General features: G+C 70.7%; 46 protein-coding genes, 2 tRNA genes and 1 other RNA gene. 21 read left to right on the forward strand and 28 right to left on the reverse strand.

Features of this window, described 5'->3' with window-relative positions; all coding sequences use genetic code 11:
- Positions 1-67 precede the first annotated feature (67 nt).
- Both Van01_RS25955 and Van01_RS25960 read right to left on the reverse strand, forming a co-directional pair.
- Positions 68-1129 carry an aspartate-semialdehyde dehydrogenase gene (locus tag Van01_RS25955; protein WP_204012866.1) on the reverse strand — a complete coding sequence of 354 codons (1062 nt, stop codon included), beginning with the start codon at positions 1127-1129 and terminating at the stop codon, positions 68-70.
- A 5-nt stretch (positions 1130-1134) separates the two neighbouring features.
- The gene (locus tag Van01_RS25960; protein ID WP_099848923.1) at positions 1135-2400 is read right to left on the reverse strand and encodes an aspartate kinase; all 1266 of its coding nucleotides are present in this window, start codon (positions 2398-2400) and stop codon (positions 1135-1137) included.
- 222 nt (positions 2401-2622) lie between these two features.
- Here Van01_RS25960 and Van01_RS25965 point away from each other — a divergent pair, with 222 nt between their 5' ends.
- The 3 genes from Van01_RS25965 (at position 2623) to leuA (ending at position 6067) form a co-directional block, all read left to right on the forward strand.
- Positions 2623-3441 carry a hypothetical protein gene (locus Van01_RS25965; protein ID WP_239099305.1) on the forward strand — a complete coding sequence of 273 codons (819 nt, stop codon included), beginning with the start codon at positions 2623-2625 and terminating at the stop codon, positions 3439-3441.
- Between the two features lie 83 nt (positions 3442-3524).
- Positions 3525-4073 (forward strand): nitroreductase family protein, encoded by a 549-nt coding sequence (locus Van01_RS25970; RefSeq protein WP_204012867.1) that lies wholly within the window; start codon positions 3525-3527, stop codon positions 4071-4073.
- A 236-nt stretch (positions 4074-4309) separates the two neighbouring features.
- Positions 4310-6067 (forward strand): 2-isopropylmalate synthase, encoded by a 1758-nt coding sequence (leuA, locus tag Van01_RS25975; RefSeq protein ID WP_204012868.1) that lies wholly within the window; start codon positions 4310-4312, stop codon positions 6065-6067.
- A gap of 39 nt (positions 6068-6106) precedes the next feature.
- On the opposite strand, the gene Van01_RS25980 is transcribed toward leuA, so the two are convergent.
- Positions 6107-7579, reverse strand: coding sequence for an MFS transporter (locus tag Van01_RS25980; protein WP_204012869.1), 1473 nt, complete (start codon positions 7577-7579; stop codon positions 6107-6109).
- A gap of 108 nt (positions 7580-7687) precedes the next feature.
- Between Van01_RS25980 and Van01_RS25985 the strand changes: the two genes are divergently transcribed.
- Positions 7688-8347: an HNH endonuclease family protein gene (locus Van01_RS25985; protein WP_204012870.1), complete on the forward strand. Its 660-nt coding sequence runs from the start codon at positions 7688-7690 to the stop codon at positions 8345-8347.
- Positions 8329-8775 (forward strand): hypothetical protein, encoded by a 447-nt coding sequence (locus tag Van01_RS25990; protein ID WP_204012871.1) that lies wholly within the window; start codon positions 8329-8331, stop codon positions 8773-8775. Before Van01_RS25985 ends, Van01_RS25990 begins: the two co-directional genes overlap by 19 nt.
- 50 nt (positions 8776-8825) lie before the next feature.
- On the opposite strand, the gene Van01_RS25995 is transcribed toward Van01_RS25990, so the two are convergent.
- The 11 genes from Van01_RS25995 to ffs form a co-directional block, all read right to left on the reverse strand.
- Entirely contained in the window at positions 8826-9929 is a 1104-nt protein-coding gene (locus Van01_RS25995) for an ABC transporter ATP-binding protein (RefSeq protein WP_204012872.1), read from the reverse strand.
- Positions 9926-11041: an ABC transporter ATP-binding protein gene (locus Van01_RS26000; protein ID WP_204012875.1), complete on the reverse strand. Its 1116-nt coding sequence runs from the start codon at positions 11039-11041 to the stop codon at positions 9926-9928. Before Van01_RS26000 ends, Van01_RS25995 begins: the two co-directional genes overlap by 4 nt.
- 63 nt (positions 11042-11104) lie before the next feature.
- The gene (locus Van01_RS26005; RefSeq protein WP_204012878.1) at positions 11105-12073 is read right to left on the reverse strand and encodes an ABC transporter permease; all 969 of its coding nucleotides are present in this window, start codon (positions 12071-12073) and stop codon (positions 11105-11107) included.
- On the reverse strand, positions 12070-13074 hold the full coding sequence (locus Van01_RS26010) for an ABC transporter permease (RefSeq protein WP_204012881.1): 1005 nt from the start codon (positions 13072-13074) through the stop codon (positions 12070-12072). The genes Van01_RS26005 and Van01_RS26010 overlap by 4 nt, the downstream gene beginning before the upstream one ends.
- Before the next feature lie 77 nt (positions 13075-13151).
- The gene (locus Van01_RS26015) at positions 13152-14813 is read right to left on the reverse strand and encodes an ABC transporter substrate-binding protein (protein WP_204012884.1); all 1662 of its coding nucleotides are present in this window, start codon (positions 14811-14813) and stop codon (positions 13152-13154) included.
- A gap of 263 nt (positions 14814-15076) precedes the next feature.
- Entirely contained in the window at positions 15077-15529 is a 453-nt protein-coding gene (locus Van01_RS26020; RefSeq protein WP_204012887.1) for a hypothetical protein, read from the reverse strand.
- A 54-nt stretch (positions 15530-15583) separates the two neighbouring features.
- The gene (locus Van01_RS26025) at positions 15584-19570 is read right to left on the reverse strand and encodes a golvesin C-terminal-like domain-containing protein (RefSeq protein WP_204012889.1); all 3987 of its coding nucleotides are present in this window, start codon (positions 19568-19570) and stop codon (positions 15584-15586) included.
- A gap of 108 nt (positions 19571-19678) precedes the next feature.
- Positions 19679-20272, reverse strand: a complete 594-nt coding sequence (recR, locus tag Van01_RS26030; protein ID WP_099848899.1) for a recombination mediator RecR — start codon at positions 20270-20272, stop codon at positions 19679-19681.
- An 8-nt stretch (positions 20273-20280) separates the two neighbouring features.
- Entirely contained in the window at positions 20281-20589 is a 309-nt protein-coding gene (locus Van01_RS26035) for a YbaB/EbfC family nucleoid-associated protein (RefSeq protein WP_239093270.1), read from the reverse strand.
- Between the two features lie 144 nt (positions 20590-20733).
- Entirely contained in the window at positions 20734-23784 is a 3051-nt protein-coding gene (locus Van01_RS26040) for a DNA polymerase III subunit gamma and tau (protein ID WP_204012893.1), read from the reverse strand.
- A 321-nt stretch (positions 23785-24105) separates the two neighbouring features.
- Positions 24106-24195: signal recognition particle sRNA small type (ffs, locus tag Van01_RS26045), an RNA gene on the reverse strand.
- Between the two features lie 81 nt (positions 24196-24276).
- Between ffs and Van01_RS26050 the strand changes: the two genes are divergently transcribed.
- From Van01_RS26050 to Van01_RS26060, 3 genes are all read left to right on the forward strand, one after another.
- Positions 24277-24361 (forward strand) — tRNA-Ser (locus Van01_RS26050).
- Positions 24362-24599: 238 nt separating this feature from the next.
- Positions 24600-24965: a PadR family transcriptional regulator gene (locus tag Van01_RS26055; RefSeq protein ID WP_204012895.1), complete on the forward strand. Its 366-nt coding sequence runs from the start codon at positions 24600-24602 to the stop codon at positions 24963-24965.
- A complete protein-coding gene (locus Van01_RS26060) occupies positions 24962-26104 on the forward strand; it encodes a hypothetical protein (protein ID WP_204012897.1) in 1143 nt (380 codons plus the stop codon). The genes Van01_RS26055 and Van01_RS26060 overlap by 4 nt, the downstream gene beginning before the upstream one ends.
- A gap of 103 nt (positions 26105-26207) precedes the next feature.
- Here the strand turns inward: Van01_RS26060 and Van01_RS26065 are convergent, their stop codons facing one another.
- On the reverse strand, positions 26208-26450 hold the full coding sequence (locus tag Van01_RS26065; protein ID WP_204012900.1) for a flavin reductase: 243 nt from the start codon (positions 26448-26450) through the stop codon (positions 26208-26210).
- A 566-nt stretch (positions 26451-27016) separates the two neighbouring features.
- Between Van01_RS26065 and Van01_RS26070 the strand changes: the two genes are divergently transcribed.
- The 4 genes from Van01_RS26070 to Van01_RS26085 are packed head-to-tail and all read left to right on the forward strand — an operon-like array spanning position 27017 to position 29150.
- Positions 27017-27784: a helix-turn-helix domain-containing protein gene (locus Van01_RS26070; protein ID WP_204012903.1), complete on the forward strand. Its 768-nt coding sequence runs from the start codon at positions 27017-27019 to the stop codon at positions 27782-27784.
- Positions 27775-27981, forward strand: a complete 207-nt coding sequence (locus Van01_RS26075) for a DUF397 domain-containing protein (RefSeq protein ID WP_204012906.1) — start codon at positions 27775-27777, stop codon at positions 27979-27981. The genes Van01_RS26070 and Van01_RS26075 overlap by 10 nt, the downstream gene beginning before the upstream one ends.
- Positions 27982-28022: 41 nt before the next feature.
- Entirely contained in the window at positions 28023-28580 is a 558-nt protein-coding gene (locus Van01_RS26080) for a hypothetical protein (RefSeq protein ID WP_204012909.1), read from the forward strand.
- Positions 28581-28619: 39 nt separating this feature from the next.
- Entirely contained in the window at positions 28620-29150 is a 531-nt protein-coding gene (locus Van01_RS26085; RefSeq protein ID WP_204012912.1) for a thioredoxin domain-containing protein, read from the forward strand.
- Between the two features lie 6 nt (positions 29151-29156).
- On the opposite strand, the gene Van01_RS26090 is transcribed toward Van01_RS26085, so the two are convergent.
- From Van01_RS26090 to Van01_RS26110, 5 genes are all read right to left on the reverse strand, one after another.
- On the reverse strand, positions 29157-30386 hold the full coding sequence (locus Van01_RS26090; protein ID WP_204012915.1) for a cytochrome P450: 1230 nt from the start codon (positions 30384-30386) through the stop codon (positions 29157-29159).
- A gap of 79 nt (positions 30387-30465) precedes the next feature.
- Positions 30466-32115, reverse strand: coding sequence for an FG-GAP-like repeat-containing protein (locus Van01_RS26095; RefSeq protein ID WP_204012918.1), 1650 nt, complete (start codon positions 32113-32115; stop codon positions 30466-30468).
- 57 nt (positions 32116-32172) lie between these two features.
- On the reverse strand, positions 32173-33828 hold the full coding sequence (locus tag Van01_RS26100) for an FG-GAP-like repeat-containing protein (RefSeq protein ID WP_204012921.1): 1656 nt from the start codon (positions 33826-33828) through the stop codon (positions 32173-32175).
- Positions 33829-33860: 32 nt separating this feature from the next.
- On the reverse strand, positions 33861-35504 hold the full coding sequence (locus Van01_RS26105; RefSeq protein WP_204012924.1) for an FG-GAP and VCBS repeat-containing protein: 1644 nt from the start codon (positions 35502-35504) through the stop codon (positions 33861-33863).
- A gap of 245 nt (positions 35505-35749) precedes the next feature.
- Positions 35750-35836, reverse strand: a tRNA-Ser gene (locus Van01_RS26110).
- Positions 35837-35911: 75 nt separating this feature from the next.
- On the opposite strand from Van01_RS26110, the gene deoD reads away from it, so the two are divergent.
- The 3 genes from deoD to Van01_RS26125 all read left to right on the forward strand — a co-directional run bounded on the left by deoD (position 35912) and on the right by Van01_RS26125 (position 37831).
- Positions 35912-36619 (forward strand): purine-nucleoside phosphorylase, encoded by a 708-nt coding sequence (gene deoD / locus Van01_RS26115; protein WP_204012927.1) that lies wholly within the window; start codon positions 35912-35914, stop codon positions 36617-36619.
- Between the two features lie 124 nt (positions 36620-36743).
- Entirely contained in the window at positions 36744-37382 is a 639-nt protein-coding gene (locus Van01_RS26120) for a TetR family transcriptional regulator C-terminal domain-containing protein (RefSeq protein ID WP_204012930.1), read from the forward strand.
- On the forward strand, positions 37379-37831 hold the full coding sequence (locus tag Van01_RS26125; protein ID WP_204012932.1) for an acyl-CoA thioesterase: 453 nt from the start codon (positions 37379-37381) through the stop codon (positions 37829-37831). The genes Van01_RS26120 and Van01_RS26125 overlap by 4 nt, the downstream gene beginning before the upstream one ends.
- A 10-nt stretch (positions 37832-37841) precedes the next feature.
- On the opposite strand, the gene Van01_RS26130 is transcribed toward Van01_RS26125, so the two are convergent.
- The 3 genes from Van01_RS26130 to Van01_RS26140 all read right to left on the reverse strand — a co-directional run bounded on the left by Van01_RS26130 (position 37842) and on the right by Van01_RS26140 (position 39755).
- On the reverse strand, positions 37842-38351 hold the full coding sequence (locus Van01_RS26130) for a nucleoside deaminase (protein ID WP_204012971.1): 510 nt from the start codon (positions 38349-38351) through the stop codon (positions 37842-37844).
- Between the two features lie 145 nt (positions 38352-38496).
- A complete protein-coding gene (locus tag Van01_RS26135) occupies positions 38497-39027 on the reverse strand; it encodes a tRNA adenosine deaminase-associated protein (protein WP_204012934.1) in 531 nt (176 codons plus the stop codon).
- A gap of 386 nt (positions 39028-39413) precedes the next feature.
- Entirely contained in the window at positions 39414-39755 is a 342-nt protein-coding gene (locus Van01_RS26140) for a hypothetical protein (RefSeq protein ID WP_204012936.1), read from the reverse strand.
- An 82-nt stretch (positions 39756-39837) separates the two neighbouring features.
- Between Van01_RS26140 and Van01_RS26145 the strand changes: the two genes are divergently transcribed.
- From Van01_RS26145 to Van01_RS26155, 3 genes are all read left to right on the forward strand, one after another.
- The gene (locus Van01_RS26145) at positions 39838-40596 is read left to right on the forward strand and encodes a M23 family metallopeptidase (protein ID WP_373306293.1); all 759 of its coding nucleotides are present in this window, start codon (positions 39838-39840) and stop codon (positions 40594-40596) included.
- Positions 40597-40759: 163 nt separating this feature from the next.
- Positions 40760-43672 (forward strand): glycosyl hydrolase, encoded by a 2913-nt coding sequence (locus Van01_RS26150; RefSeq protein WP_204012940.1) that lies wholly within the window; start codon positions 40760-40762, stop codon positions 43670-43672.
- A 71-nt stretch (positions 43673-43743) separates the two neighbouring features.
- Positions 43744-44808: a PHP domain-containing protein gene (locus Van01_RS26155; protein WP_204012942.1), complete on the forward strand. Its 1065-nt coding sequence runs from the start codon at positions 43744-43746 to the stop codon at positions 44806-44808.
- 22 nt (positions 44809-44830) lie between these two features.
- On the opposite strand, the gene Van01_RS26160 is transcribed toward Van01_RS26155, so the two are convergent.
- The gene (locus Van01_RS26160; RefSeq protein ID WP_204012945.1) at positions 44831-45838 is read right to left on the reverse strand and encodes a DMT family transporter; all 1008 of its coding nucleotides are present in this window, start codon (positions 45836-45838) and stop codon (positions 44831-44833) included.
- An 87-nt stretch (positions 45839-45925) separates the two neighbouring features.
- Here Van01_RS26160 and Van01_RS26165 point away from each other — a divergent pair, with 87 nt between their 5' ends.
- Positions 45926-46525, forward strand: a complete 600-nt coding sequence (locus tag Van01_RS26165; protein ID WP_204012947.1) for a Uma2 family endonuclease — start codon at positions 45926-45928, stop codon at positions 46523-46525.
- 49 nt (positions 46526-46574) lie between these two features.
- The gene (locus Van01_RS26170; RefSeq protein WP_204012949.1) at positions 46575-48245 is read left to right on the forward strand and encodes a DUF885 domain-containing protein; all 1671 of its coding nucleotides are present in this window, start codon (positions 46575-46577) and stop codon (positions 48243-48245) included.
- Between the two features lie 50 nt (positions 48246-48295).
- Here the strand turns inward: Van01_RS26170 and pgfA are convergent, their stop codons facing one another.
- From pgfA to Van01_RS26190, 4 genes are all read right to left on the reverse strand, one after another.
- Entirely contained in the window at positions 48296-49441 is a 1146-nt protein-coding gene (pgfA, locus tag Van01_RS26175; RefSeq protein ID WP_204012951.1) for a cell envelope lipid trafficking protein PgfA, read from the reverse strand.
- Positions 49442-49509: 68 nt separating this feature from the next.
- Entirely contained in the window at positions 49510-50331 is an 822-nt protein-coding gene (locus Van01_RS26180) for a class I SAM-dependent methyltransferase (protein WP_204012953.1), read from the reverse strand.
- The gene (locus Van01_RS26185) at positions 50328-54584 is read right to left on the reverse strand and encodes an alpha-(1->3)-arabinofuranosyltransferase domain-containing protein (protein WP_204012954.1); all 4257 of its coding nucleotides are present in this window, start codon (positions 54582-54584) and stop codon (positions 50328-50330) included. The genes Van01_RS26180 and Van01_RS26185 overlap by 4 nt, the downstream gene beginning before the upstream one ends.
- Positions 54581-56248 (reverse strand): substrate-binding and VWA domain-containing protein, encoded by a 1668-nt coding sequence (locus Van01_RS26190; protein ID WP_204012955.1) that lies wholly within the window; start codon positions 56246-56248, stop codon positions 54581-54583. Before Van01_RS26190 ends, Van01_RS26185 begins: the two co-directional genes overlap by 4 nt.
- 259 nt (positions 56249-56507) lie before the next feature.
- On the opposite strand from Van01_RS26190, the gene Van01_RS26195 reads away from it, so the two are divergent.
- Positions 56508-57662 carry a glycosyltransferase family 4 protein gene (locus tag Van01_RS26195; protein WP_204012957.1) on the forward strand — a complete coding sequence of 385 codons (1155 nt, stop codon included), beginning with the start codon at positions 56508-56510 and terminating at the stop codon, positions 57660-57662.
- Positions 57663-57671: the final 9 nt, after the last annotated feature.

Raw genomic sequence — 57671 nt, forward strand, 5'->3', positions numbered from 1 at the left:
CCCTCTAAGTCACTTTCGCCCCGATTCGTCACTGCCACAACTGCATGATCGCGGGGATGGTGGGGGGTCAGGGGTGGGTGAGGGTTTTGGCGAGGAGTTCGGCGATCTGGGCGGTGTTGAGGGCGGCGCCCTTACGGAGGTTGTCGCCGGTGACGAAGAAGTCGAGGGCCCGGGGGTCGTCGACGGCGCGGCGGATCCGACCGACCCAGGAGGGATCGGTGCCCACCGCGTCGATGGGCATCGGGAACTCGCCGGCCGCCGGATCGTCGACCACGATCACGCCGGGCGCGTTGCGCAGCACGCCACGGGCACCATCGGCGTCGATCTCGGTGGCGAAGACGGCGTGCACCGCGACCGAGTGGCCGGTCACCACCGGCACCCGTACGCAGGTGGCGGAGACCTTGAGGTCAGGCAACCCGAGGATCTTGCGCGACTCGTTGCGCATCTTCATCTCCTCGGACGACCAGCCACCGTCGGCGAGCGAGCCCGCCCAGGGGACCACGTTGAGCGCCAGCGGCGCGGGGAACGGGCCGAGGTCGTCGCCGACCGCCTGCCGCACGTCACCGGTACGAGAGCCGAGCAGCCGGTCGCCGGCGACCTTGGCCAACTGGTCGTGCAGCGCGTCCGCACCGCCCTGACCAGCGCCGGAGACCGCCTGGTACGACGCGAGCACCAGTTCCCGCAGGCCGTACTGACGGTGCAGCGGGGCGACCGCGACGATCATCGCGAGAGTGGTGCAGTTCGCGTTGGCGACGATGCCCCTGGGGCGGTTGCGCAACTGCTCCGGATTGATCTCGGGCACCACCAGGGGCACGTCGGGATCCATCCGGAAGGCTCCGGAGTTGTCCACCACGATGGCGCCGCGACTGACCGCGATGGGGGCCCAGTGGGCGGCGACCTCATCCGGCACGTCGAACATCGCCACGTCGACGCCGTCGAGCGCCTCCTCGGTGAGGACCTGCACCGTGAGTTCCTCGCCCCGGCAGCGGACCTTGCGTCCGGCGGATCGTTCGGAGGCCAGCAGCCGGATCTCGCCCCACACGTTGCGCCGCCCGGTGAGCAGCTCACACATCACCGTGCCGACGGCCCCCGTCGCCCCGACCACGGCCAGGGTGGGCAGCCCGGCCACGCGCGCTACCGCCCCGTCCCCGCGTACACCACGGCTTCGGTGTCGCCGCCCAGGTCGAACGCTTCGTGGATGGCCCGCACCGCCGCGTCGAGGTCGGTGTCCCGGCAGACCACCGAGACCCGGATCTCCGAGGTGGAGATCATCTCGATGTTCACCCCGGCCTGACCCAGCGCGGCGAAGAAGCCGGCGGCCACGCCGGGGTGCGACCGCATCCCCGCACCGATCAGCGAGACCTTGCCGACGTGGTCGTCGTAGAGCAGGCCCTTGAAGTTGACCGTCTCCTGGATCTTGCTCAGGGCGGCCATCGCGGTCGGACCGTCGGTCTTCGGCAGGGTGAAGGAGATGTCCGTGCGGCCGGTGCCCTCGGTGGAGACGTTCTGCACGATCATGTCAATGTTGATCTCGGCGCTCGCGACGGTGTCGAAGATGCTCGCGGCGGCACCAGGTTCGTCCGGCACCCCGACGATGGTGATCTTGGCCTCGCTGCGGTCGTGGGCGACCCCGGTGATCAGTGCCTGCTCCACTGAGAGCTCCTCCATTGATCCGGTGACCATGGTGCCGGTGTTTGTCGAGTATGACGAGCGGACATGGATCGGCAGCCCGGCCCGCCGGGCGTACTCCACGCTACGCAGATGCAGCACCTTGGCCCCGCAGGCGGCCAGCTCCAGCATCTCCTCGTAGGTGATCTGCCTGATGTGCCGGGCGTTCGGCACGATCCGCGGGTCGGCGGTGAACACGCCGTCCACGTCGGTGTAGATCTCGCAGACGTCCGCGCGCAGCGCCGCGGCCAGCGCCACGGCTGTGGTGTCCGAGCCACCCCGGCCGAGGGTGGTGACGTCCTTGGTGTCCTGCGACACGCCCTGGAAGCCGGCGACGATAACCACCGCACCCTCGTCCAGGGCGCCCTTGAGGCGACCCGGGGTGACGTCGATGATCCGCGCTCGGCCGTGCACCGACGTGGTGATCACGCCGGCCTGGGAACCGGTGAACGAGCGGGCTTCGTAGCCCAGGTTGTGGATCGCCATGGCGAGCAGCGCCATGGAGATCCGTTCGCCGGCGGTGAGGAGCATGTCCAGCTCCCGCCCGGGCGGCAACGGGCTCACCTGGTTGGCCAGGTCGAGCAGTTCATCTGTGGTGTCGCCCATCGCGGAGACCACCACGACCACGTCGTCGCCGGCCTTGCGGGCCGCGACGATGCGCTCCGCCACCCGCTTGATCCGCTCGGCGTTGGCGACGGAGGACCCGCCGTACTTCTGCACCACGAGTGCCACGACGGCGCACTCCCTCCCGGTTGCCCTGAGCGTGCCGACGCCGCCGGCACCGGGGCCGGCGGCGCGGGTCGGACGACCTCAGGGTATCGGGCGGCTCTGACCGCCGGGTCAGGTGATCCCACGATCCGGCCCCCGGGCACGGCCGCAGTGGCCTGCGACACGCCGGAAACGCCAGCCTTTCCGGGGCTGTCCCGAACCCTGCCCAACACCCAGAATGACCGGGTGCCCGCCGCCCATCATCCGACCCGCCGTCTGACCGTCCCGCTGGCGCTCGCCGTGCCCGCGCTGCTCGCCGCCTGCTCGCCCGATCCGCCCACCGATCCCGCACCGCCGCCGACCGCCGCGCCACGTCCGGCCGGTCCGGACGCCGCCCGGGACGAGTTGGCCGCTGTCGCGGCCGCCGCCCAGGACCGTCACCTGGTCGCCAGATACACGTTGCGGGTGGACGGGGCCGCCGACCGCCTGATCGTCTTCACCAGCGCGAACGACGGCAGCTGGCGGGTGGATGTGCCGGGCGGTGCGCTCGGCGGCACCGCAGACATCACCCTGGCCGCCACCGCTGACGGGTTGTTCCAGTGCGGGCTGCCGTCGGCCACCCGACCGGAACCGGCGACCTGCGTACGACTCGGCGAGCGGGACGACACGCTGCCCCGCCGGCTGGATCCCCGGGTGCAGCACCCGTTCACCGACTGGCTGGACGTGCTGACCGACCGACGCGCCCCGCTGTCGGTGTCGCCGGCCATGGCACCTGCCGAGGCGACAGGCGACTGCTACTCGGTGGAGACCACCGCTGCGTCGATCAACCCACCACTTGACGTCGGAATCTACTGCTTCGACGCGGACGGCACCTCGACAGCGGTACGGGCGGCGTTCGGCACCCTGACGCTTGCCGCCCCGCCCGAGCCGGCCCCGGACACGGTGCACCTGCCCGGACCGGTGGTCGAGGGTGAGCCGCTGGGCATGGAGGCACCGCCGGTGGACCCGTCCACCTCGGCCGACACCGATCCGACCGACCCGGACCTGTACGCGGGAACGCCCTGAGACTGATCCCGTTACGGGTGTTTTCGACCACATTCGTCCACCCTCGTTCGGGGGTCAAAACGCCCATACGGGACGCTCTACGCATGACCGACCTCACTCCGCTGCTCGCCTTCCGCTGGAGTCCCCGCTCCTTCGACCCGATCGCGGAGTTGACCCCGGCCGAGGTGACGACCCTGCTGGAGGCGGCACGCTGGGCACCGTCGGTCGACAACCGGCAGCCCTGGCGGTTCGCCGTCGGGCACCGCGAGGACGAGACCTTCAAGCGGATCCTGGTCAACCTGCCGGCCACCGAACAGCGATGGGCCGGGCGGGCCAGCGTCCTGCTGCTCGCCGCGTACCACGCCACCGGCAACCCGTTCGCGGCGTACGACCTGGGTCAGGCGGTGGCCCACCTGACCGTGCAGGCCACCGCGCTGGGGCTGCACGTGCGCCAGGTGGCCGATCTCGACCGGGTCGGCCTGGTCGCCGACCTCGATCTACCCGCCGACGTGCGACCGTACGTGGTGACGGCGGTCGGCCAACTCGGCGACCCGTTCAGCCTCCCGGCCGACCTGTTGGTCCACGAGACGTCGCTACGGCACCGCCGGCCACTTGCCGAACTGCTTCTGAGCTGCTCGAACAGCTCGACCTGAGGGCACATCTGCGAGCCTCGTCCCAAATTCCGGACGAGCCTTCCCAGACCTGACTCCCATCACGTAGTGTCACTCTGTCATGTGGCAGGCGCACCTTCTCCTTGGTCGCCGCGACGGGGCCTGACGGCCGGCACCTCGTCGCGGAGTCGAACCGCGCCGCCAGCATTCCCGGACAGTCCTCGGCCTCGCTGCCGACCTCCATCGCTGACGTCACATGACCACGGGAGAACTCCGCCATGGCTCACCCAGCCGGCACCACCGACATCGACTCCGATCCGTTCGCGCGCCAGCGTCCGAGCCGGATGCCGTACGCCCGCTACCAGCCGTACCGGCAACAGTTCCGGATCGACCTGCCCGACCGCACCTGGCCGACCCGACACGTCGAGGCGGCCCCGCGCTGGTGCGCTGTCGACCTGCGGGACGGTAACCAGGCGCTCATCGACCCGATGTCACCCGAGCGCAAGCGCCGGATGTTCCAACTGCTGGTGCAGATGGGTTACAAGGAGATCGAGGTCGGCTTCCCGTCGGCCAGCCAGACCGACTACGACTTCGTCCGACAGCTGATCGAGCAGGATCTGATCCCCGAGGACGTCACAATCCAGGTGCTGACCCAGTGCCGGGAGCACCTGATCGACCGCACCTTCGAGTCGCTGCGCGGGGCCCGCCGGGCGATCGTGCACTTCTACAACTCGACCTCCACCCTGCAACGTCGGGTGGTGTTCGGGCTGGACCGCGACGGCATCACCGACATCGCCACAAGCGGTGCCCGGCTCTGCCAGAAGTACGCCGAGATCCACACCCCGGACACCGAGATCTTCTACGAGTACTCGCCGGAGTCCTACACCGGCACGGAGCTGGAGTACGCGCTGGAGGTGTGCGCGAAGGTCATCGAGGTGGTCGACCCCACCCCGGACCGCAAGCTGATCATCAACCTGCCGGCCACCGTCGAGATGGCCATGCCCAACGTGTACGCCGACTCGATCGAGTGGATGCACCGGCACCTGCCCGGCCGCGACAGCCTGGTGCTCAGCCTGCACCCGCACAACGACAGGGGCACCGGGGTGGCCGCCGCCGAGCTGGGTCTGCTGGCCGGCGCCGACCGGATCGAGGGCTGCCTGTTCGGCAACGGCGAGCGCACCGGCAACGTCGACCTGGTCACCCTGGGGCTCAACCTGTTCTCCCAGGGCATCGACCCGATGATCGACTTCTCCGACATCGACGAGATCAAGCGGGCCGTCGAGTACTGCAACCAGTTGCCTGTGCACGAGCGCCACCCGTACGCCGGCGACCTGGTCTACACCGCCTTCTCCGGCTCCCACCAGGACGCCATCAACAAGGGGTTCACCGCGTTGGAGGCCGACGCGGCGGCGGCCGGGGTGCCCGTCGACGAGTTCACCTGGGCGGTGCCGTACCTGCCGATCGACCCGAAGGACCTGGGCCGCAGCTACGAGGCGGTGATCCGGGTCAACTCGCAGTCCGGCAAGGGCGGCGTCGCGTACATCATGAAGACCGAGCACCAGCTCGACCTGCCCCGCCGGCTCCAGATCGAGTTCTCCGGCGTGGTCCAGCAGGTGACCGACCACGACGGCGGTGAGGTCGACCCGACCACCATGTGGCAGATCTTCGCCGGTCAGTACCTGCTCGACCACCAGCGCGACCCGTCGGTGGCCCTGTCCGAGTACGCGATAGGCACCGCCGACGGAAAGGTCGAGATCACCGCACAGGTCCACACCGGCGGCGAGTCCCGTTCGATCACCGCGATCGGCAACGGTCCGATCGACGCGTACGTCAACGCGCTCGGTTCGGCCGGGGTGAGCGTACGCGTGCTCGACTACCACGAGCACGCGCTCTCCTCCGGCGGTGACGCGCAGGCCGCCGCGTATGTCGAGTGCGAGGTGCAGGGGCGCACGGTCTGGGGTGTCGGGATGGACGCCAACATCGTCACCGCCTCCGTCAAGGCGGTCACCAGCGCCGTCAACCGCGCCCGCGGCTGAGCCGACAGGCAGGGCCCCGCACCGGTGCGGGGCCCTCCGTCATCTCGGTGTGGAGACCGGCAGCGAGTGGCAGGGCTGGGCCGGCGGCGGCCGACGGGCCGGGCGGCGTACCAGCAGGGCGGCGGTGACTGCCCCGGCCAGCAGCAGACCGGCGCACCAGAGCAGCGCGCCACGGTAGGCGGCGGTGAGTTCGGCGGGTTGTTCGTACCCGGTGCCGGTGAGCCCGACAAGCAACGGCAGGGCAGCCACCGCGAGCAGCCCACCGACCCGCGAGGCGGCGTTGTTGAAGCCGCTGGCCACGCCCGCGAATCGGTCCTCGACGGCGGCCAGCACCGAGGCGGTCAGCGGCGCCACGACAAGGGTCAGCCCGGCCCCGAAGATCGCCACCCCGGGCAGCACCTGCCGCCAGTACGACGCCCCCGGCTCGACCTCGCGCAGCATCAGCAGCCCGACGGCGGCCAGCACCGGTCCGACGGTCAGCGGCAACCGGGGCCCGATCCTCGTCGACAGCGCACCGGTGAGCGGCGAGCCGACCAGCAGCAGCAGCGTCATCGGCAGCAACGCGAGGCCGGTGAGCAGGGCCGACCAGCCGATCACGTTCTGCAGGTACACGGCGATGAAGAAGGTGAATCCGCCGAGGGCTGCGTAGACCAGCACGGTGAAGAAGTTCAACACCGAGAACAACCGGCTGCCGAACAGGCCGGTGGGCAGCATCGCGGTGTCCCCACGACGCCGCTCCAGGAACACGAACGCCACTGCGGCGGCCACCCCGATCAGGGCCGCCGCCACCACCGCCGGCGAGTGCAGACCCCGACCGGGCGCGTCGACGAGCGCGTACGTGACACCGGCCAGGGCGAGTGCGCCGAGCAGCGCACCGGCCACGTCGAACTGACGGGCGCCCCGTTTCCGGGACGCGTTCTCGTCCCGGCTCTCCGGAACCCAGCGGAGCGTCGCCAGCACGACGAGCACCGCCAGTGGCACGTTCAGGAAGAAGATCCACCGCCAGGAGAGCGCGTCGATCAGCCAGCCGCCGATGAACGGACCGAGCGCGGTGGAGACGCCGGACAGCCCCGACCAGGCGCCGATCGTCTTCGCCCGGTCGTCGGGATGGAAGCTCGCCTGGAGCAACGCCAGCGAGCCCGGGGTGAGCAGGGCACCCCCGGCACCCTGGAGGAACCGCGCCGCCACCAGCCAGTCGGTACGCAGCGCCAGCCCGCAGAGGATGGAGGCCGCGGTGAACCAGACGACGCCGAGCAGGAATATCCGTCGACGTCCGAAGCGGTCACCGAGCGCCCCACCGAGCAGGACGAACGCGGCAAGTGTCAACAGGTAGCCGTTGATGGTCCACTGGAGACCCGACACCGACGCGTCGAGTTCGGCACCGAGGCGGGGCAGCGCCACGTTGACCACGGTGCTGTCCAGGAAGACCATGCCGGAGGCCAGCACGGCGGCGGCCAGGGTGCCCCGGCCGGCGCTGCTGCGCAGGCGGAGAGCGGACGAGGGTTCGGCCATGGTTACCAATCTGCCGTGCGCCATCCGTCAGACACCACGAAACGCCGAAACCCTGGCCGGGTACTGTGCGGGATCGCCGGAAGCCCGCAAGCTGGAGAGGTGTCGTCTGTGCGTACCAGATCAGGATCGCGCGCCCTGGGGGCGCTGGCGCTCGTCGCGGCGCTGACCCTCGGCGCGGCCGGCTGCGTCCCGCTTGAGGAGGAGCCGGTCACGCCGCCGAGCGGCGGCGGCAATATCAACCAGATGCTCTCCGAGCTGACCGTCGCCGAAGCGGGATCGATGCGCGGCTACAGCCGCAACCGCTTCTCGCACTGGCGCAAGACCGGCCAGAACTGCGATGTCCGGGACACCGTGCTGGAACGCGACGGCAAGGACATCGAGCACTCCGGCTGCAACGTGGTCGGTGGGCGGTGGGAGAGCGTCTACGACGGACGTACCTTCACCGACCCCTCCGACGTGGACATCGACCACATGGTCCCGCTCGCCAACGCCTGGCGCTCCGGTGCCGACGAATGGGACGACTCGAAGCGCAGCGACTTCGCCAACGACCTCGACCGACCGCAGCTGTTCGCGGTTTCCGCGTCCTCCAACCGGGCAAAGGGTGACCAGGACCCGTCCCAGTGGAAGCCATCAAACCGGTCATACTGGTGTCAATATGCCGGGGACTGGGTGGCGGTTAAGCACCACTGGCAGCTGACGGTGACAAGTGCCGAGCAGGCCGAGCTGGCCGACATGTTGGAGGGCTGCACATGGGAGAGCAAGCCGTAACCGGCGCCGACGGTGCCCCGGCGCCGGAACGCGCGCCGGACCCCGGCGGCGAGGACGCGGCGGCCGCCACCGGCAGCCCCGGCCCGGCCACCGCCGGGATGACCGCCGACGGTGCCGCGGCGGGCGCGGTGGAGGTGCCCGGTGCGGGGATGACCGCCGACGCCGGTGGTGCCACCGGCCCGCAGAGCCGGACCACGGACATCGTGCCCGGCCCGGGCGGGGTGATGACCGACGAGGTCGGCGTGGTCACCGGGGAGCTGACCCTGCGCACCGACCTCGCCGACGGGCGGGTCAGCCTGCATGTGCAGTACAAGGACGCCGACGAGTGGTACGCGGTCACCGGCGGCAGCGCGCCGTTGGCCGACGCCGCCGGCCTGGACGCGGTGCACGGCATCGCCGTCGGCCTGCTGCACCGCCCGGAAGGCTGATCGCGCTGTCGCGGACCTGGTCCGGGCCCCGCGTCAGCCGGGGCCCGGATTCAGACGAACGAGCCGGGCTCGTTGGGGGCGGAGACGACTGACGGCTCCTCGCCCTCGCCCGCCGGCCGGACGATCTCCACGCCTACCTTGTGCGGACGCAGCTCACCGCTGGCGATCTGCTCGGCCCAGTGGCAGGCGACCCGGCTGCCGCCGATCTCCCGCAGCTCCGGCCGCTCGTCGGCGCAGCGGGTCGGCTGCGCCCACGGGCACCGGGTGTGGAAGCGGCAGCCCGACGGCGGGTTGGCCGGCGAAGGTAGGTCACCGGCGAGCAGGATCCGCTCCCGGCGGTCCTCCACGTCGGGGTCCGGCACCGGCACCGCCGACATCAGCGCCCGGGTGTACGGGTGCAGCGGTTCGGTGTAGAGCCTGTCGCTCGGCGCTTCCTCGACAAGCGCGCCCAGATACATCACGCCTACGGTGTCGGAGATGTGCCGGACCACCGCGAGGTCGTGCGCGATCACCAGGTAGGTCAGGCCGAGGTCGTCCTGGAGTTCGTCGAGCAGGTTGACCACCTGGGCCTGGATCGACACGTCAAGCGCGGAGACCGGCTCGTCGGCGACGATCAGTTCCGGTCCGAGCACCAGCGCGCGGGCGATACCGATGCGCTGGCGCTGGCCGCCGGAGAACTCGTGCGGATAGCGGGACAGCGCCCAGCGCGGCAGCCCGACCTTGTCCAGCGTCTCAGCGATGATCTTCCGCCGGCCGTCCCGGTCCCCGCCGATGCCGTGCGTCTGGAGACCCTCGGTGAGGATCGACTCGACGTTCTGCCGGGGATCGAGGCTGGACATCGGGTCCTGGAAGATCATCTGCATGCGTCGCCGCATCGTGCGCAGCTTGCCGGGTGCCAGCGTGGTCAGCTCGACCCCGTCGAAGCTGACCTCACCCGAGGTCGGCGGGTTGAGTTGGAGCAGCGCCCGCCCGAGCGTGGACTTGCCGCAGCCCGACTCGCCGACCAGGCCGTACGTCCGGCCGCGCGCGATGCGCAGGTCGACACCGTCGACCGCCTTGACGTGGCCGACCGTGCGGTCGAACAGCACTCCCCGCTTGATCGGGAAGTGCACCTTCAGATCCCGTACCTCGACGAGGATGTCCTCTCCGGTCACGGCGTCTCCTCCTCGCTGGGTGCGGCGGCCAGGCCCGGCACGGCCGGCGGGTCGTCCGGCACCGCCTGCGCGGGCACCGAACCCGGCGTGGCCTGCCCCGGTACCACCTCCCGGACCTCCTCGCCCGGCGTCAGACCCGGCACCGGGGCCGGGTTGACGCAACGGTAGCTGCGGGCGTCGTGGGCCAGCACCAGCTCCGGCGGCTCGCCGACGCAGGCGTCCACCCGCCGGGTACAGCGCGGAGCGAAGGCGCAGCCGTCCGGCCAGGGCAGCAGGTCACGGACCGAGCCCGGGATCGGGTTGAGCCGTTCGCCGCGCCCCGCGTCCAGGCGCGGCACCGAACCGAGCAACCCCACGGTGTACGGGTGCCGGGGCTGACGGAACAGCGGACGCCGCCGGGCGGTCTCCACCACCCGACCGCCGTAGAGCACGTTTATGGTGTCGCACATGCCGGCCACCACGCCCAGGTCGTGCGTGATCATCACGAGCGCGGTGTCGGAGTCCCGGACCAGTTCCTTCAGCAGCTCCAGGATCTGTGCCTGGATGGTGACGTCCAGCGCTGTCGTCGGCTCGTCGGCGATGAGCAGCCGGGGCTGGCAGGCCACCGCCATGGCGATCAGGGCACGCTGACGCATCCCGCCGGAGAGCTGGTGCGGGTACTCCTTCAGCCGCCGCTTCGGGTCGGGGATGCCGACCCGGTCCAGCAGCTGCGCCGCCTCCTTCGCCGCCGCCTCCCCTCGCATCCCACGGTGCCGGGTCAACACCTCGGTCACCTGAATGCCGATCGGCACCACCGGGTTCAGCGACGACAGCGGATCCTGGAAGATCATCGCGATGTCCCGACCCCGGATGTCCCGCCGCGACCGATCGTCGAGCTGCAGCAGGTCGGTGCCGTCGAAGACGGCCTTGCCGGAGACCTGAAGGCCGGGCTGCTTGGGCAGCAGGCCCATGATCGCCAGTGAGGTCACCGACTTGCCGCAGCCGGACTCGCCGACCAGGCCGACCACCTCACCCGCGTCGACGGAGAAGGAGACCCCGTCGACGGCCCGCACGGTCCGCTGACCGCGCCGGGCGAAGCTGACGGAAAGATCTTCGACATCAAGCAGTGCCATGCCGCACCGCCCTTTCGTTCACGGCCCCGGAAGTCGCGTACGCACTGATCATGCTCGGCACACCTACTTCCGCAGCTTCGGGTCGAGGGCCTCACGCATCGCCTCACCGAGCAGGGTGAACCCCAGCGCGGTGATGATGATGGCGACCGCCGGGTAGATGGCCAGCGCCGGCCGGATACCGAGCCACTGCTGCGCGTCGGCGAGCATCACGCCCCACTCGGGGGTGGCCGAGTCCGGGTTGCCGAGTCCGAGGAAGGACAGCGCGGCGGCCTCGATGATCGCGGTGGCCAGCGTCAGGGTGGCCTGCACGATGACCGGAGCGAGCGAGTTCGGCAGCACGTGAGCCAGCGCGATCTTGGATTTGCGGACGCCGAGCGAGGTGGCGGCCAACACGTAGTCGCTGTTGGACTGGGCGATCATCGAGCCGCGCAGCAGCCGGGCGAAGACCGGCACCGAGACCATGCCGACCGCGATCATCACGGTGGTCAGGCTCGGCCCGAGCAGCGCGGCGATGCTCACCGCGAGCAGCAGGCTGGGCATCGCCAGCAGCATGTCGATGAAGCGCATCAGGACGGTGTCCACCCAGCGGCCCCACCGGCCGCCGAGGCCGGCGGCGGCACCGGCGACGCCACCGATGAACGCGCCGACGGCCAGACCGATGAGGGTGGCGACCACGCCGACCAGCAGGGTCTGCCGGGCTCCGACGATCATCCGGCTGAAGACGTCCCGGCCCTGGTGGTCGTAGCCGAGCCAGTGCTCGGCCGAGTGCCCGGGGATCAGGCCCTGCCCCACCTTGACGACGCCCTCGCGGATGCCCATCGTGTCGGTCGGCCCGTACGGCACGAAGAACGGGCCGACGACTGCCACCAGCACGAAGATGGCCAGGATGACCGCGCCGACGATGGCCGCCGGGTTGCGCCGCAGCCGGCGGAAGGCGTCCTGCCAGAGGCTGACTCCTCGCTCCTCCTCGCGGGCGGCGAGTTCGGCGAGCCTGTCGATCTTCTCTCGTTTCTTCCCGCTGATGATCGTCATCGGACCCTCACCCTCGGGTCGATCAGGCTGTAGGAGAGGTCCACGATCAGGTTCACCAGCACGTAGACCACCGCGATGATCATGATGAAGCCCATCAGGACGGGATAGTCGCGCTGGTTGATGGCATCGGCGAGGAAGGCGCCGATGCCGCTGAACGCGAAGACGGTCTCGGTGAGCACCGCGCCGGAGAGCAGGCCACCGGTGAGCAGACCGATCGATGTGGCGACCGGAAGCATGGCGTTACGCAGCACGTGCCGGCGACGGACCACATTCTCGGTCAGGCCCTTGGCCTCGGCGGTGCGGACGAAGTCCTCGTTGAGCACCTCCAGCACACTCGCCCTGGTGATCCGGACGATGATCGCCAACGGGATGCTGGCCAGCGCCAGGCCGGGCAGCACGAGATGCATGAGCGCGTCGGCGGCGGCGTCCCACTCCCGGGTCATCAGCCCGTCGAGCACGAAGAAGTTGGTGATCCGGGTGGCGCTGATGGTCGGGTCCTGCCGGCCGCTGGACGGGAACCAGCCCAGGTTCTCCGAGAAGACCGCCTTGAGGATGTACGCCAGGAAGAAGACCGGGATGCAGATGCCGATAAGCGAGCCGCCGACGGAGGCGTGGTCGAGGAACCGGCCGCGCCGGCGGGCGGCCAGGTAGCCCAGGGGGATGCCGATGCCGATCGCGATCACCATCGCGGTGATCGTCAGCTCGACGGTACCCGGGAAGCGTTGCAGGAACTCCGTCGTCACCTCGCGCTTGGTCGAGATGGACGTGCCCAGATCCAGGCGGATCATCCGCCGGACGAACCGGCCGTACTGGATCAGGATCGGCTCGTCGAGACCGAGATTGCGGCGGATCGCGGCGCGCATCTCGGGTGTGCCCCGCTCGCCCAGAATGGCGGTCTCAGGGCCTCCGGGCAGCCGCCGGAGCCAGATGAACAACAGGATGGAGAGCCCGAACAGCGTGGGTATCAACTGAAGCAGGCGTCTGACGATGAACCGGAACACGGCGGCCTCGAAAGGGGGGCAGGGATCACGGGCGGGCGCTGTGGGTCACAGCGCCCGCCCGCGGTCAGTGCGTCAGATCAGGACTTGAACTCAGCGGTGGCGAACCGCTCGTCGGTGAGCGGGCTCGCCTTGACCCCGGTCACGTCCTTGCCGAACACGATTGCCGGCGGCGAGTGTGAGATCGGCACACCGGGCAGGAAGTTCATGATGTCGGCGTTCAGTTCCTTGTAGAGCGCCACCTTGGCCGCCTGGTCCGGGGTGGTGTCCGCCTGCCGGAACTTGTCGAACAGGGCCTTGTTGTTGAAGCCCCACTCGTCCTTCTGCCTGTCGAAGAACGTGCCGATGAAGTTGTAGCCGTCACCGTAGTCACCGGTCCACCCGAGGAAGTGCAGGTCGTGCGCGGTGCCCGAGGTGGTGGCGTTGAGGTAGTCCGGGCTCCACTTCAGCGGGATCGGTTCGATCTTGATCCCGGCCGCCTGGAGGTCCGCCGAGACCAGCTCGAACAGGTCCTTCGGGTTCGGCATGTAGGGCCGGGTGACCTCGGTCGGGTAGTGGAACCGCAGGGTCAGGTCCGACGCGCCGGCCTCGGCCAGCAGCGACTTCGCCTTCTCGACGTCGTACTCGTACTTGGTGACGTCGCCGTTCCAGCCCTCGACCGTGTCCGGGAAGAAGTTCACCGCGACCTGGGCGCCCGGGGGCAGCTTCGAGTCGACAAGTGCCTGACGGTTGATGGCGTGCGCGAGCGCCTGCCGGACCTTCAGGTCGGCCAGCTTCGGGTTCCCCTTCTGGTTGATGGCCAGGTAGAGGATGTTGAAGGCCGGGCGGGTCAGGACGTTGAAGCCCTCGCCCTTGAGCGGCTCGACGTCGGCCGGGCCGACCAGGTCGTAGCCCTGGATGCCACCGGAACGCAGCTCCTGCTTACGCGCGTTCTCGTCCGAGATGGTCTTGAAGATCAGGCTCTTGAGCTTGGCCTTGTCGCCCCAGTAGTCCTCGTTCCGCTCCAGGGTGAGCGTCTTGTTCGCGACGTCCCAGGTCTTGAACTTGAACGGGCCGGTACCGGTCGGGTGCTCGGTCGCGTACGCCGGGTACTTGATGTCGTCCGCGCTACCCGAGACGTTGCTGGCGTCGTACTCCTGGAGCGCCTTCGGGCTGTGCATGGAGAAGGACGGCAGCATCAGGGCGGCCGGGATCTTGCTGGAGACCCGGCTGAAGGTCAGCGCCACGGTGGTGGGGTCGGTCGCGGAGCAGGACTTGAAGAGGCTCTCACCGAGGGTGTCGTCCTCGTTGGCGGCGAAGCCGCCCATGACGTCCTGCCAGTACGCGGTCACGTCCGGGCTCTGCATGAGGCCCTTGGCGTTGTACCAGCGGTCGAAGTTGACGCAGACGGCCTCGGCGTTGAAGTCGGTGCCGTCGTGGAACTTCACGCCGGAGCGCAGCTTGAACGTCCAGGTGGTGCCTGCGGCGTCCGGCTCCCAGGACTCGGCGAGGCCGGGGCTGACCTTGGTGCCGCCCTCCTCCGGGCGGACCAGCGTCTCGAACACCTGGCGGGCCACGCGCAGCGACTCACCGTCGCTGGCGAAGCTGGGGTCGAGCACCTTCGGGTCTCCGGCGACGCCGAAGACCAGGGTGTCCTTGCTACTACCGCTGGAACCTTCGCGGTCGCTCTCGGCACAGCCTGCTACCGCGAGGGCCGCGGCCGCCACGGCCGCGATAGCGACCTTCGGCCTGGATGCACGCATGGTGCTTCACCTCGTCCTTGGGGGTACGGACAACGTGGTGACAGGGTCACCGATGGGCGTGACCTTAGCTCCCGTTCGGACCGGCGGGAAACGGCGCGGGAAGCTCTTGGTACCGGATCGTGTCCTTACTGCCTGGCCCGAATGACACGGGCCAGCAGGCGCACGGACAAAACGTCTCAATAGCCCCATACAATCGATATCATTCTGTTACATCGATTGAGCGGCCACCTAACGCCGGTGTCATACCGCCGACAGGTGCCCGGTCACGGTGTGGGCGGCGTCGGACAGGAGGGCAGACGCACCAGGTCGAAGCCCGCGTCAGGTGTGCCGAGCGCCCGGAAATCGAGTCGGTGGCAGAGTTGCAGCAATCCGCTCGGCCATGGGCCGTAGGCCTCGGTCGACTCGACGACAAGCGACAGTTCCGGCTCCCGGCGGACCTCCCGGACATCCACCCCCAGCTCGGCGGCCAGGGTGCGCAACCTGTCGTCCGACGTCCTGGCCCCGGCGTCGACCACCGCCTCGGCGTAGCTGCCAGCCCGTCGGTCGAGTTCCGCCGCAGCCGCCGTCTCGCCACGATCGCTCGCCTCGCGGAACTGACGCACCTTGCCCGCGAAACACCACCAACCGGCAAGCACGGCAAGCACCAGCAGGGCAGCCAGCACCGACGGTGCCAACGGCCGGTTGTCCCGTTCCTGCCGCACCTCGATCTCCCTCATGCCGGCGGTAACCGGTGGGGCCGGCCGCTGACGACCGGCCCCACCCGACCTGGGTCAGTTGTAGCCGACGGCGGGCAGTCGAGCGGTCACCGCATTGGCGTACGTCACGTTGCCGGTGTCCTTCGGGTGGAACGAGGCTCGGCTGATGCAGGTGTTCAGCCCGCCCGTGATCCATCCGACGCACGTGGCGTAATCGTCACCTTCGATCATCCGGAAGTCGCCCCCGCCCGCCGGGCCGGCCACCACCGAGTTGATGTCGTCGGGCACCAGGATGTCGTGGCTGGTGTCGTACTTGCGGCAGGTGCCGTGATCCAGCATCCCCTCCACCATGTCGGTGAACTGGACCCGGCGACCCGCGGCGCGGGCCTGGTCCACCATCTGCCGCTGCCCGTCGCGCATGTGCAGGGCGAGCCGGTTGACCATGCTCATCTCGCCACTGCTGTACCGGCCGAAGACACACTGGTCCTGGTGGTAGTCGGCGAACAGCCGGGGATAGCCGACCAACATGATCGTGGCATTCGGTGCCCGGGCCGTGACCGCGTCGATGAGCTGCCGCACCTGGCTCTGTGAGTTGTCGATCCGCTGACGAACAGTCGTCTCGTAGCTGGCGGTGTCACAGGCTTCGATCGCGCAGTGGGTCATCGTGCCGGAGAAGTTGGCATCGTTGCCGCCCGCCGAGAGCAGCACCAGTGTGGTGTTGTTGTCTAGCGCTCCCGATTCGATCTGCGACATCTCCCGGAACTGCCCCTCGGCCTGCTCGTGGTAGTCACCGATCGGCTGTGCCGGAGCCTGCCAGTGGCTCGGCGTCGCCGTACCACGCATCTTCGCCGCAGTGGCACCCGAACAGCTGACGAACTGGAAGTCGACGTTCGGGTCGTGCGCCGCCACCCGGTCCTTGATCGAGCTGGACGATCCGGGGAGCCGGGTCAGCATCTGCCACGACCTGTCGGTCCGTCGGCAGGCGTTCCAGGACTCGCTGCCGTAGTTGTTGTCCGTCTCGCCGTAGTAGCCGCCAGCGCCCTCACCCGAGCCGTACGAGTCACCCATGGCCACCACGAAGTGCCGGGGCTTCGCGGCCAGCGGCACGAACGCCACCGCGTCCCAGGCCACGTCCTCCACGCCCTTGCCGTCCTCGGTGATGTTCGTCAACTCGACGTACTGCGCCGCCTGGTTGGAGAACTGGTAGGTGCCCAGCTTCACCCACCGGTGCTGCTCGGTCCGGGTCGGGATGTACCGGGTCTTCACCCCCTGCCCGGTGTTGATCGTGTACTTCGCCTGCTGGGTGTGCGCCCCGTGATCCGGTAGGTGCACCATCACCGTGGCCCAGCCGTTCAACCGGTTGGTTGTCGCCCATCGGCCGGTGACCTTGTGCGGGGAGTTCTCGGACGCCTGGCTGTGCGCGAACCAGAAGTGGCCACCGAAACCACCGCCGATCTGGTGGGTGTCCACCTTGCCGGGGTAGATGGTCGTGCCGTTCGGCCCTGGTCGCCCCTGGTAGGTAAAGGAGAACTTGCCGACCCGGGTGTGGTTGCGGGCGCAACCCTGCGGACCGAGTGCGCTGGCACTGTCGATGTCGTCGATGACCAGGGCGTTGTCCGGCAGACCGGCCCGGCCGCACTGCGAGTCGTAGATGGCCGTCGCGTACGGGCGTGGTTCGACAGTGGTGTACCGCCTGGTCTCCAGGCCACAGTTGATGGCGCAGTCTGTCCAGGTCACCGGCCCGTTCCACCAGCACTTGAGGTCGTCCCGGGTGCACGGGCCGGCCGGCTCACCCGGGTGGCCGCCCGGCACCTGGGAGGTGGCCGGGTCGCAGGCGTTGCGCGCGGGTACGCAGAAGGTGAACCGGGTCGGCTGCGCCACGAACTTGTTGCGCTCCAGGGCTGTGGAGTACGTCGGGGAGTAGTTGCCCGTCGAGTAGTTGTAGCGGCGCAGCGAGGTGTAGGCGAAGCCCATCACCCGCTCCGGGTACGACCAGTGGTTGGGGTGCTTGGCGTTGTCGTACCCGATGTCGTCGTCGATCGGCGGGTTGGCGGTCGGCACGTCGAGCGGCGCGGTGAGGAACATCTGCCGGTCCGGCGGGAAGTTCGGGTTGCTCGGATTGTTCGCCCAGCCCACGCCCCACGGCTGCGACCCGTCCTGCGGGTAGAAGCCGGTGTTGTACGCCCAGATGGCGAACCACCAGTTCTCGATGTACTGCGGGTCGCCGTTGTTGGCGATCAGGCCGGCGTTGCGGGTGGTGTTCCACTTGTCCTGAAGGATGCGCAGCCCGGCGGCGGCGTTCGTGGCGTAGTCCAGAGCCACGGCCCGCTGCTTGGTGTAGTCCCACTGCACACCTGTGATCCACTGGTCGGTGTCGGACCGCTTCATCCCGGTGGTCACCTGCCCGACGCCGTAGCCACAGTCGGTGTGCGCCCAGTTGATCTTCGTGACGTCGGGGCTCATCAGGTCCAGTCCGTAGAAGCCGAGACTTGTCAGCGGGTTGCCGGCGAGCCCGTCCACCGCATGCCAACTGGCCTGGAGCAGGTTCGACTCCTGAGCCAGGATGCCGAGGAAGACCTGGGCCGGCACGTAGCCACCACCCGACAGGGGCAGCGAGGGAAACATTCCCTGCGGCGCGTACGCCGGCAACCCGTTGTTGGACCAGTTGGCCGGCCGCTGGAAGGTCAACTGACCACGAACCGCGAGGTTGGCGGCCCACTCCATCTGCTCCCGGCTGGGCTGGTAGACCTGGATGTTCTCGTCGTTGCGGGGTACGGCGCAGGACCGGTCCGGATCCCAGGGCACCGTCGCCGGATCCGGATCGGCCGCCGAGGTCCGGGCGCCCGTGCCACCATCGGAACCGCCAGCCGCAGCCGTGCGCTCCCGGCCCGCCCGGCGCAGCGTCGGTGCCACGCTGAACGCCACATCCGACCCGTCGGCGAGCTGCGCCGAGATCGCCACCCGGTCCGGTCGGCCGTCACCTGCCCCACCGTCCGGCCCGGCGGCCTCGGTGCCGGTACGAACCCGCGTGACCACCAGGTCGCCGCTCCGCGACACGTCGCTGTCCGGCAGCGCGTCGACAGACCGCCACCGGGTCGGCAGCGACCGGCCAGCGAGCCGGGCACCACTGCGGCCACCCACCACGAAAACCCGACCGTCCGCGCCGGGCCGCAGCTTGACCGTGCCCAGCGGTGCCGAGGCCACAGTCGTCAACTCACCTCCCGCGTACCGGACCAGGTCGGTGGTGTCGGCCCGCGCCACCTGGAATGCGACGTCGCCGGCACCGTCGGGAAGCAACCGGAAGGGGGTGCCGGCGGTACGGGCACGGGTGGTGAGCCGGCCCTGCCGGTCGAGGCTCACCAACTCGTCGCCCTTCGCGGCGACAATCGTCTGCCCCACCGGAATGGCGGAGGTGACCTGGCCGGGGGTGATCACCTGACGGCCACTGCCGATCCGACGGGTGTCCAGCGTGGTCAGGACCGTCCGCGCGTCAGCGCCCGCCTCCGGGGTGGCCGGTAGCTCCAGTCGGGTCAGCACCACGCTTTCCCCGCTGCCGCAGCCGGGATTGTGGTACGCGAGCGAGTAGCGTTCCGGCAGCTTGCTGACCCGGCCCGTCTCCAGGTTCACCACTGCCGCGAACGCCCCCGCGTTGGAGAGCGTCTCCCGGTTGGTGAACTGCCTGGGCGCGTAGACCGCTACCGCCGTGCGGCCCGACCCGGTGAGACACGCCTGGCCCACCCACTGGTCGGTCGCCACACCCGGCTCCGCAAGCGTCGTCACGGTCCGCCACTGGTATGCCGCATCGGCGTCCGCTACCAGAATGTGCAACCCGGTCTCGTCGGCCGAGGTGGTCATCACGCGATCGGCCGAACGCCGCCAGGACTTCCCGAGCCGTCGGTCGGGATCCAACACCCGGTCCGGCGCGAGCGGTGCCGCCTGCGGCGGTCGGGGCGGCGCGGGATCAGGAACCGCTGTGGACGGCGCGGCTGACGCCGCGCTGCTGGCCGGTGCCAACGGCACAAGCACCGCCAACGCCAGTAACGAGGTAAGGAAACGACGCACGGGGACCTCCGTGGATCCGGACGGGGACGTCCAGATTCACGGAGGTCATCATCGGCGCGTCATCTTCGGCCCACCGGCACCGAGGTCACGGCCCGCCCTGGCGGACCGTCACACGGCCCGGCGGCCCTCGAAGGCCCGGCCCAGGGTGATCTCGTCGGCATACTCCAGGTCGCCGCCCACCGGCAGCCCGCTGGCCAGCCGGGTCACCGCGATCCCCATCGGCTTCACCATCAGCGCGAGATAGGTAGCTGTCGCCTCGCCCTCGGTGTTCGGATCGGTGGCCAGGATCAGCTCACGGATCGCGCCGCCGCCGAGACGCGTCATCAGCTCGCGGATGCGCAGATTGTCCGGCCCGATGCCCTCCAGCGGATTTATCGCACCGCCGAGGACGTGGTACCGACCGCGGAACTCACCGGTCCGCTCGATCGCCACCACGTCCTTCGGCTCCTCGACCACGCAGATCACCTCGTCGGTACGGCGCGGGTCGCGGCAGATCCGGCACGTGTCGGACTCGGCGACGTTGTAGCAGCTGGTGCAGAACCGCACCAGCTCCTTGACCTTGCGCAGCGCACCGGCCAGCCGGTTGACGTCGGCCGGGTCGGCGGACAGCACATGGAAGGCGATCCGCTGGGCACTCTTGGGCCCCACACCCGGCAGCCGCCCCAGCTCGTCGATCAGATCCTGGATGGCGCCCTCGTACATCTGCGGGCTCAGAACCCGGGCAGGCCGAGGCCGCCCATCCCGCCCGCGACCGGGCCCATCTTCTGCTCGGTCAGCTCGCGGGCCGCCTCGGTGGCGTTGTGCAGCGCGGCGACGACCAGATCCTCAAGGGTCTCCACGTCGTCCGGGTCGACGGCCTTCGGGTCGATCTTGATGCTCTTCACCTCGCCGGAACCGGCGACGACAGCGGTCACCAGACCACCGCCGGCAGTGCCTGTCACCTCGGCCTCGGCCAGCTCGGCCTGCGCCTTGGCGATCTGCTGCTGCATCTTCTGCGCCTGCTTCAGCATCTGCTGCATGTTCGGCTGTCCACCAGGCCGCACGATGACTCCCTCAACTCGCCTACCCTGCCGCCGCCCACCCTAACGCCCCCCACCGACCCACCCCCCGCGCCGCACCCCACCCCCTCCCGCGCCCCTCCCCTCCGGGTGGGGTGGGGTGGGTTAGTCGCTGAGCTTTTCGACGGTGCCGAAGGCGTCGCGGAGCAGGCGGACGGCCTGTTCCTCGCTCGACTCGCGGGCGGTCTTCTCGTCGATGACCTCGTCGAGTGGTTCGTCACCCGGGTCAAAGCCCTCGTAGGCGGGAGTGGCGGGCGGCTGCGCACCGCCGGGACGTCCCGCGCCACCGCGCAACGGGCCGTCGAAATCCGGGTCGTACGGCGGCTCACCGGCGAACTCCACGTCCGCGGTCTGCCGGCCCGCCTGACCGGTACGCGGACCCCGGCCGGCCGCCGCCGCCCGAGCCGCCGCGATCGCACTGCTCACCGGCGCGCCGCCGGGGCGACCGGATCTGCCGTTGCCGTTCGTCGCAGCCGTCTGCCGGGGCGCGACGTTCACCGCTGCCCCACCCGAAGCGGCGCTCGTCGCCCCACCCGAGGCGCTGCCCGTCGCGCCACCCGGCGCAGAGCCCGCCCCGCCCGACGCAGTGCCCGCTCCACCCGAGGCGGCGTTCACCGCCGCACCCGAGGTGGCGCTCGTCGCCCCACCCGAAGCGGTGCTCGTCGGGCCACCCGGGGTGGTGCTCGCCGCCGGGCCCGGGGCGGCGGCAGACGAGCCGTGCTGCGGGCTCGCACCGCGGCCCGCCGGGGCGCCGGGCGCGGTTGGTCCGTCCGCCGAGGTGTGCGACGCAGCAGTCCGAGGTGCGCTGGACGGGTCCGCCCCGGCCTCGGCGGAGGAGCCGCCCGGGCGGGCCGGCTCCGGCCACTCGTCGTCGGACGTGCCGTTGACGACGGCCGAGGCCGAGGCACTACCGCCAGGGCGGGCCGGCTCCGGCCACTCGTCGTCATCGGTCACGGTGGCAGCCGCGTCACCCGGCCGGTAGGTGTCGGAGGTGGCAGCCGGCCGCCCGGTGTCGGAGGTGCCACCGGAGCGGCCTCGGTCGGCTTCCGGTGTCGGTGCTCCCGGACCGGCGACGCCCGGTGGGAGGGCGGGGCCGGCAGCGGGTGCGCCACGGGCCGAGCCGGGCGACGCTCCGCTCCGCTCGCCGGCCACCTCGCAGCGGATCTGCCAGCGCCCACCCAACTCCTCGTAGAGCGCGTCGGTGAGCACCTGCGCGTGGTCGGACATCATCCGGGCCAGCACCGCCGACTTCACGGTCAGCACGAGGGTGTCCCCGTCGAGGTCACGGACCACCGCGTCGCGCATCAGCGCGGCGATCCGCTTGTTGCTCCGGTTGACCTTGCCAACCACTTCCGGCCAGACCCGGCGCACCGCTACCGCGTCCAGTACGCCGGGGCTCACCGCGCCGGGGCGGGGCGGCTCCGGGGTTGCCGGATCGGGCATGACTGCCGACTGTGGCACGGGTCGTCGGGGCGTGGCCGCACCGTTTGTCGCACCGTCCTGAGTGCCGTCCGACCACACCGGACGACCGTCACCGGGGCCGGTGGCCGGGCCGTCAGCCGTCCCGTTCATGCGGCGACCGGCGTCGACCCCAGCACCGGCTGCGGTACCGCCCGTACCCGACCCGGCCGTCGAGGTCACCCCGTCACGACCGGCGTTCTGAGTCGTGCCGTCGGGGCCGGCCGACGGCGACCCGACCCGACCGACACCCGACGTCGCACCGCCATGACCGACGTTCTCGGTCACGCCGTCGGGACCGGCCGACGCGTGGTGGCCAGCGGAATGACCGTTGCCGCGTTCGACCGACGGGGACGCGTTGCCGCGACTGGACGGCGGGACGACGCTCGACGAGGTGGCGGTAGCCGGCGCGGCAGCGCCGGTCCCGGCCCGGTTCGCGGCGGCAGCCGCGGGCGCGGCGGCAGGCTGGGTGCGTACCGCCGAGGGGTTGGTGGCGGGTGCGGAGCCGGCGGTGGCCGGCGGCGCGTCGGTGCCGGCCAGGGTGAGCCGTCGCTCCATGCGTTCGAGGCGCTGGAGCAGGCCGCCGGTGGCGTCGTCGACCCCCGGCAGCAGCATCCGGGCACAGATCAGCTCCAGCAGCAGCCGGGGCGCGGTGGTGCCGCGCATCTCCACCAGGCCGTCGTGCACGATGTCGGCGCAGCGGGACAGGGTGCCGGGCCCGAGCTGCTGGGCCTGGGCGGCCATCCGCTCGATCTGGTCGTCCGGACCGTCGATGAGACCCTTGGTCACCGCGTCGGGGACCTGCTGGAGCACGATCAGATCGCGGAGCCGTTCCAGCAGGTCGGCTGCGAACCGGCGGGGGTCGTGCCCGGCCTCGGCGACCCGGTCGACCGTGGCGTACGCGGCGGCGCCGTCCCCGGCGGCGAGGGCGTCGCACATCTCGTCGATGAGCGCCGCGTCGGTGACGCCGAGCAGTGCGGCGGCCCTGGCGTAGGTCACCCCGTCGGGGCCGGCACCGGCGATGAGCTGGTCGAGTACGGAGAGACTGTCCCGGGCGCTGCCGCCGCCGGCCCGCACGACGAGCGGGAACACCGCCGGTTCGACAGGCACCCCCTCGGCCTGGGTGAGCTGCTCCAGGTACGGCCGGAGCACCTTCGGCGGGATCAGCCGGAACGGGTAGTGGTGGGTCCGCGACTTGATGGTGCCGAGGACCTTCTCCGGCTCGGTGGTGGCGAAGATGAACTTGACGTACTCCGGGGGCTCCTCGACCAGCTTGAGCAACGCGTTGAAGCCGGCCGACGAGACCATGTGCGCCTCGTCGATGACGTAGATCTTGAAGCGGCTGTTGGCCGGCGCGAAGAACGCCTTCTCCCGCAGCTCACGGGCGTCGTCCACGCCACCGTGGCTGGCCGCGTCGATCTCGATGACGTCGATCGAGCCGGCCCCGTCCCCGGACAGTGACCGGCACGAGTCGCAGGTGCCGCAGGGTTCCGGGGTGGGCCCGTGTTCGCAGTTGAGCGAGCGGGCCAGGATGCGGGCGCTCGAGGTCTTGCCGCAGCCGCGCGGGCCGGAGAAGAGGTACGCGTGGTTGAGCCGCCCGCTGCGCAGCGCCTGCGACAACGGCTCGGTGACGTGCTCCTGCCCGATGACCTCGGCGAAGGTACGCGGCCGGTACTTGCGGTAGAGCGCCAGTGCCACGGCGTCCCGCCTCCTCTCGACCGAGCCATTCTGCGCCGCCCCGCCCCGCCTGACCACCCACCCCGCCGGGCCGCCCCGGGTGGCCCGCCCGGATCGCGGCATGTCGGGCCGTTGGGGCGATCCACTCGGGCCCCGCCGCACCACTGTCCGGCCCACTCGGCGTGCGGGCCCGCCGTCTGGCCCGCTGTCTGGCGGGCCGCCGGCTTGCGGGCCGTAGGTGATCCACTCCGGTTGCGGCATCTTGCGGTCTCCACCGGCCGGGAAACCCCCAGATGCCGCAACTGGAGAACGCCGGGGCGCGCCGGAGGGCGCCGGAGACAGAAAGGCCCCCCGTGCACCCGGCAGAGCTCGCTTATCCTTGCTGCCTTCCGGCCCTGGGGAGGTTCACGAGATACCGCCGCACGGGAGGTGCCCCCAGCCTACCCGACCGACGGTGGATCTTCAGGGGGTGGTGGGGTGGGAAGCTCGGCGCGGACCTGTATCCTGGCTCGCGGAGGATTCGCCTAGAGGCCTAGGGCGCACGCTTGGAAAGCGTGTTGGGTTAACACCCTCACGAGTTCGAATCTCGTATCCTCCGCTCACCTGAGCAGTACGAAGGGTCGGCCCCGACGGGCCGACCCTTCGTCGTCTCCACACCCCCGACCGAACTCACCCCAGCACACACCTGTCGATCGATCATGAAGTTGTTGTCACGCCACGCCGGCATCGATGGCAACAAGTTCATGATCGACGCAGCGGGACGGTGGGCGGCGAGAGGTGGGAGGTAGGGGGAACGGTCGGTTGACGGTATATATCGGTGGACGTACTGTAGGGGCATGCAGGAACCTACCTTTCTGATCCTCACCGCGTTGGCTGCGCAGCCGTTGCACGGGTACGGCGTCATCCGGGCGGTCGACGAGCTGTCGGCGGGCGAGGTCAACCTGCGGCCGGGCACCCTCTACGGGGCGCTGGACCGGCTGGCCGAGCAAGGGCTGGTCACCGTCGACCGGGAGGAGGCCGTCGAGGGACGACTGCGCCGCTACTACCGACTCAGTGATGCCGGGGCCGCCGCGTTGCAGGCACAGGTCGAGCGACTACGCCGACACGCCGCCGCCGCAGAGGTCCAGCTGGGCAAGCGCCTGGGTGGTGCGCTGAGCTTCGGCCTGGTGAGCGCCCCGACCGCAGGCGAGGTGACCGGATGACCGCCGCCTGGCCGGCACCCGACCCCACCACCGCCGCCCGGCCGGCACCCGACCTCGAGGCCGCTGCCTGGCCGACCGCCGACAACCGGCTGGAGCGTGGTTATCGCGCGCTGCTGCTCGCCTACCCGCGTCGGCACCGGCGGCGGCACGGCACCGAGGTGGTGACCACGTTGCTGGAGATGGCGGAGCCGGGCCAGCGCCGCCCTCGGGCCGGCGCGGCCCTGCACCTGATCGGCAGCGGTCTGCGGCTGCGGTTCCGGCTGCCCGCCCGCCGGCCGTTCATGGCCCTCGCGGCGCTGCTCACCGCGCTGACCGTGGGTGGCTTCGGTGCCGCCGCCGGCTCGTGGCTGGGTGCTCAGACCTTCGCCGACCTGCCCGACGAGGCCGGCATGGCCAGACTCACCCAGCAGGCCGGCGGAGACGAGACCCTTCACTCCTACTACTCGTCGTCGCCGTGGACCACCCAGACGACCCATTCATCCAGCCAGGTCAACGGCGCATGGGACGCTGAGCAAGTCCGCCAACGGCTCACCGCCGGCGGTTGGTCGCTCTCCGACTCCACCCCGCTCACCGGGATGTCGGGCACCGTCGATGACACTGGCTCGCTCGTCGAGATTCCGCTGAGCGGCACGCGATTCACAGCCGAGTCGGCCGGCCTGATCATCACCGTGATGGGCTGGGACCCGGCAGCAAACAGCTCCGTCGACATCCGCAGTCATGTCTCGATCCTCGCGATGCCGGATCGTACCGCCGCGTTCCTACCCCTGGTCGTCGTCGGCACCGCCGTCGGGCTGCTCGCCGGCTGGCTGATCGCGGCGGCCGTCGCGTACCGGATGGCGGCAGCGTCGCCCGGACGCCGTCCCGCCGCCGTCACGCTCTGGGGCGGGGCCCTGGTGGCGCTGGCCCTACCGGCTGTCGCTCTCTACGGCAACGTGATGCGGGTGCTCCGGGATGGCAACGCCGAAGGCGGCCCGCCGCTGACCGTGCACAGTGCCTTCACGCCCGGCGAGTACTACCCGTTCGGCCCGCAGTGGCTGGTGCTCGGGCTCACCGTCGCCGGGCTCGTGGTCGCCGTCGCCGCGATCCTCACCGCCCGTCCGGGCGAGCAACCACCACAGCCCCGCGTCGTACCGGGCTGACGCGCGACAACGGGGGCAGGGGCCGTTCCGACCGGGAGCGGCCCCTGGTCATGCGCCGGGCCCGTCCCGGTCCGACACCCTTGGCGGTACGCGGACAGCCTCCTCATCCCCGCACACGCGCCCAGGACACGAAGCGGTCGAACAGCCCGACCGCCGAGGTCGGGTCACCCAGTTCCGCGCTGGCCTGCGCGTACAGCGTCGCGAGGTGCACAAGCAGCGCGGCCCGATCCTCCCGGTACTCGCCGAGCAGCCGGAGCTTCGCCGCGCTGCACGGCCACCTGACGCCGCAGTTCCGACAGCGCCACGTCGGGCGGGACGGCACATGTTCCGGGCGACGGCGACTCATCGGCGAGCCACCCCGACCGGACTGCCCCCGACAGCACCACGCGGCGCAGCGTCGCCACCTCGATCGACGGCCAGCGGCTGATGCACAGTGCGCTCCGACACGGGTCACCTCCTTCAGTTCTCGGCCCGGACAGCAACCCCTGCCTCCGCTGGTTCGTCGGGGCTGAACCGTCTGTGCTCTCAGCTCGACAGGCGGCGCAGGAGCATCTACCTCCTCCCTCGCCGGCCCTCGACTGCCGCGACGTCCGAACCCGCCCACCGACGCCGAGCCCGCCCACCGACGCCGAGCCGGCTCGGTAGCCCCGAGCCCGGCCGCCATCCCGACGCCACCGACAGACCCGACGCCCGGCGCCACCGTCAGGCACGACGCCGCCGGCACGTGGTGGATGGGGGCCGCCGTGGTTGCTCGCCCGGCGGCGGCCCCCCGATGTCACGACCGCCGGGTCAAGGGGGATGAACCTCCACCGGCCGCACCATCGATACCCCAACTTGCCGTAGGTAACGGGACAACTACATGGCGTGTGGGTATGGTCGGCGGATATTCGAGACGTCCGATGGGAGACGGCCATGAACGACGCGCTGCGGGTGGCGCTGCGGGACACCGGGCACACGATCGAGTCGCTTGCGGAACGCGTCGGCGTCGACCCGAAGACGGTGAGCCGGTGGCTCCTCGAAGATCGGATCCCGCATGCCCGGCACCGGCTCACGGCGGCAGATGCGCTCCAGAAGAATGTCTCGGACATTTGGCCGGACATTTCGAGACGTCGCGCCCTTGTCTGGTTCCGCCCCTGGCAGGAGATCGAGCGCGAGGCGACCACGCTGCGGTCCTTCGAATCCATGGTCGTTCCGGGCCTGCTCCAGACCGAGGCGTACGCCCGCGCGGTGCTCACCGGCGGCGGCCTGATCCCCCGCAGCGAGGTGGCGCGGCTTGTCGACCACCGGATGTCCCGCCAGTTGATCCTGCAACGCGAGGAGCCGCCGCTGCTCACCGCGGTGCTGGACGAGGCGGTGCTGCGCCGGCCGGTGGGCGGCCCGGCCACCATGCGCGAGCAACTGCTGTCGCTCGTCGAGGCGTCCACCCAACCGCACATCCGGGTGCATGTGGTGCCGTCCACTGTGGGCGAATACGCTGGGCTGAACGGCCCGTTCGTGCTTGCGACCGCGCCCGATCACCGCATCGCCGGCTACCTCGACAACCAGTTGCAGGGGCAGGTGGTGAGCGAGCAGGCCGAGATCGCGGCGATACTTGCCGCCTGGGAGAACGTGCGCGGCGAGACACTCTCGCACTGGCAGTCGGTCGACCTGATCAGGGAGGTGGCGGAGTCATGGCAGTGAACGACAACCCGGCGCTGGCCGGCGCCCGGTGGCGCACAAGCAGCCGCAGCAGCGGCAACGGCGGCAACTGCGTCGAGGTCGCCGACAACCTGCCCCACGTGGTGGGCGTACGCGACTCGAAGAACCCGAGCGGCCCGGCACTGATCTTCAGCCCGGCCGCCTGGCGCGCTTTCCTCGCCACCGTCGACAAGCCCTGATCCGTCGTACACATGTTCTATCCACAGGCTGTGGACGGCTGGTGAGTTACCAGCTCAGCGCGGTAGTCGCGGACGCCGAGCTGCTGCGCGAGGAGACCCGCGAGCTGGATCACGCCGTCCTCGGCCAGTTACGGCAGGACTTCGCGTTGCTGCCGGTCACGCCACAGCTCGCGCTTGAGCTGACCGGCACCCCGCCCGACTACACGGCCGACGAACCCGGCCCGGAGCAACCGTTCACCCTGGTCCTCTCCCCCACGCTCACCGAATTCCTGGCCCGCTGGTCGCGACGAGGCCCGGTGGCGTACGTCGAGGCGGAGTTCGCCGGCGGGACCGGGCACCAGGCGGCGGCGGTCTGGCTGAACGGCGCCCTCGCCTGGGGCCCGCGCTTCGACGCGGCGCTCGACGGTCCGCGCCTGGACTGGCCGATAAACGGGGCGCTCGTCGAGCTGGGCGTGGAGCCGGGCCGGTGGATCGACCCCTTCGCCGAGCTGGGATTACACGTCGAGCGGAGCACCGAAGGGTGGCTCGCGCATGGCCGGCGAGGGCTCAGCGTTGACTACTGGGACGAATTAGCCGACGAATGGGAGGCCCGGCAATAACCTCATCGCCCCCGTCACGTTGGGGACTGGGGGATTCTGATGAAAATGCGACAATTCGGCTTCATCGCCGCACTGCTTCTGGCTGCCTCGGCATCGGGTAGCGGAGTCATGCCACCGGACACCATCGCCGTCCGCGAGCCCGTCGCGTCGGTGAGCGTCGTCGATCTCGACGGAGTGGCCGATGTGGACTTCGGCGACTCGGAAAGCGAGCTGACCCGGCGCGGCATTCTGCGTACCGACGTGGACGCCTGCGGCCCGACGCTTGCCGGGCACGACGAGATCAGCCCGATCTTCATCGAGGATCGACTGGTGCTGCTCTGGGCCGGCGACCCGGTCCGCACCCCGGAGGGCATCGCGGCCGGCTCGCCCATCGCCGAGGTCCAGGCGAGCTATCCGACGGTACGCGACCTGCACGCTCCACAGGGGACGTATCGATTCGACGGCCTGCTCGCCCGGGACGGCGACCGCGCGTACCTGTTCCTGCACGACGGCCAGACGGTGCGGAAGATCATCGCCGGGTACGCCGACTGGGCGCACCGCCTCTTCGTCGAGGGCCACGCTCCCTGTTGAGCCGTGTCACCACTTGACCGGCAGCTCCACCGGGCCCAGGATGGCGTGCCCCTGCTTCCACCGCACCTCGTTCGGCGCCACGGCCAGCCGCAACGCCGGCAGTTCCCGCAGCAGCAGCGTCAACGCGACCCGGACCTCCAACGCACCCAGGTGCGCGCCGACGCAGTAGTGCGGGCCGTAACCGAAGGAGAGGTGGGGGTTCGGGTCCCGGCCGAAGTCCATCCGTTCCGGGTCCGCGAAGACCCGAGGATCCCGATTCGCGGCGTCGTGTGACGGGATCACGATGTCACCCTCGGCCAGCCGCGCACCGCTGGGCAGCGTCACATCAGCCATCACCCGCCGGGGCATCTCGTCGCCGTTGGAGGTCGAGTGCAGTCGCTCCAACTCGGTGACCGCCCCGTCGACCTGCTCCGGATGCTCCAGCAGGTAGTCCCACGCGTGGTCATGCCCGGCGTACGGGCGGCTGCGCAGCAGGTACACGAATGTCGAGATGGAGCTGGCCGTGGTCTCCCACCCGCCGACGAGCAGCGACAGGGGAAGTTTGACCTGAACGTCCACCGGCTGCTCCGCCGCCGCCGTGGCGATCCGGGTCATCAGGTCGTCGCGGGGACAGCCCCGCCGCCCGTCCAACTGCTGCCACAGGTAGCCGCCCATCTCCTCGGCGGACCGGGCGGCCTCGGCTCGGGTGAGGTCGGCGGTGCCCATGAACATGTCGCCCCAGCGGCGGAACTGCGCCCGGTCCGGTTCCGGCAGGCCGAGCAGATCGGAGATCACGTTCAGCGCGAACGGTACGGCGAAGTCGCCGACCAGATCCGCCGAGCCGCCCCGGGCGGCCAAGACGGCGAGCTGCGCCTCGGCCGCCGCGCACACCGTGTCGCTCAGTCCGGACACGGCTGGCTTGGTGAAGCTGTCCTTCACCGTGCCCCGGACAGCGGCGTGCTCCGCCCCGTCCATGCCGAGCATCGTCCCGGACACGTCGACCTGGTCGGCGTGGGCGGCAGCGGCCCGGGAGAACAGGTCCTGTCGCCGGAGCACCTCCCGGACGTCGTCGTACCGGCAAATCAGCAGCGCCGGCAGCCACTCCCCGCCAACCTGCCGGACCACCGGCAGGATGCCGGAATCCGAGGCAGCGAGATGCGCGTAGTAGGGGTGCTTGTCCGGGCCGGGCGTCCGGTCGATGCCATCAGCATCGACGTTCAACGGGTGCCGTACCGGACCATCCTCGACCGCCACCATGCGATTACCATGGCACGACTTCCCAACGAAGGCAATCGATCACTTTGAGTAACCCATGCTCGGGTATCCCACCTCAAGGTCAGAGACCGCCGGTCTGCGGAGTGGCGAGCCGGCGGCCGTACCACTTGGGCCAGACGAAGTCGGTACGCATGCTCAGGCCGCTCCACGAGGTGGACTGCGGAACAAGGCCACCAGAGCCGCCGTGGAACAGGGCCACCGATCCGGACCCGAACCCGGCCGAGTCACCGGAGACCTCCTCGCCGGGCGACGTCACCACCGCGTCCAGCGGACCGGTGCCGTTGAGGTTGAGGATCGCCACCGCGCCACCGAAGCGGTCGTTGCGCTCGGCACCGCCCGGCACGACCGCGTGGTCCTGGTCGAAGCCCTGCGAACCGGTGCCGGTCAGCCCCGAGGCAGAACCCTTCAGCAGCGCGACGGTGCCTGCCTCAGTCTTCGTGCCGATCGCCTCACCTGGCGCGCCCACGAGCACGTCCGCCCGTCCGTCCCCGGTCACGTCGCCCACCGCGAGCGTCGCACCGAACTGGTCACCGGCCTCCGGCGACCCCGGGACCCCCGCCGTACGCTGCGAGAAGAGCTTCACCGAACCACCGGACAGCCCTGTCGAGTTACCGGGGAAGACCGCGACCATGCCCTCGTTGCCGTTCGGGCTCTGCGCGTACGGCGCTCCGGCGATCACCTCGCCCGACCCGTCGCCGTTGACATCACCGATCGCGAGCGCCATGCCCAGGTCCCACACGTAGCTGTCGCTGCGGCCGGTCGCCGCGCGTAGCGCCGCCCCGGTGACCGAGGTGGCCCCGCTGAGCTTCACCCCGCTCGCCGTGCCCCACATCAGCGTGAGCATGCCGCTGCCCGTCGGCGAACTGCTCTGATTCTCCTGCGGCGCACCGATGACCAGGTCGGCGTACTTGTTGCTGTTGACCTTCCCGATCGCGAGGGTCCACCCGAAGTGGTCACCGCGCTCTGCCGAGCCGGGCACCGCCGCCTGGTCCTGGTGCAACTGCTGCGCACCGGTCCCGCTCAGGCCACCGACGCCGCCGTACAGCACGGTCACCGCGCCGGCCTCGGTGATGGTGCCGATCGCCTCGCCGTACGCCCCGATCGCCAGGTCGTCCCGGCCGTCGCCGTTGAGGTCACCGGCGGCCAGCGCCGAGCCGAACCAGTCTCCCTTCTCCGAGTCACCAGGCACGCCTGGCGAACTCTGGCTGAAGTGCTTCGCCGAGCCGATCGCCAGACCGGTGCTGCTGCCCGGCACCACCCACACTCCGCCAGCGTGCACCTTCGCGGTGGGGTCGTACTCGGCCAGGTCACCCATTGCCAGGTCGTCGTAGCCGTCCCCGTTGAAGTCCCCGGCGGCGAGAACCTCGCCGAAGCGCAACTCGCCGCCGCCCGACGAGATCAAGCTCGTGTAGTAGTCGACGTGCGGTGCCGAGGAGTAGCGCACCACGACCAGGCCGGCCGGCGACTCGGGCCGGGTGTACTCGAACGGGTCGGCAGAGGCCGCGATGTCGTCGACGCCGTCACCGTCGAAGTCGGACCGGGTGGCCCCAGTCCCCTTGACCGGGGTGACCGCCTTCGCCACCCGGTGAACCTGAAGGGTGACCCCCTCCCGGGTCACGGACCGGACCTCGTCCGCCGCCCCGGCCGGCGCACCCACCGCCAGGCTGGCCGCCACCGCCACTACCGACACTCCGGCAACTCTGCGCCGCATGGAAAAACCCCGTTCTTCTGTTCGTGCTGCTCGTCTGTGATCTGGGGGCGGGCGCGTTCAGTAGAGAACGCCGCCGCTCTGCGGGCCGGCGATCCGCATTCCGTACCGTCGCGGCCAGAGCCGGTCGGTGCGCAGCGACAGGCCGCTCCACGAACCGGCCTGCGCGACAAGCCCTGCCGATGAGCCGTGGAACCGCGAGATCGTGCCGGACGGGTAGCCGGCCAGGTCGCCCGCCACCTCTTCCCCATTCGATGCGACGACCGCGTCAAGCGGGCCGGTGCCGTTGAGGTTGAGGATCGCCACCGAGTTACCGAACGCGTCGTTGCGCTCCGCGCCGCCGGGGACGACCGAATGGTCCTGGTCGAAGCCCTGTGCCCCGGTGCCGGTCAGCCCGGAAGCGGAACCCTTCAGCAGTACGATCGTGCCCGCCGCCGCCTTCGTACCGATCGCCTCACCTGGCGCGCCGACGAGCACGTCCGCCCGACCGTCGCCGGTGACGTCACCGACAGCGAGTGCACCGCCGAAGTTGTCCTCCTGCTCAGGGGTCCCCGGCACCCCCGCCGTACGCTGGTTGATAATCTTCGCGGCGTCCCGGGACAGGCCACCGCTGCGGCCGGTGAAAACGGCGATCAGACCACCCCTGATGCCCGGCGTCTGGGCGCCGGGCGCACCTGCGACCACCTCACCGAGGCCGTCGCCGTTGACGTCGCCGATCGCCAGCGTCTCGCCGAGATACCAGGCCACGGTGTTCTCGTCGCCGGTCTTCGGATAGACAGCAGCCCCGGTGACCGAGGTGGCCCCGCTGAGCTTCACCCCGCTGGCCGCCCCCCACATCAGGGTCACCATGCCGGTGCCGTCCCAGGACTGGCCGTCATTCTCCTGCGGCGCGCCGATGACCAGATCGGCGTACCTGTCGTTGTTCACCTTTCCGATGGCGAGGGTCCGGCCGAAGTGGTCACCGCGTTCGGCGGAACCCGGCACCGCCGCCTGGTCCTGGTGCAGCTGCTGCGCACCGGCGGTGGTCACACCACCAACGCTGCCGTAGAGGACGGTGACCGCGCCCGCATCCTCGACGCTGCCGATCGCCTCCCGGAACGCGCCGATCGCCAGGTCGTCGCGCCCGTCGCCGTTGATGTCACCTGCCGCGAGCGCCGAACCGAACCAGTCGAAATCCTCGGCCCCACCCGGAACGCCCGGGGAACTCTGATTGACGTGCTGCACCGAGTCGACCACCAGGCCGGTGCGGCTGCCCGGGATGACCCAGACCCCGCCGGCCCGGGTCTTGTTGCCCGGGTCGACCTCGTCCATGTCGCCGATCGCCAGGTCGTCGTAGCCGTCGCCGTTGAAGTCACCGGCCACCAACGCCATGCCGAAAGTGTGGGCGCCACCATCGGGCGGAAGCACCCCGGCGAAGTAGTCGACCTGCGGCGCGGACGAGTAGCGCACCACGACCACGCCTGTCGGATGGTGCGGCAGGTTGAAGTCGCCCGGGTCACCCGTGGCCGCGATGTCGTCGACACCGTCACCGTCGAAGTCCGAACGGGTGGCACCCGTCCCCTTCACCGCGGTGGTGGCCTTCGCCACCCGGTGGTACTGAAGGGTGACGCCCTCCCGAGCGAGGGTCCGGAACTCGTCCGCCGCCTGCGCTGGGGCGCTCACCGCCAAGCCGGCCGCCACCGCCAGTACCGACACCCCGGCCACCCTTCGCCGCATCGCGTTCCTCACCATCTTGAGCCGCACGCTGACTATCGGGCCGCGAGGCACTTGCCGTAGCTCATGAGGACCAGACGATCGGTGTTCATCGACCGTCCATTCCAGGAGGTGGACTGCGGGACGAGTCCACCGGAGGCCCCGTGGAACCGGGACACCGTCCCAGACCCGTAGCCTGCCGGATCACCTGTCACCTCTTCACCCGGTGATCCGACCACGGCGTCCAGCGGACCGGTTCCGTTGAGGTTGAGGATCGCCACCGAGGCACCGAACGCGTCGTTACGCTCCGCCCCGCCCGGAACCACCGAGTGGTCCTGGTCGAAACCCTGAGCGCCGCTGCCGGTCAGCCCCGACGACGTTCCCTTGAGCAGCGCGATCGTGCCCGCCTCGGCCTTCGTACCGATTGCCTCGCCGGGCGCGCCGACCAGCACGTCCGCCCGACCGTCACCTGTCACGTCACCCACCGCGAGCGTTGCGCCGAACCGGTCCTCGTCCTCCTGGCTGCCCGGCACGCCCGGCGTGGCCTGCGTGAACACCTTCACGGCGCTGCCGGAGAGACCACCGGTGCTACGGCCGGTGAAGACCGCGACCAGACCGGCGTTGATGTGAGGGCCCGGGCCCTGGGCACTAGGTGCTCCGGCGACAACCTCGCCCAGGCCGTCTCCGTTGACATCACCGACCGCGAGCGACCTGCCCAGATACCAGGCGACGGTGAACCGATGGCCGGTCGCGTGGTGGATCGCGGCACCGGTGACCGAGGTGGCGCCGCTGAGCTTCACCCCGCTCGCCGATCCCCACATCAGGGTGACCATCCCGCTGCCGGCCGCGCCCGAACCGTCGTTCTCGTGCGGCGCGCCGATGACCAGGTCGGCGTACCTGTTGTTGTTGACCTTCCCGATCGCCAACGCCATCCCGAAGTGATCGCGGTGCTCAGCCGAGCCGGGCACCGCAGCCTGGTCCTGATGCAGTTGCTGGGCACCGCTGCTGGTCAGGCCGTCGATCCCGCCGTAGAGGACGGTGACCGCACCCGCCTCCACCACCTTGCCTATCGACTCCTTGTGGGCACCGACGGCCAGGTCGTCGCGGCCGTCGCCGTTGATGTCACCAGCCGCCAGGGACGCGCCGAACTCGTCGTAGTTCTCCGAGTCGCCGGGCACCCCAGGCGAGCCCTGACCGAAGTGTTTGGTCGAGTCGACCACCAGCCCGGCACGGCTGCCCGGGACGACCCAGACACCACCGCCCCGGGCCTTGTTCGCCTGGTCGATCTCACCGCTGTCGCCGATCGCCAGGTCGTCGAAGCCGTCACCGTTAAAGTCACCGGTCGCCAGGGCCACACCGAAGTTGGACGAGATATTGTTCGTCATCGAGCCCGCAAGGTAGTCCACCTGGGGCGCGGACGAATAGTGGACCACCACCACACCGCTCGGGTAGTGGGGCACCTGGCTGTAGTTGAGCGTATCGGTACTCACCGCGATGTCGTCGACACCGTCCCCGTCGAAGTCGGATCGGGTCGCACCCGTCCCCCTCATCGGGGTGACCGCCTTCGCCACCCGCTGGAACTGCATCACGAGACCGTCCCGGGTGATGATCCGGTACTCGCTCGCCGCCTGCGCCGGTGCAGTCACCGCCAGCCCGGCCAACACCGTCAGAACACTGAGCCCGGCAAGCTTCCGCCGCATCGAAATCCTCGCATCCCCGTAGTCGCTCCCACATCCTAGGGATACGTAGATCAATAACCATGTCCGGTCGGCCAGACCTGGCAACCTCTACGGCCGGACCTGGTGCGGTGCCCGAGTGGGACCGAGGGCGGTCCGGGTCGGGGGTTCGCGGCGTGAGCCACAATCGGTGGCTGCGTTCTGAGATCGGAACGCGGAACGCCCGGCCGGTCCTCGCGGACGTACCGGGCGTTCTCGCTGTTCATGAGCGGTGGCGGCGGGATTTGAACCCGCGGAGGGCGTAAACCCTCACACGCTTTCGAGGCGTGCTCCTTAGGCCACTCGGACACGCCACCGCCGACGAGGGTACAGGACCACAGGTTCCGACACCGAACCGGTCCCGGCCGGGTTGGCCTGGCAGGATCTCTGCCATGAGTACGCACATCGGCGCGAAGCCGGGCGAGATCGCCGAGCAGGTCCTGATGCCGGGTGACCCCCTGCGGGCCAAGTGGATCGCGGAGACGTACCTCGAGGGCGCGAACTGCTACTCGACGGTGCGGGGCATGTTGGGCTTCACCGGCCGCTGGAACGGCGTGGAGGTTTCCGTACAGGGCTCCGGGATGGGCATGCCCTCGGCTTCGATCTACGCCCACGAGTTGGTGAACGAGTACGGCGTGAAGTCGCTGATCCGGGTCGGCTCGTGCGGCGCGTTGACCGAGGACCTCCAGCTGCGCGACGTGATCGCGGCGATCGGGTCGTCCACCGACTCGAACATGAACCGGATGCGTTTCGACGGGCTCATCGACTACGCCCCGGTGGCCGACTTCGGGTTGCTGCGTACCTCGGTGGAGGTGGCCGAGCGGCGCGGCATCGCCATGCGGGTCGGGCCGATCCTGGCTGCGGACGCCTTCTACACCGACCGGCCGGACCTGTACGACAGCCTCGCGGAGTACGGCGTGCTGGCGGTGGAGATGGAGTCCGCGGCGCTGTACACGATCGCGGCCCGGTTCAAGGCGCGTGCGCTGACCCTGCTGACGGTGAGCGACCACATCAAGACCGGCGAGAAGACCACCTCCCAGGAGCGGGAGCAGACCTTCGGCCAGATGGTCGAGATCGCCCTGGACACCATCGTCGCCTGAGCCGAGCGAGCCGACGTCCCGCCACCCCCGTGCGGTGGCGGGACGCTCTCATGTCGGCCGCCGGTGACAACCGTCACCGCAGAAATATATCCGACCGGTCGTTCTTATTTAGTAGTCTCACCGCATGAACGTCGACGGTCGGCTCGCCCGGGGCCAGCGCACCCGCACCGCGGTGCTGGACGCCGCCGTCGGCCTGGCCTCCGCCAGCGGCCTCGACGGGCTCTCCCTCGGCCATCTCGCCGAGTCGCTCGGGGTCAGCAAGTCCGGCCTGTTCGCGCACTGGCGCTCCAAGGAGGAGTTGCAGCTCGCCACCATCGACCGGGCCGTCGCCCAGTGGCAGGAGCTGATCATCGCTCCGGCGCTGCGCACCTCCCGGGGCGTACGCCGGATCCACGCCCTGCACGAGGCCCGGATCGAGTTCTACGCCGGCCGGGTGCTGCCCGGCGGCTGCTTCTTCGCCACCACGGAGTTCGAGTTCAACGCCCGGCCCGGCGCGGTCCGCGACCGCCTCGCCGAGGTCTTCGCCGCCTGGACCGCGTTCCTGGAGCGGCTCGTCACCGAAGCGGTCGAGCTTGGTGAATTGCCCCCCACCACGGATGTCGCGCTGCTGGCGTACGAGATCGACGCGTACGGCATCGCCGCCGCCATGCGTTCCCGCCTGCTCGACCCGGAGGTCACCTACCGGCACGCCCGCCTCGGCGTGCTGAACCTCCTACGGGCGCTCTGCCCGGATCCCGCCCTGCTACCGGAAGGCCCCGCATGAGTCACGCAGTCGCCGAACAGCCGGCCGTCGAGTACGGCCACGTCGAGCAGGCCATGGTCCACTTCGACGACCTCGACGCCCTGGGCATCCTGCACAACGCCCGGTACGCACTGCTGCTGGAGCGGGCGCTCACCGCGTACTGGTCCGACCGTGGGGTCGCCTACCAGGCCGGACGGGCCAGCACGCCCGACGTGTTCCACGCGGTACGCGAGTTCACCATCAGCTACCTCGCGCCGGTCACCGGCACCGGCCCGATCGCCGTGCACTTCTGGCTGGAGCAGCTCGGCACCAGCAGTGCCAGGTACGCCTTCCGTTTCCACTCACTCGACGGCAGCACGACGTACGCGCAAGGACACCGCGCGGTCGTCCGGCTCGACCCGGCAACCCTGCGGCCGGCCCCGTGGACCGACACCGCCCGGGCGGTAGCCACCACGCTGCTGCGCTCCTGACCCCTGGGCGTCAGCGGAAGAATGCCCGCAGAACTGCTGCGTTCTCGGCTTCCAGGATGCCGCCATACACCTCGGGGCGGTGGTTGAGCCGGCGGTCACGCAGCACGTCCCAGAGCGAACCGGCGGCACCGGTCTTGGGTTCCCAGGCGCCGAAGACCACTGTCGAGACCCGGGCCAGCACCAGCGCCCCGGCGCACATCGTGCAGGGTTCGAGGGTCACCACGAGGGTGCAGCCGTCCAGCCGCCAGCGGCCCAGCCGCTGGGCCGCCCGGCGCAACGCGAGCACCTCGGCGTGCGCGGTCGGGTCGCCGGTCAGCTCCCGCTCGTTGCGACCGGTCGCCAGCTCGCTGCCGTCCGGCCCGTAGAGCACCGCGCCCACCGGCACGTCGCCGGACTGGCCGGGCTCGGCGACGGTGTCACCGCCCGCCGAGGCGACCGAGCCGGCAGCACCAGCCGGCGACGCCACGTCCCCGACCTCGACCGCCGGGCCGGTCACCGCGACTTCGAGGGCGCGGCGCATCCAGAGTTCGTGGCGCTGTCGGCGGCCGGTACCTGTCGGGTCGGCCAGGCCCTCGTCGGCCCCCGGCCCGTGGCGGCCCACCGAACCGGGGGTGATCTGCCCTGGCCGGACCGTCTCCAGCGCCGGATCGGTCACGTCGAAGGGCTCAGACCTCACGCAGTTCCTCGACGTCGTCGACGCAGCCCAGCACCTGGCAGATCTCGGCAGTGACGTCGGCCGGCATCATCCCCTCGTGGGCGCAGAGGCCGAGCAGACGCTGCGCGGGGATGCCCAGGTCGGTCAGGAGGTCCGCTTCGCCGACCGGGTCCGCCTCCGGGTCGACGGCGGGTTGCTCGTTGTCGTCGCCGCCGCTGGTGACGGCCGGACGCACCTCTTCGGTGTCGTCGAGCCCGGTCACCGACGTCTTCAGGTCACCGACAAGCAGCGAACCCAGCCGGGATTCCTCCGCGTACGCCGAGTCCGAGCCGAAGACCCGCAGGTCCTCGCCCTCGTCGAGGCGCAGGATGACCAGGTACGTGTCGTCCGCCTCGACGAACAGCAGCGACAGGTCCGCGTCCGGGGCGATGTCGCGGAGCCGTTCGGCGACCTCGTCGACGTCGGCGGCACCCCGCAGGTTCAGTTCGGCGGCGGTCCAACCGCCCTTCTCACGTACGACGGCCGCAGCGAAGTACGACACGGTTCCCCCAAGTTGCCTCGGCACAGCACTCGCCGATCCGTTACGCGTGCACGTTAGCCGGTCGGGTCGGCAGGCGACCGGTCAACGCCCCGAAGGGCCGGTCATTCCTGGGGAAAGGTTCTCCTGGCCGCTCAGCCGGCAAGGCGTCGGCGAGTGGCGATCAGCTGGCGGAGCCGTTCGGTGCGAGCACGCTGTGGCCGTTCGCGTTCGCGTACCGCGCGCGCGTCCGCCAACTGCGCCAGGAGCTGAAGGCGGCGGCGGCTGCGATCAGGGTCCAGCCGCGGAGTGGTCCAGGCCATACCGGGAGAGTGCCGAGTTACGGCCATCCAGTCAAGACGGGTTTCGGTGTCCGCCCGACGACGCACCGCAGTCACCGTCGACGGGGTTCACCAGAGCGGCCAGTCACCGCTGCTCACCCAGCGGGTGGCGACCGCCGCGGCGACGATGCTCCACCCTCCGGCGGTGACTATCGCGATGCCCGCGGCCACCCCGCGGTCGCCGTACCTGACAAGCGCCAGGGCCGCGATCCAGGCCAGCGCGCCGGCCAGCAGCGTCCACCAGACGTACCCGACGAGACTCCCGCCGAGCAGGCCGAAGAGGACCAGCCAGAAGAGGGTGCCTACCGCTCCCGCCGCGACCCCGGCACCGCCGACCGGGTGCGGCTCCCGGTAGGTGGGGCGCGGTGGCCGCCCGGAGGGAAAGAGGCCGGACGGGTTGTACGGCAACACCGGTACCACTCCTCCACACGCACGGACGCTGTGCCCATCACCGTATCGAGTCTGTCAGGATGGCCGGATGGTTCCGCTGACGATGGGACGCCGGCGCGGGTACGCCGTGTTGCTGCTCGTGCCGCTGCTCGCGGCGGGCGGCTGCGGTGCGCCCGGCGCGCCGACGGACGCCGGCCCGCCCGTCGTGGCCAGCCCGACCGCCGTTACCAGCCCGACGGCCACGGACAGCCCGACCGCTGCGGCGACCACCGGCGAGCCCACCGCGACCAGCGCGGCGCCCGACCTCACGGACCAGCCGGCGGCGACACCGCGCAAGGGCCTGCCCCACGTCTTTCCGGTACGCGCCAGGAAGGTGGCGTACCACCCGACCCACTCGGCGTACCCGGGGACGGACATCTTCGCCGACTGCGGTGAGCCGGTCGTCGCGGTCACCGACGGCACGGTCGGCGAGGTCAGCCGCCGTGACCGGTACAAGAAGAGTGGTCCGCAGGGGCCGTACAACGGCGGCCTTTCCGTGTCGGTCATCGGTGATGACGGGGTGCGCTACTACGGCTCGCACCTGACCGAGATCGCCGAGGACATCGACGCGGGGGTGCGGGTACGCGCCGGTCAGCGGCTCGGCACCGTGGGCCGGACGGGCAACGCCAACAACGTCTGCCATCTGCACTTCGGCATCTCTCCGCCGTGCCCGGGCGAGGACGGCTGGTGGATCCGCCGGGGTGTGGTCTGGCCCGCGCCGTATCTCGACTCGTGGCGAAAGGGCGGCAACCGGGAGCCGGCGGCCGAGGTGGCCGCGTGGCATCGCAAGCACGGCTGCCCGACGAAGCCGCCCGCGCGCTGATACCGCGTCATCCGCGTTTCATCAGTCCGAAACATTGACGCAGGTCTCGCCGTGAACTACCGTCCGGCATAGTGAGAGAGCGCTCTCTCCGGTAACTAAATTCACAATACCGACGAAGCGTGCGCCGACCGGCGCGGCCGGGCCGGCACGCGTTGGAGGAAAGATGAGACCTCCCGTCCCACGCCGCCCTCACCATCGGATCCTCGCCGCCACCGCCGCCGCGACCCTCGTCCTCGGCGGGCTGGCCGTCATCGCCAGCTCCGCCGCGCAGGCCGCGCCGGTCGGCGCCGGCAGCTACACCACCACACCCGTCGGCCCGCTCCCCGGCGGCTGCGGGAACCTGACCACAAACCCCCGGCAGTTCGCCACGAACGCCGCCCCGCCGGGACCGGTACCCACGAACGACTGGTGGTCCTCGCTGCTGTGGAAGCGCCTGAACTGCGCCTTCAGCGAGCCGTTGCACGCGCATCCGGTGTCCTACCAACCCGTCACCGACGGGCTGGGCTTCTCCGCCACCTCGACCCCCACGATCACCGGCACCGCCACCGGAGTCGGCGAGTTCAAGTACCCGTACGTCGAGGACATCCGGGTCGGCGTGGCCGGGCTGGCCGCCCCCAACGTGCTGGCGGACGACTGGACGGACTGGACTGTCACCCCGTACTGGAGCGACGGGGCACGGACGATGCGCGCCACAATCGGCCACGGGTTGCCGCTTGCGTACTTCCGCACCAGCGGTGGCGACGCGGTGATCAACGCGACGGGTGGCAGCCCCACGGTCTGGTCCAACAGCGGAAGCACGATCGGTTTCACCGTCCGTGGCCACGACTACGTGGCGTACGCGCCGACCGGCGCGACCTGGACCGTCAGCGGCAGCCGGATCAGCTCCAGCCTCGCCGGACGCGGCTACTTCAGCGTCGCGCTGCTGCCGGCCACCGGCGGCGGCACCGCCCGCACCCAGCTCGCCGGCAGCTACGGCCAGTACGCGCACGCCCACGTCACCGGCACCCGGGTCAGCTACAGCTACAACGCGGCGACCAGCCGGGTGGAGACCCGCTACGCCTTCACCACCACACCCCGCGAGGGCACCGAGACCCGGACCGTGGTCAGCCTCTACCCGCACCAGTGGCGGGCGCTGGCCGGCGTCACGCCGATCACGCCGACCTACCCGTCCGCCCGAGGGCGGATGAAGGTGGTCACCGGCGTCGGCGAGTTCCGCACCTCGATGCGGTTCAACGGCGTGCTGCCCGAGCTGCCCGCCGTCGCCACCGGGGCCGGCGCCGACCTGACCACGCTGCGGCAGCAGTTGACGGCGGTGCGGAGCAACCCGATGGACCAGCGCGGCGGCGACACCTACTGGACCGGCAAGGGACTCGGCCGGGCGGCCCGCATCGCCGAGATCGCCGACCTGGTCGGGGACACCGAGACCCGTACCTCGGCGCTGAACGCCATCCGCTCCACCCTCAACGACTGGCTCACCGCATCGTCCGGCGAGACCGAGCGCCTCTTCTACTACGACCAGCGGTGGGGCACGCTCATCGGCTACCCCGCCTCGTACGGTTCCGACCAGGAGCTCAACGACCACCACTTCCACTACGGCTACTACATCGCCGCCGCCGCGACGCTTGCCAAGTTCGACCCGAACTGGGCCCGGCAGGACCAGTACGGCGGCATGATCGACCTGCTCATCCGGGACGCCAACAACTACGACAGGTCGGACACCCGCTTCCCGTACCTGCGCGACTTCGACATCTACGCCGGGCACGACTGGGCCTCCGGGCACGGCGCGTTCGCCAGCGGCAACAACCAGGAGTCGTCGTCGGAGGGGATGAACTTCGCCAACGCCCTGATCCAGTGGGGGCAGGCCACCGGCAACACCGCGGTACGCGACGCCGGCATCTTCCTCTACACCACCCAGGCAGCGGCGATTCACGAGTACTGGTTCGACGTCACCGGGGAGAACTTCCCCGCCGAGTTCGGGCACTCCAACGTGGGCATGGTGTGGGGTGACGGCGGCGCGTACGCCACCTGGTTCAGCGCAGAGCCGGAGATGATCCAGGGCATCAACCTGCTGCCGAACACCGGCGGCCACCTCTACCTGGGCCAGCACCCGGACTACAACTCGGTCAAGTACGCCGAACTGGTCCGCAACAACGGCGGCGAGCCGACCGTGTGGCAGGACATCCACTGGCAGTTCCTCGCCCTGGGCGACGCCGACGCGGCCCTGGCCAAGCTGCGGGCCAACCCCGGTTACACCCCCGAGGAGGGGGAGAGCCGGGCGCACACCTTCCACTGGATCCGTAACCTGGCCGCCCTCGGCCGGGTCGACACCGGAATCACCGCCGACCACCCGCTGGCCGCCGTGTTCAACCGCAACGGCGCCCGGACCTACGTGGCCAGCAACATCTCCGGTTCGCCGCTGACCGTACGGTTCTCCGACGGCACCCAGCTGACCGTGGCGGCCGGGCGCACCACCACAGGTGGAGCGCACACCTGGAGCGGCGGCAGCGCCGGTGGGGGTACGCCCCCGAGCCCGACGCCGACGCCGACGTCCACCCCGACGCCGACGCCCACGCCGACTCCCACCCCGACGCCTACCGACCCGCCGTCCAGCTCACCCGTGCGCTATCTGCTGTCCGGGGGTGGTCTGGGTGCCTCCGGCACCGCCGGCACGACCACGGTGAGCAGCGCCGGTGGCGCGAACCACGACGGCACGCCGCGCAACCCGGTGGTCTTCACCGCTACCGGGCTCAACCTCAACCACAACGGCGGGCAGACCGCGTTCGACCTCTTCCTGGACGCCGGCACGGCGGTCGGCAACGGGGTGCAGGCCCGTGTCTCGTACGACCTGACCGGTGACGGCAGCTGGGAGCGGGTCGAAACGTACCGCTACTTCGCCACCGACCCGGTGTCGGGCTGGGAGCACTACACCCAGGGCGCCGGGCTGCACTCCAGCAGCGGCGCACTCGGCAACCTGCGTGGCGGCACCGTCCGGGTGGAGGTGTGGTCGGCCATCGGCAACAACCCCACAACCCTCGGTGTCGGTGACCGCTCACTTGTGCGGCTGCCGTACGCCTGATCCCGCACCTGATCCGCCCCGCGCCGCCGGTCGTACCCCGACCGGCGGCGCGGCCGCGTAGGTTGCACTGCATGACCGAGCGAGACCCCATCGCCGACCTGCGCCGGATCGCCTTCCTGCTGGAGCGGGCGAACGAGGCCACCTACCGGGTACGCGCCTTCCGTTCGGCGGCCAAGGCGCTCGCCGCGCTGCCGGTCAAGGAGGTGGCTGAGCGGGCCCGCGCCGGCAGGCTCACCGAGCTGGCCGGAGTCGGTGACGTCACCGCCCGCTGCGTGGCCGAGTCGGTGGCCGGTGAGGAACCGGTCTACCTGCGCCGGCTGGTCGCCACCGAGGGCACCGACCTGGACGCCGAGGCCACAGCCCTGCGTACCGCCCTGCGCGGCGACTGCCACACCCACTCGGACTGGTCCGACGGCGGGTCGCCGATCGAGGAGATGGCGCTGGCCGCCGTCGAGCTGGGCCACGAGTATCTGGTGCTCACCGACCACTCGCCCCGGTTGAAGGTGGCCCGGGGACTGACCGCCGATCGGTTGCGTAGCCAGCTCGAACAGGTGGCCCGGCTCAACGAGGCGTTGCCGGAGGGGTTCCGCATCCTCACCGGCATCGAGGTGGACATCCTCGCCGACGGTTCGCTCGACCAGGACGAGGAGTTGCTGGCCCGGCTGGACGTGGTGGTCGGGTCGGTGCACAGCGGCCTGAACGACGACCGGGCGAAGATGACCCGCCGGATGCTGGCCGCCGTCGCCAACCCGCACCTGGACATCCTGGGCCACTGCACCGGTCGGATGGTCTCGTCCCGGCCGGCCGGGGTGACCGGTCCGGGCGACCGGGGGCACCGCGCCCGGACCCGGGCCGAGAGCGACTTCGACGCCGACGCCGTCTTCGCCGCCTGCGTGGAGAACGACACCGCCGTGGAGATCAATTCGCGCCCGGAGCGGCAGGACCCGCCGAAGCGGTTGATCCGGCGGGCGCTGGAGGCTGGTTGCCGGTTCGCCATCAACACCGACGCGCACGCCCCGGGCCAGTTGGACTGGCAGCGCTTCGGCTGCGAGCGGGCCGCCCTGTGCGGAGTCCCCGCCGACCGCGTGATCAACACGTGGACGGCTGACGAACTGGTCGCCTGGACCCGCGGCTGACCGCCTGGCCGCCCGCGTTCGGTCAGCGGGTGGCGGGCTCGACGACGGGTGCCGTTGGCGTGCCCACGCCCGCCGCCACCCGGCGACGCCGGCCGAGCAGGCCCTGCGACACGGCGACGCCGATCAGCACGATCAGCGCGCCGACCGGCTGGTGCCAGGTCAGTCGCTCGCCGAGCACGACCGCACCGATCAACACCGCGAACACCGGAATCAGGTACGTCACGGTGGAGGCGGTGGTCGCTCCCACGATCCGGATGTTCCGTAGGTGGATCACGAAGGCGAGCCCGGTGCCGAGCGCGCCCAACGCCAGCACGGCCGCGAGCACCCGCGGCGACAGCGCGGTCGGCAGCGGCGGCGCACCGGCCACCACAGGTGCCACGATGGCGAGCTGGACCGCGGCGACGATCAGTTGTGCCGCCGACAGGGACAGCCCGGACAGGGTGCTGCCGGCGATGAACTTCTTCTGGTACGGGATGGCCAGGCCGTAACAGGCGGCGGCACCGAAGCACATCAGCTGGCCGACGAAGTGTGCACCGCCGATGCCCTGCCACACGCCGAGCACCACCATCACCCCGGCGAAGCCGAGCGCCAACCCGACGGCACCGCGTGCGGTCAGCCGCTCGGTGCGGAACACAAGCACCGCCAGCGGTAGCACGACAAGCGGAGTGGTCGCGTTCCAGATGCCCGCGAGCATCGACTCGACCCGCTGCTCGCCGTAACCGAACAGGGTGAACGGCAGCGCCACCCCGAAAGCGGCGATCACCGTCAGGTGACCCCAGACCCGCGGATCGCGGGGCAACCGGTCCCGCAGCACGGTGAGGACCACAAGCAGGGTCAGCGCGCCGGAGCCGACCCGGTAGAGGGTGAGGTGCAGCGGGTGCAGCTCGGCCACCCCGACCTTGATGAAGAGAAAGCTGGAGCCCCAGATCGCGGCGAGGGCGATGAAGCCGGGCAGCCAGCTCCGCAGCGCCGGTCGGTCAGGGGTGAAGTCGCCTGTCACCCCTGACACTCTGCCCCCGGGGTCCGACATTGTCCTGCGGTTTTCGGCCGTCGTGTCGCGCGCCACAGAAACCACATACATTTGTAGGGCGTTGACCGACCGAGGAGGTGTAACACCATGGCGATGCCGATCCGCTTCGACCCGCTCGTCGATCTCGACGGCATGTGGACGACCCAGTTCGCCGACCGCTACCTCCCGTTGCCTGAGCTACCCGATGCGCGGTACGAGTGCATCGACGGAAGGTTGGTCATGACGCCCGCTGAGGTCGGCACGAACAGCTACGGCGAGATCGAACTCGCCCATCTACTGAAAGCCGCCGCCAGAGCTCACGGCTTCTACGTCTTCGGTCAGGTGAACCTGACCTTCTCCGCGCAGCGGTGGATCCAGCCGGACATCACAGTGCTGCACGCGTTGCCGAAGACGGACGAGGAGGATCGCTGGATCCCCGCCCACCTCTGCACCATGGCCGTGGAGTTCGTCTCCCCCGGCAGCCGCCGGCAGGACTTCGTCGACAAGCCGAGGCGCTGCGCGGAGGGAGGGGTGCCCTACTTCATGCGGGTGGAGATCTCGCGCCGGCTGCGGCACGCCGCGGTGGAGCTGTTCACCCTCGGCAAGCTCGGCAGGTACGACACGCTCGCCAAGGCGGTGAGCGGTGACCGGCTCCGCGCCGACGAGCCGTTCCCGATCGACTTCGACCCGGCCGACCTGCTGCCCTGACCGGTTCGGCGGCACCATCCGGGCGTCCGCCTCGCGTAGGGTGCGCAGCGTGGGAAGAATCGACGATCTCGCGAACCGCTACGTCGCCGACTGGGCCGTACTGAGCCCGACCGGTGCCACCTACGTTGGCATCGCCGGCCACGACGACAAGTTCGACGACCTGTCCCCCGACGGGTACGCCGCACGCGCTGACCTGACCCGACGCACCCTTGCCGAGCTGGACACCATCGACCCGGCGACGGAGGCCGAACGCACCGCGCGGGAGGCGATGCAGGAACGCCTGGGCCTCGAACTGGACAGGTACGACGCCGGCGAGACGGCCAGTGAGGTAAGCGTCATCACCAGCGGGCTGCACGAGATCCGGATGGTCTTCGACCTGATGCCCACCGAGGGGGAGCAGGCCCGGGCCAACCTGGCCGCCCGGCTGAACCTCTTCGCGAGTGCGTTGGAGGACTACAAGACCACGTTGCGGGAGGCGGCTGCGGCCGGACGGATCAGCTCACGCGCACAGCTGATCGAGGTGGCCAAGCAGTGCGACACCTGGGTCGATCCGGACGGTGACAACGTCTTCCACGGGCTCGTCGAGCGGCTGGGCGAGGATGGCTCCCTCGGCTCCGAACTGCGTCGCGGTGCGGCGTCGGCCACTGCGGCCACCGCCGAGTTCGGGCAGTTCCTGCGTACCGAACTCGCCCCGCACGGGCGGGAGAAGCAGGCCGCCGGGCGGGAGCGCTACGAGCTGGCCTCCCAGTACTTCCTCGGGGCCCGGATCGACCTCGACGAGACGTACGCCTGGGGCTTCACGGAGCTGGCCCGGCTGGAGGCCGACATGCGGACGGTGGCCGCGCAGATCGCCGGTCCGAGCGCCACCATCGACGAGGCCGTGACGGCGTTGGACGCCGACCCGGCCCGCACCATCCGAGGTCGGGACGCGTTCCGCGACTGGATGCAGGAGCTCGCCGATCAGGCGATAAGCGACCTCAACGGCACCCACTTCGACATCCCCGAGCAGGTCCGGCGCATCGAGTGCATGATCGCGCCGACAAGCGACGGCTCCATCTACTACACCGGCCCGAGTGAGGACTTCGCCCGGCCCGGTCGGATGTGGTGGGCGGTGCCGCAGGGTCTCACCGACTTCTCCACCTGGCGCGAGGTGACCACCGTCTACCACGAGGGGGTCCCCGGGCATCACCTCCAGATCGGCCAGACCGCCGTCCGGGCCGAGTTGCTCAACCGCTGGCAGCGGCTGCTCTGCTGGGTGTCCGGGCACGGCGAGGGTTGGGCGTTGTACGCCGAGCGGCTGATGGAGGAACTGGGTTATCTGGACGACCCGGGCAACCGACTCGGGATGCTCGACGGCCAGGCGCTGCGGGCGGCCCGCGTGATCGTGGACATCGGCATGCATCTGGAGCTGGAGATTCCCAAGGACAACCCGTTCGACTTCCACCCGGGTGAGCGGTGGACCCCGGAACTGGGCTGGGAGTTCCTGCGGGCGCACTGCCGGGTACCTGACGAGATGCTGCGCTTCGAACTCAACCGCTACCTGGGCTGGCCGGGGCAGGCGCCGTCGTACAAGGTGGGCGAGCGGATCTGGCTACAGGCGCGGGAGGACGCGAAGGCCCGCAAGGGCGCGGACTTCGACCTGCGGGAGTTCCACCGCCAGGCGCTCGACCTGGGTGCGCTCGGCCTCGACCCGCTCCGCCGGGCCCTGGCCCGACTCTGACACCGCGGGGCGGGCCTTGACAGGCCCGCCCCGCGACGTCAGTTCCGGTGTTACTGCTTCTCCGACTCGCCCTGCGCCGACCGCTGGCTCGGCACGGTGGACTCCTCGGACTTCCAGTTGGTCGTGGCGGGCGGGATCTCGTCGGTCAACGGTCCGCCCTCCCGCGCGTCGTCCCGCACCGGCGGCTGGTCGACCCGGGTCGGTGCCGGGTCCGCGGCGGCGGCGTGCCGGGGCTCGGTACGCGGGGTGCGGCTACGCGAGACCAGCAGCCCGACGAGGATCAGCACCAGGCCCAGCACGGCGATGCCGAGCGGCGCGAACACACCGAGGATGGTGAGCTGGCCCCGGCTCTCCTCGGCCCGCTCCACGGAGGACGCCACGGTCTCCTCGTTGTAGGAGAAGTCGGCGTCCAGCAGCGTCACCGGCGCGCCCGTGTTCGGCACGAGCACCTTCTTCTGCTGCTCCCGGACCTTGAGGTAGGAGCCGGTGACCGGGTCCACCCAGACCGTACGGGTGTTGCTGTAGACGACGTCGCCGGACGTCGAGCCCGGAGCGAGCGCACCGAGCAGCAGCGCGACCCGGTCGGTGGCCAGCGGCAGCTTCTCGTCGGTGATGACCTGCTCGTAGCGGTACGCCTCGATGCCGTTGATGTCCTCGGTGCCCTGGAACTCAGCCATCCGGGTCTGCCGCAGATCCCTGTCGAAGACCTCGTAGTTGCCCTGCGCCGAGTTGAACGGGAACTTGTAGACCTGGCCGGCGAACGAGATCTTCTCCGGCGTACCGCTCTCGTCGAGGAACTGCTCGTTCCACTCGACGGCCGCCGCGGAGACCCGGTCCAGCGCCAACTCGGCGCCGTACGCGCTGACCAGCGCCTTGGTGTCGGTCCGCTCGACGGTCTGGCCGACCCGCCAGACCACCGCGTCTCCGGCGAGGTCGCCGCTGAGCGCCGCGGTCTTGGCGCGCTCCGGGGTGACCTGGATGGTCGACCTCAGGTCCGTCTGCGTAACGATGTCGACCGCGCCGTTGGTGATCTGTAGGAACGTCGCGCCCTTCGCCTCGGCCACCGATGTCGCCGGCTCCAGGTCGTAGGGCAGCTTGGTCATCGCGGGCTTGACGACGAACACCAGCCCGGCGGCCAGCGCCAGGAGCAGTACGCCGCCGCCGAACAGCACGGCACCCACGGCGCGGTGCTTCATGTTTCCTCCCTGAGGAGCTCAATATCGTCGATTTCAATAAGTGAGATGGCCGCGAGGTTACTACCTAGTCACATAGCCACGCGACCCCCGGTCAGCTCTGATTTCTCCACCGCACCGGGCTGCCGCTCCCCGGCCCGACGCAGTACGAGCACGAAGTTCCACGCCGCCACCTCCCGGATGCCCGGCACCCGGATCACCCAGCGGGCCCACCACGGGTGATAGCGCGGCAACGCGTCAAGCACCTCGACGTCCCGGTTGCCCCGAGCCCAGCGCAGCGTGTCGGAGATCGAGACCGGGAAGAGCGTCTCCCGGTAGCGGTTCTTCGGCGGCCGTCCCGTCCGTCGTTCGTAGCGACGGCGGGCCCGGTTGCCGCCGAGGTAGTGCCAGGGCGCCGTCTCGTGGCCACCCCAGGGCGACAGCCACGGGGTGTACGAGACGAAGATCAGCCCGCCGGGCCGGGTCACCCGCACCATCTCGTCGAGCATCAGGGGTGGCTCGGCGACGTGTTCGACGACGTTCGACGAGAACGCCACGTCCACGCTGCCGCTGCGGACCGGTAGTGCCGTGCCGCTGCCCCGCAGCATGCCCGACACCGACTCACCGGCCGCGGAGAAGTCCCCGACGTCCGGATCCAGCCCGATGTAGCGGGCGCCGGCCGCTCGGAAGGCGGTCGCGAAGTACCCGGGGCCGCCGCCCACGTCGAGCACCGTACGGCCGGCCAGCCCGATGTAGCCGGAGACCTGACGTACCGAGTCGGTGGCCAGCAGTCCGTAGAAGTGGTCGGGGTCGGTCTGCTCCACCAGGAACGCCCGGAACAGGGCCACCGACCGGGTCAGCGAGGCGAAGCGGCGTCGCTCCGCCCGCCGCGTACGGTCGTCCGCTGCCGTCACCGCGTCACCGCCCCGTCCTCGTCCCTGCCCGCAGCCGCGTCCGGCGGCTCACCGGACGTGCCCGGCGTCACATCATGCGCGATGATCTCCCCGGGGCGTACACCGGGGACCGGAACAACCGCGGCGACCACCGCGCCGATCGCGACCAGCATCGCCGCCTGCACCCACGACCGGTACGCCCAGTCCTGTCCGTGGCCCTGCAACCGACCGGCCACGGCGGTCACGGTGGCCACTGTCAGCCCGCCGAGCACCACCACCGGCAGGGCCCGCACCGCCAGCTGCCGCAGCAGCATCGCGGCCAGCACGATGGCCACCGGGAGCACCCCGCCCAACGCGGCGAGCAGGACCACAAGCAGCGCACCGATCGCCCAGGCCGGGGCCTCCGCCGCGATGGCGTCCGCTTCGTCCCCGGTCGTCGTCCGGCGGCGCACCGGCCAGACCGCCAGGATCAGCACGCCGACCACGGCCACCGCGCCGGCCGCCAGCCCGCCCCGGTACGCCCGGTCCGGGGCGAAGACGAGCCGGACCTCACCGCCGGAGCCGGCCGGCAGCACCCACGCTTGCTGCCATCCGTCCACCCGGGAACGGGTGAGCGCCGCTCCGTCGAGAGTGGCCGTCCAGCCGGCGTTGGCATTCTCCGGCACCACGAGCAACGCCTGCTCACCTGCGGCGACCCGCACCGTCCGGTCGGTAGCCGCCCAGTCGAGCACCGTCACCTCCCGATGCCGGGGTGCCAGGTTCGCATCGCCGTCCGGCCGCAGGGTCGCGTCCTGTACGACGAAACCCTCCGACGGCGAGGTGGCCAGCCGGTGCCCGCCCGCCGGCAGGTCCAGCACCGCACCGTCCTCGCCACAGACCCGGACCGGCACCGGTCGCCCGGCCAGCACGTCCGCGAGGCTGGCGGTGACCGAGGTGTCGTACCGGAAACCGTCGAGTTCGACTGCCGGCCCGTCACCGCAGCGTTCCACCACCCGGGTGTCGGTGTCGATCGGCTTCAGCAGGCTCGCCAGCGCCGGGATCTCCACCTCCGCGATGCCCGCCGTGGCGGGCCAGCCGTTGCCCCGCAGATCGGCCAACCGGTGCTCGGTCTCCCGCACCACGATCTCGATCCGGTCGGTGCGCAGCGCCGGGAAGCGGACGGTCCCGTCGGCCTCGACCGGCACCCGTACCTCGCGATCCGGTGTGTGGATCTCCACCTGCCGGGGGAGCGAGCCGATCGGCAACTGGCTGCCCCGCAGGCGCAACCTGTCGATGCGACGCTCGCCGGACCAGCGCAGCTTGAGGGTGGGCCGCAGATCCTCGGTACCGGCCAACCAGGCCGTGTCCGGATCACCGTCGATCGCCGCGTACGCGGCCACGGCCGGGTCACCGCTCAGCCGCGACGACGACGTCGCCCTCACCTTCGTACCGGAGAACGTCAGCTCACCGCCCGGACGCGGCAGCGCCGACAGCTCCATCCGGTACGTGCCGGCGGCCGGATTGCGGAACAGCCGGTCCAGGCCCAGCGGTTCCTCACCGACCCGGGCCAGGAAACGGTCGCACCTGATCACCGTGCCCTCCGGCCGGCCGGACGCCCCGCCGGAGCCGCCACCGGGCAGCGGGTCGGTGCCTGTCCGCTGGGCCGGGTAGCACGCTGGCCGGTCCGCCGGTCCACGGCTGAACGCCCAACTGACAGGCGTCGACAGCCCGTCCGGCAGATCCGTCGGGGCCCGCAGCGCGCGCCGCGGCTCACTGTCCGGGATGGACAGATCGTGGATGCCGACCCCACCGTCGAGACGACCGCCGGCCACCGCCAGCACAGTCACCCGGATCCGGCTGGTGGGGCCCGGCAACGTGTAGTACGAGTGCCCGCCGAGCGTGGCGGCCACGTCGTGGTCCACCGAACCCCGATCGGTGGTGAGTCGGAACCGGGCCACCGGCCAGCCCACCGCCAGATCGCTGACGAACGCGAGTCGTACGCTGTCCACCTGGCGTGGGGTGTCCAGATCCACCTGGAGCCACTGCCCGACCGGTCCGGCCAGGGGCGCCGAGCGCCAGGCGGTGCCGTACTCCCCGTCGACGGCGGCGAACGGCAGGTGCGAGGGGTCGGCCGGGCCGAGACTGTCCACGAAGCTCACGGCCGAGGACGCCGTCACCGCACGGATACCCTGGTAGGTCGCGGTCGTCTGGTGCTGTTCCCCGGCGAAGGGCAGCACGTCGAGGGCGACGCGGCCCTGCCGTCCCGCCTCGTTCGCGGTCAACGTCTGGGAGAGGTTGTCCCGCACCCGACCGATGTCGCGCTCCCGGCGACGCAGACCGTCCGTGACGATCCACCGATCGCCGACGACATCGGCCGGGGAGTCGTCCCGATCCCCGGTGAGCACCACCGGCCGGTCCCGTTCCACAACCCCCTGTTCCAGCAGGGGAAGCAGCGACTCCGGACCACCGCTGACCGTTGGCACGTCGGCGGTCAGCACCGCCGAAGCGGCCGGCACCGGCCGCTGCACCTCGTACACCTCGATTGCCGGCGGGGAACCCGCGCCGTCGTCCACCGGGCTGCCGAGGGTCCGGGACAGCGCCTCGGTGGTGCCGAAGGTGGCCACCCGCGCGATGCCTGGCGAGTCGGCAAGTGCCCGGCGCAGCACCGCCACCGGCGGCGCGTCCACCTGGGTCCGGTCGATGTCGTTACGCAGGAGCAGGTTCCGGAAACCGGAGCGGGCGAGCAGGTCGGCAAGGCCGGCCGAGCCCCGGCCGCTGGCCAGCACCTCTTCGACGGTGTCCATCATCCGGGTGTTGCCCGCCGAACCGAGCGGCACCTGGTGGCGGACCGCCCACGGCGCTCCGGCTAGCGCCTGCAACGGCTCGTCGACTGTGCGTCCCCAGTCGTACTGCCCGAAGCCGGAGCCGGGCACCACCAGGGTGCGGGCCAGCGCGTCACGGTCGGCCAGCCAGGTCGCCGCCGATCGCCAGTGCGACGGCAGGTCGGACCAACCCGGGCCGGGACGGAGCAGGCCCAGCCAGGCCGGTGCGGCAGCCCCCAGCACGAGCAGCAGCACCGGTACGAAGACCAGCGGACGCAGCCGGATCCCGGGCCGGCGGCGGGCCACGGCGTTGTGCATCCGGGTGGCCACCGCGTCGACGCCGTGCGCGAAGCCGAGCATCAGCGGCAGCCGCAGCACCGGATCGAGCTTGTGCACGTTGCGGAACGGCGCCAACGGCCCGTCCAGCAGATCGCGGACCAGCCCGGAGACCGGGCTGTCCACAGCTCCGACGTAGCCGATGGTGAGCAGGGTCAGCCCGGTGAGGAACCCGGCCACCAGGAAACGCCGCTGGGGCAGCAGGTTGCCGGCCAGCCCGGCCAGCCCGATCAACGCCACCACCGCGGTGAGCGCCATCAGCACCGGGTGGTCGATCAGCAGCCAGCCCGCCGGCCACCACGGTTCGCCCTGCACGATGTACGCGACCCACTGGTTGGTGCCGCGTACCGCCTGGAACAGGGAGGCCACTGCGGTGGTCGTGGTGGACGACTCGATGTAGTCGAGGAAGGGCAGGCTGTACTGGCCGAGCAGCAGCAGCGGCACGATCCACCACAGGCAGACCCCGATGACGCAGACACACCACCAGCCGACCAGGCGCAGGTGCTGCGCGTCCCACCGTCGGGTGAGCATCCAGACGCCGGGCAGCAGCAGCGCCATCAGCACCACCGCCGCGTTGATCCCGCCCATGCCGAGCACGGCCAGGGCGGAGAGCGCGGCGGCTCGGCGTGGGGAACCGATCCGGCGTACGGTCACCAGCGGCAACAGCACCCAGGGCAGCATCGAGGCGGCAAGCGTCTCCGAGGAGAGCGCGCCGACCTCGGTGAGGATGCGCGGGGCCAGCGCGTAGCCGAGCGCCGCCGCGTACCGCGTCGGTTCGGTGCCGATGTCCAGCGCCCGGGCCAGCCGCAGCAGCCCGTAGAAGGCCGCGGCCAGCAGCAGTGCTGTCCAGAGCCGCTGCGTGATCCACGGCGGTACCGCCAGCCACTGCCCGGCGGCGAAGAACGGCCCCATCGGGAACAGGTAGCCGTACGCCTGGTTCTGCAACTCGCCCGAGGTGGCTTCCGGGTTCCACAGGTGCAGCGCCCGGGCCATGAAATGGATCGGGTTCGCGGCCAGGTCGAGTTTGGTGTCGAAGGTGACCTGGCCGGGCCGCTGGCCGAAGGCGATCGCGGTGAGCAGCAGCAGGGACAGCACGGTGCCGGGTGAGCGGCGCAGCCGCGCCGGCAGCCCTCTCATCGACGACACTCCGGCGGCAGGCAGCTCAGGTCGGCGAGCGCCGAGAAGAAGATGCGCCGCATCCCGCCCGGCTGCTCGGTGACGAATACCCGCCCGCCGGTGACCTTCGTGATGGCCTTCAGCTCCTCCGGGTCGATGTCCGCGCCGAGACCGATGAAGATGATCGGCAAGGGGCGGCGTGGTTCCTGCAACCGCTTGAGTTCGGCCAGGAAGTCGGCCCGCCCGACGGTGTCCTCGTCCTCGTTGCGCCCGTCGGTCATCACGAGCACCAGGTTGATCCGGCCCGGGGTCCAGTTGCGGCGCGCGTCGCGGTACGCGGCAAGCGTGCTGTCGTACAGCCCGGTGCCGCCCTGCGGCTTGACCCGGACCTCAGCCAGGGCCTCGGTCAGCTGTTTGCGCTGGCTGCCCAGCGGGCGCACCGGCAGGATCTCGCGGTGGTCCCGGTCACCGTCGACCTTCGTGGAGAAGACCCAGATGCCGAGTTCGCTGTTGTCCAGCAGCAGCGCCGCGCCCTCCCGGGCGGCCCGCACCGTGGCGTCGAGTCGGGTGCCACCGGCCGGCACCGGCGCGGCCATCGAGCCGGAGATGTCCAGCAGGGTGAGGATCCGGGCGCTGCGCTGCACGCCGCTCCACCCGGTCAACACGTCGCTGACCCTCTCCTCGGCGGGCAGTGGCACCGGCTGGCGTTCCTCGGCCCGCAGTCGATCGTCAGCCGGCATGGCCGGCGGGAAACCGGCCGAGGTCCGGAACCCGTAGCCGGCGAACACCTCCCGGGCCTCGCCGGTCAGCAACTTGTCGAGGAAGGCACCACCGGCGTCACGGGCCCGGCCCTGCGCGCCGGGTAGCACCACGTACGGCAGGTCGAGCCAGGGCACGTCGACCTCCGGGTACGCGGCGACCAGCTTTCCGGTGGCCGCCAACGCGTTGTGTTCCAGCACCGCCTGTTCACTGGCCGCGACGACACTTGCCCGGCCCGGCAGGTCCCGGTTCGGGGTCAACGAGCTGGCTTCCTCGGCCGGGCTGAAGGTCCGCTCGGCGAGCCGACGCAACGTGGCCGCCACTGTCGCCGCCGAGTCCCGGTTGTCGTCGGCAAGTGCCCGGGCGCCGAGCAGGGCACCGACCCCGGCCGGGTCGGCCGCCGGGTCGGGCAGCCCGACCTGGACGGTTCTCGCGCGGGCACCCAGGAGCGAAGCCCAGTTCAGCGGCTTGTCCGGCCAACCGGATCGACGCGCGACGCGCTCGTTGACGGCCAGCACCACAGGGGTGCTCGCCACCGACGTGCCCTGGCCGGGCACCTCGAACGCGCCGGCGGCGCGGGCCCGGCGCAGCCAGAACGTCGACTCCGGCAGCCACGCGTCCCCGACGTCGACGCCGTCGGCGAGTTCCCGGGCGACCGCCGCAGACGGTCGGGCCTGCACCTCGACGGAGACGCACGGCTGGCTTCCGGCGTTGGCTCGGGCCACCCGGTCCAGCGCCGGTGCGATCACCGGAGCGGCCACCACTCGGAGGCGGACCTGTTCGACGCAGGTCGGGGTGCCCCGGTCGGCCCGGATGTACGCGACCGCCGCCCAGCCGGCCAGCAGCAGCACCAGGGCGGCACTGAGCAGCACCACCGGTGAGCGGCGGGCGAGGGCGCGCGTCGGCGCGGGACGGTCGGCAACCACCGCCGCCTCACCTCCTCGTCACGCCTGCGGGCGATCTCCCACCGCAGGTCACAACACCTGCCGCGACGAGATCGGTAAGCAGACACCGGGCATCGCACGCGGTTGCGCTGCACACCCTGCCAAGGTTTCCGCCCGTCGGCAAACCCCCCGTCGACGACCCGTTACCGGATCGTCGCCGCCGGATCTGCCCATTGCGCAGCCGGGCCGCACCGCCCTAGGGTGGCGCGATCGTGCTCACTTACTCACCGGTAGGAGCAGCGTGGACAACTCCGGCACCTCCTCCCGCCACGTCCTGTTCCTCAACTGGCGAGACACCACAAACCCCGAGGGTGGCGGCTCCGAGGTCTACATCGAGCGGATCGCCGCCGAACTGGTCACCTTCGGTCACCAGGTGACTCTGCTCTGTGCCGCCCATGGCAACGCCGGGCCGGCCGGGACCACCGAGTCCGGCGTACGCGTGCTGCGTCGCGGCTCCCGGATGACCGTGTACCTCCGGGCGGCGCTGATCTGCCTCGCCGGTCGGTTCGGGTTCGGCGCGCTCAGCCGGCGAGGTCTCGGCCGGCCGGACCTGATCATCGACGTCTGCAACGGGGTGCCGTTCTTCGCTCCGCTCTACGCCGGGCGGCCGGTCATCGCGCTGGTACACCACGTACACCGGGAGCAGTGGCCTGTGGTGTTCGGGCCCTGGATGTGCCGGCTGGGCTGGTGGATCGAGTCCTGGCTCGCGGTGCGGCTCTACCGGCGGTGCCGCTACGTCACCGTCTCCGAGGCCAGTCGCGCCGAACTGGCGACCCTCGGCGTCGACGCCGAGCGGATCGACGTGGTGCCCAACGGCACCCCGCCGGTGACCGGCCCGGCACTGCCCCGTACCGACAACCCGTCGCTGCTGGTGCTGGGGCGCCTGGTTCCCCACAAACGGGTCGAGATCGCCCTGCGTACCGTCGCCGAACTGGCCGACGAACTGCCCGACCTGGAGCTGGTGGTCGCCGGCCAGGGCTGGTGGGAGGAGCCGCTGCGTGAACGCTGCGCCGCCCTCGGGATCACCGACCGGGTGCGGTTCACCGGCTTCGTCAGCGAGGAGGAGAAGCACGCCCTGCTCAGCTCCGCCTGGCTCGCCCTCACCCCGTCACTCAAGGAGGGCTGGGGTCTGACCATCGTGGAGGCCGCCGCCCGCAGCACCCCGACCGTGGCCTTCAGGTACGCGGGTGGGGTCGCCGAGGCGATGGTCGACACGGAGACCGGCCTGCTCGTCGACGACGAGCAGGAGTTCACGGCGGTCGTCCGGGAACTGCTCGCCGACGATGTCCGGCGCAAGGCGATGGGCGAGGCGGCGCTGGCCCATGCGGCGCGCTACACCTGGACGGCGACAGGTGCCCGGTTCGCCCAGCTGGTCACCGCGGCGACCGCCCGCTGACCGACGGAT

The sequence above is a fragment of the Micromonospora andamanensis genome (assembly GCF_016863495.1).
In the GTDB taxonomy this organism is placed as follows: domain Bacteria; phylum Actinomycetota; class Actinomycetes; order Mycobacteriales; family Micromonosporaceae; genus Micromonospora; species Micromonospora andamanensis.

Coding starts and splice junctions, on each gene's coding strand:
- Van01_RS25970 (WP_204012867.1), top strand. CDS start 3,525: ATGACCGACCTCACTCCGCTGCTCGCCTTCCGCTGGAGTCCCCGCTCC.
- leuA (WP_204012868.1), top strand. CDS start 4,310: ATGGCTCACCCAGCCGGCACCACCGACATCGACTCCGATCCGTTCGCG.
- Van01_RS25980 (WP_204012869.1), bottom strand. CDS start 7,579: ATGGCCGAACCCTCGTCCGCTCTCCGCCTGCGCAGCAGCGCCGGCCGG.
- Van01_RS25990 (WP_204012871.1), top strand. CDS start 8,329: ATGGGAGAGCAAGCCGTAACCGGCGCCGACGGTGCCCCGGCGCCGGAA.
- Van01_RS26000 (WP_204012875.1), bottom strand. CDS start 11,041: ATGGCACTGCTTGATGTCGAAGATCTTTCCGTCAGCTTCGCCCGGCGC.
- Van01_RS26005 (WP_204012878.1), bottom strand. CDS start 12,073: ATGACGATCATCAGCGGGAAGAAACGAGAGAAGATCGACAGGCTCGCC.
- Van01_RS26015 (WP_204012884.1), bottom strand. CDS start 14,813: ATGCGTGCATCCAGGCCGAAGGTCGCTATCGCGGCCGTGGCGGCCGCG.
- Van01_RS26020 (WP_204012887.1), bottom strand. CDS start 15,529: ATGAGGGAGATCGAGGTGCGGCAGGAACGGGACAACCGGCCGTTGGCA.
- recR (WP_099848899.1), bottom strand. CDS start 20,272: ATGTACGAGGGCGCCATCCAGGATCTGATCGACGAGCTGGGGCGGCTG.
- Van01_RS26035 (WP_239093270.1), bottom strand. CDS start 20,589: ATGCAGCAGATGCTGAAGCAGGCGCAGAAGATGCAGCAGCAGATCGCC.
- Van01_RS26055 (WP_204012895.1), top strand. CDS start 24,600: ATGCAGGAACCTACCTTTCTGATCCTCACCGCGTTGGCTGCGCAGCCG.
- Van01_RS26060 (WP_204012897.1), top strand. CDS start 24,962: ATGACCGCCGCCTGGCCGGCACCCGACCCCACCACCGCCGCCCGGCCG.
- Van01_RS26065 (WP_204012900.1), bottom strand. CDS start 26,450: ATGAGTCGCCGTCGCCCGGAACATGTGCCGTCCCGCCCGACGTGGCGC.
- Van01_RS26070 (WP_204012903.1), top strand. CDS start 27,017: ATGAACGACGCGCTGCGGGTGGCGCTGCGGGACACCGGGCACACGATC.
- Van01_RS26075 (WP_204012906.1), top strand. CDS start 27,775: ATGGCAGTGAACGACAACCCGGCGCTGGCCGGCGCCCGGTGGCGCACA.
- Van01_RS26085 (WP_204012912.1), top strand. CDS start 28,620: ATGAAAATGCGACAATTCGGCTTCATCGCCGCACTGCTTCTGGCTGCC.
- Van01_RS26090 (WP_204012915.1), bottom strand. CDS start 30,386: ATGGTGGCGGTCGAGGATGGTCCGGTACGGCACCCGTTGAACGTCGAT.
- Van01_RS26095 (WP_204012918.1), bottom strand. CDS start 32,115: ATGCGGCGCAGAGTTGCCGGAGTGTCGGTAGTGGCGGTGGCGGCCAGC.
- Van01_RS26100 (WP_204012921.1), bottom strand. CDS start 33,828: ATGCGGCGAAGGGTGGCCGGGGTGTCGGTACTGGCGGTGGCGGCCGGC.
- Van01_RS26105 (WP_204012924.1), bottom strand. CDS start 35,504: ATGCGGCGGAAGCTTGCCGGGCTCAGTGTTCTGACGGTGTTGGCCGGG.
- deoD (WP_204012927.1), top strand. CDS start 35,912: ATGAGTACGCACATCGGCGCGAAGCCGGGCGAGATCGCCGAGCAGGTC.
- Van01_RS26120 (WP_204012930.1), top strand. CDS start 36,744: ATGAACGTCGACGGTCGGCTCGCCCGGGGCCAGCGCACCCGCACCGCG.
- Van01_RS26125 (WP_204012932.1), top strand. CDS start 37,379: ATGAGTCACGCAGTCGCCGAACAGCCGGCCGTCGAGTACGGCCACGTC.
- Van01_RS26130 (WP_204012971.1), bottom strand. CDS start 38,351: ATGCGCCGCGCCCTCGAAGTCGCGGTGACCGGCCCGGCGGTCGAGGTC.
- Van01_RS26145 (WP_373306293.1), top strand. CDS start 39,838: ATGGGACGCCGGCGCGGGTACGCCGTGTTGCTGCTCGTGCCGCTGCTC.
- Van01_RS26150 (WP_204012940.1), top strand. CDS start 40,760: ATGAGACCTCCCGTCCCACGCCGCCCTCACCATCGGATCCTCGCCGCC.
- Van01_RS26155 (WP_204012942.1), top strand. CDS start 43,744: ATGACCGAGCGAGACCCCATCGCCGACCTGCGCCGGATCGCCTTCCTG.
- Van01_RS26160 (WP_204012945.1), bottom strand. CDS start 45,838: ATGTCGGACCCCGGGGGCAGAGTGTCAGGGGTGACAGGCGACTTCACC.
- Van01_RS26165 (WP_204012947.1), top strand. CDS start 45,926: ATGGCGATGCCGATCCGCTTCGACCCGCTCGTCGATCTCGACGGCATG.
- pgfA (WP_204012951.1), bottom strand. CDS start 49,441: ATGAAGCACCGCGCCGTGGGTGCCGTGCTGTTCGGCGGCGGCGTACTG.
- Van01_RS26185 (WP_204012954.1), bottom strand. CDS start 54,584: ATGAGAGGGCTGCCGGCGCGGCTGCGCCGCTCACCCGGCACCGTGCTG.